52 protein-coding genes and 2 tRNA genes (1 of these 54 cut by a window edge) are annotated in these 56010 nt (G+C 62.8%); 35 read left to right on the forward strand and 19 right to left on the reverse strand.

Annotated features, from left to right (window positions below; translation table 11 throughout):
• Positions 1-25: 25 nt before the first annotated feature.
• Genes ACE04A_RS23270 through ACE04A_RS23290 form a run of 5 tightly spaced genes read right to left on the reverse strand, consistent with a single transcriptional unit; the run spans position 26 to position 4388 of the window.
• Positions 26-1030: a 2-hydroxyacid dehydrogenase gene (locus ACE04A_RS23270; protein ID WP_448716614.1), complete on the reverse strand. Its 1005-nt coding sequence runs from the start codon at positions 1028-1030 to the stop codon at positions 26-28.
• Positions 1031-1043: 13 nt separating this feature from the next.
• Positions 1044-1511, reverse strand: a complete 468-nt coding sequence (locus tag ACE04A_RS23275) for a type II 3-dehydroquinate dehydratase (protein WP_279995539.1) — start codon at positions 1509-1511, stop codon at positions 1044-1046.
• Between the two features lie 36 nt (positions 1512-1547).
• Positions 1548-2216 (reverse strand): glutathione S-transferase family protein, encoded by a 669-nt coding sequence (locus ACE04A_RS23280; protein WP_448716616.1) that lies wholly within the window; start codon positions 2214-2216, stop codon positions 1548-1550.
• Positions 2217-2262: 46 nt separating this feature from the next.
• Entirely contained in the window at positions 2263-3261 is a 999-nt protein-coding gene (locus ACE04A_RS23285) for an NAD(P)H-quinone oxidoreductase (RefSeq protein ID WP_485820561.1), read from the reverse strand.
• An 8-nt stretch (positions 3262-3269) separates the two neighbouring features.
• Entirely contained in the window at positions 3270-4388 is a 1119-nt protein-coding gene (locus tag ACE04A_RS23290) for an ABC transporter ATP-binding protein (RefSeq protein WP_438859521.1), read from the reverse strand.
• A 243-nt stretch (positions 4389-4631) separates the two neighbouring features.
• On the opposite strand from ACE04A_RS23290, the gene ACE04A_RS23295 reads away from it, so the two are divergent.
• On the forward strand, positions 4632-5900 hold the full coding sequence (locus ACE04A_RS23295; protein WP_485820562.1) for a flavin-containing monooxygenase: 1269 nt from the start codon (positions 4632-4634) through the stop codon (positions 5898-5900).
• 43 nt (positions 5901-5943) lie between these two features.
• On the opposite strand, the gene ACE04A_RS23300 is transcribed toward ACE04A_RS23295, so the two are convergent.
• From ACE04A_RS23300 to ACE04A_RS23310, 3 genes are read right to left on the reverse strand one after another with little or no spacing between them, the layout of a single operon-like run.
• Positions 5944-6720, reverse strand: a complete 777-nt coding sequence (locus tag ACE04A_RS23300) for an SDR family oxidoreductase (protein ID WP_279995533.1) — start codon at positions 6718-6720, stop codon at positions 5944-5946.
• A 24-nt stretch (positions 6721-6744) separates the two neighbouring features.
• Complete coding sequence (locus tag ACE04A_RS23305; protein WP_279995531.1) at positions 6745-7659, reverse strand: beta-keto acid cleavage family enzyme; 915 nt, start codon at positions 7657-7659, stop codon at positions 6745-6747.
• Positions 7660-7672: 13 nt separating this feature from the next.
• Positions 7673-8887, reverse strand: coding sequence for an ABC transporter substrate-binding protein (locus ACE04A_RS23310; protein WP_438859525.1), 1215 nt, complete (start codon positions 8885-8887; stop codon positions 7673-7675).
• A 158-nt stretch (positions 8888-9045) separates the two neighbouring features.
• On the opposite strand from ACE04A_RS23310, the gene ACE04A_RS23315 reads away from it, so the two are divergent.
• Together ACE04A_RS23315 and ACE04A_RS23320 are read left to right on the forward strand one after the other, a co-directional pair.
• A complete protein-coding gene (locus ACE04A_RS23315) occupies positions 9046-9822 on the forward strand; it encodes a Crp/Fnr family transcriptional regulator (protein WP_259250559.1) in 777 nt (258 codons plus the stop codon).
• Between the two features lie 15 nt (positions 9823-9837).
• The gene (locus tag ACE04A_RS23320) at positions 9838-10323 is read left to right on the forward strand and encodes a hypothetical protein (protein WP_448716620.1); all 486 of its coding nucleotides are present in this window, start codon (positions 9838-9840) and stop codon (positions 10321-10323) included.
• 258 nt (positions 10324-10581) lie between these two features.
• Here the strand turns inward: ACE04A_RS23320 and ACE04A_RS23325 are convergent.
• Positions 10582-10655: transfer RNA gene (locus tag ACE04A_RS23325), tRNA-Gly, on the reverse strand.
• 184 nt (positions 10656-10839) lie between these two features.
• Here ACE04A_RS23325 and trmB point away from each other — a divergent pair.
• From trmB to lysM, 5 genes are all read left to right on the forward strand, one after another.
• The gene (gene trmB, locus ACE04A_RS23330; RefSeq protein WP_448716621.1) at positions 10840-11676 is read left to right on the forward strand and encodes a tRNA (guanosine(46)-N7)-methyltransferase TrmB; all 837 of its coding nucleotides are present in this window, start codon (positions 10840-10842) and stop codon (positions 11674-11676) included.
• Positions 11676-12617, forward strand: coding sequence for a prolyl aminopeptidase (pip, locus tag ACE04A_RS23335; RefSeq protein ID WP_100854288.1), 942 nt, complete (start codon positions 11676-11678; stop codon positions 12615-12617). Before trmB ends, pip begins: the two co-directional genes overlap by 1 nt.
• Positions 12618-12628: 11 nt before the next feature.
• Positions 12629-12829: a sulfur carrier protein ThiS gene (gene thiS / locus ACE04A_RS23340; protein WP_006222389.1), complete on the forward strand. Its 201-nt coding sequence runs from the start codon at positions 12629-12631 to the stop codon at positions 12827-12829.
• Between the two features lie 321 nt (positions 12830-13150).
• On the forward strand, positions 13151-13468 hold the full coding sequence (locus ACE04A_RS23345) for a hypothetical protein (protein WP_259250569.1): 318 nt from the start codon (positions 13151-13153) through the stop codon (positions 13466-13468).
• A 43-nt stretch (positions 13469-13511) separates the two neighbouring features.
• The gene (lysM, locus tag ACE04A_RS23350; RefSeq protein WP_259250570.1) at positions 13512-13958 is read left to right on the forward strand and encodes a peptidoglycan-binding protein LysM; all 447 of its coding nucleotides are present in this window, start codon (positions 13512-13514) and stop codon (positions 13956-13958) included.
• 169 nt (positions 13959-14127) lie between these two features.
• On the opposite strand, the gene ffh is transcribed toward lysM, so the two are convergent.
• The gene (gene ffh / locus ACE04A_RS23355; protein ID WP_050445692.1) at positions 14128-15534 is read right to left on the reverse strand and encodes a signal recognition particle protein; all 1407 of its coding nucleotides are present in this window, start codon (positions 15532-15534) and stop codon (positions 14128-14130) included.
• 106 nt (positions 15535-15640) lie between these two features.
• On the opposite strand from ffh, the gene ACE04A_RS23360 reads away from it, so the two are divergent.
• The 4 genes from ACE04A_RS23360 (at position 15641) to ACE04A_RS23375 (ending at position 18097) form a co-directional block, all read left to right on the forward strand.
• Entirely contained in the window at positions 15641-16483 is an 843-nt protein-coding gene (locus ACE04A_RS23360) for a cytochrome C assembly family protein (protein ID WP_167400967.1), read from the forward strand.
• A 1-nt stretch (position 16484) separates the two neighbouring features.
• Positions 16485-16745 (forward strand): PP0621 family protein, encoded by a 261-nt coding sequence (locus tag ACE04A_RS23365; protein WP_391437892.1) that lies wholly within the window; start codon positions 16485-16487, stop codon positions 16743-16745.
• Positions 16746-16878: 133 nt separating this feature from the next.
• Positions 16879-17457 carry a 1,6-anhydro-N-acetylmuramyl-L-alanine amidase AmpD gene (gene ampD, locus ACE04A_RS23370; protein WP_448716759.1) on the forward strand — a complete coding sequence of 193 codons (579 nt, stop codon included), beginning with the start codon at positions 16879-16881 and terminating at the stop codon, positions 17455-17457.
• A 19-nt stretch (positions 17458-17476) separates the two neighbouring features.
• Positions 17477-18097, forward strand: a complete 621-nt coding sequence (locus ACE04A_RS23375) for a glutathione S-transferase family protein (RefSeq protein ID WP_448716624.1) — start codon at positions 17477-17479, stop codon at positions 18095-18097.
• A gap of 315 nt (positions 18098-18412) precedes the next feature.
• Here ACE04A_RS23375 and ACE04A_RS23380 read toward each other — a convergent pair whose 3' ends face one another.
• A complete protein-coding gene (locus tag ACE04A_RS23380) occupies positions 18413-19231 on the reverse strand; it encodes an IclR family transcriptional regulator (RefSeq protein ID WP_427968533.1) in 819 nt (272 codons plus the stop codon).
• 329 nt (positions 19232-19560) lie between these two features.
• On the opposite strand from ACE04A_RS23380, the gene ACE04A_RS23385 reads away from it, so the two are divergent.
• The 4 genes from ACE04A_RS23385 (at position 19561) to ACE04A_RS23400 (ending at position 24050) form a co-directional block, all read left to right on the forward strand.
• Positions 19561-20787 carry a 2-dehydro-3-deoxygalactonokinase gene (locus ACE04A_RS23385; RefSeq protein WP_448716626.1) on the forward strand — a complete coding sequence of 409 codons (1227 nt, stop codon included), beginning with the start codon at positions 19561-19563 and terminating at the stop codon, positions 20785-20787.
• A gap of 9 nt (positions 20788-20796) precedes the next feature.
• Positions 20797-21450 carry a 2-dehydro-3-deoxy-6-phosphogalactonate aldolase gene (locus tag ACE04A_RS23390; protein WP_448716628.1) on the forward strand — a complete coding sequence of 218 codons (654 nt, stop codon included), beginning with the start codon at positions 20797-20799 and terminating at the stop codon, positions 21448-21450.
• Positions 21447-22595, forward strand: a complete 1149-nt coding sequence (gene dgoD, locus ACE04A_RS23395) for a galactonate dehydratase (RefSeq protein WP_050445685.1) — start codon at positions 21447-21449, stop codon at positions 22593-22595. Before ACE04A_RS23390 ends, dgoD begins: the two co-directional genes overlap by 4 nt.
• A gap of 144 nt (positions 22596-22739) precedes the next feature.
• Complete coding sequence (locus ACE04A_RS23400) at positions 22740-24050, forward strand: MFS transporter (protein ID WP_448716629.1); 1311 nt, start codon at positions 22740-22742, stop codon at positions 24048-24050.
• Between the two features lie 72 nt (positions 24051-24122).
• Here the strand turns inward: ACE04A_RS23400 and ACE04A_RS23405 are convergent, their stop codons facing one another.
• The 3 genes from ACE04A_RS23405 to ACE04A_RS23415 all read right to left on the reverse strand — a co-directional run bounded on the left by ACE04A_RS23405 (position 24123) and on the right by ACE04A_RS23415 (position 27050).
• The gene (locus tag ACE04A_RS23405) at positions 24123-25322 is read right to left on the reverse strand and encodes an MFS transporter (protein WP_448716630.1); all 1200 of its coding nucleotides are present in this window, start codon (positions 25320-25322) and stop codon (positions 24123-24125) included.
• A 125-nt stretch (positions 25323-25447) separates the two neighbouring features.
• On the reverse strand, positions 25448-26263 hold the full coding sequence (locus ACE04A_RS23410) for an IclR family transcriptional regulator (RefSeq protein WP_448716631.1): 816 nt from the start codon (positions 26261-26263) through the stop codon (positions 25448-25450).
• Positions 26253-27050 carry an IclR family transcriptional regulator gene (locus ACE04A_RS23415; RefSeq protein ID WP_448716632.1) on the reverse strand — a complete coding sequence of 266 codons (798 nt, stop codon included), beginning with the start codon at positions 27048-27050 and terminating at the stop codon, positions 26253-26255. Before ACE04A_RS23415 ends, ACE04A_RS23410 begins: the two co-directional genes overlap by 11 nt.
• 267 nt (positions 27051-27317) lie before the next feature.
• Here ACE04A_RS23415 and ACE04A_RS23420 point away from each other — a divergent pair, with 267 nt between their 5' ends.
• From ACE04A_RS23420 to ACE04A_RS23440, 5 genes are all read left to right on the forward strand, one after another.
• Positions 27318-28484 (forward strand): acyl-CoA dehydrogenase family protein, encoded by a 1167-nt coding sequence (locus tag ACE04A_RS23420; protein ID WP_448716634.1) that lies wholly within the window; start codon positions 27318-27320, stop codon positions 28482-28484.
• A 66-nt stretch (positions 28485-28550) separates the two neighbouring features.
• Positions 28551-29534, forward strand: a complete 984-nt coding sequence (locus tag ACE04A_RS23425) for a Bug family tripartite tricarboxylate transporter substrate binding protein (RefSeq protein ID WP_448716635.1) — start codon at positions 28551-28553, stop codon at positions 29532-29534.
• 89 nt (positions 29535-29623) lie between these two features.
• The gene (locus ACE04A_RS23430; RefSeq protein WP_485820563.1) at positions 29624-30787 is read left to right on the forward strand and encodes an acyl-CoA dehydrogenase family protein; all 1164 of its coding nucleotides are present in this window, start codon (positions 29624-29626) and stop codon (positions 30785-30787) included.
• A 19-nt stretch (positions 30788-30806) separates the two neighbouring features.
• Positions 30807-31802, forward strand: a complete 996-nt coding sequence (locus ACE04A_RS23435; protein ID WP_485820564.1) for an acrylyl-CoA reductase family protein — start codon at positions 30807-30809, stop codon at positions 31800-31802.
• A 19-nt stretch (positions 31803-31821) separates the two neighbouring features.
• The gene (locus tag ACE04A_RS23440) at positions 31822-33942 is read left to right on the forward strand and encodes an acetate--CoA ligase family protein (protein WP_485820565.1); all 2121 of its coding nucleotides are present in this window, start codon (positions 31822-31824) and stop codon (positions 33940-33942) included.
• Here ACE04A_RS23440 and ACE04A_RS23445 read toward each other — a convergent pair.
• On the reverse strand, positions 33937-34194 hold the full coding sequence (locus tag ACE04A_RS23445; RefSeq protein ID WP_448716642.1) for a helix-turn-helix domain-containing protein: 258 nt from the start codon (positions 34192-34194) through the stop codon (positions 33937-33939). The two genes, ACE04A_RS23440 and ACE04A_RS23445, sit on opposite strands and share 6 nt — an antisense overlap.
• A 159-nt stretch (positions 34195-34353) precedes the next feature.
• Positions 34354-36252: a molecular chaperone HtpG gene (gene htpG / locus ACE04A_RS23450; RefSeq protein WP_485820566.1), complete on the reverse strand. Its 1899-nt coding sequence runs from the start codon at positions 36250-36252 to the stop codon at positions 34354-34356.
• Between the two features lie 202 nt (positions 36253-36454).
• On the opposite strand from htpG, the gene ACE04A_RS23455 reads away from it, so the two are divergent.
• From ACE04A_RS23455 to ACE04A_RS23495, 9 genes are all read left to right on the forward strand, one after another.
• The gene (locus ACE04A_RS23455) at positions 36455-37843 is read left to right on the forward strand and encodes a uracil-xanthine permease family protein (RefSeq protein ID WP_259250597.1); all 1389 of its coding nucleotides are present in this window, start codon (positions 36455-36457) and stop codon (positions 37841-37843) included.
• Positions 37844-38005: 162 nt separating this feature from the next.
• Positions 38006-38090, forward strand: a tRNA-Leu gene (locus tag ACE04A_RS23460).
• Positions 38091-38373: 283 nt separating this feature from the next.
• The gene (locus ACE04A_RS23465; RefSeq protein WP_448716644.1) at positions 38374-38991 is read left to right on the forward strand and encodes a nucleotidyltransferase domain-containing protein; all 618 of its coding nucleotides are present in this window, start codon (positions 38374-38376) and stop codon (positions 38989-38991) included.
• Complete coding sequence (locus ACE04A_RS23470; RefSeq protein WP_448716645.1) at positions 38975-39400, forward strand: hypothetical protein; 426 nt, start codon at positions 38975-38977, stop codon at positions 39398-39400. The genes ACE04A_RS23465 and ACE04A_RS23470 overlap by 17 nt, the downstream gene beginning before the upstream one ends.
• Positions 39401-39712: 312 nt before the next feature.
• Positions 39713-40213, forward strand: a complete 501-nt coding sequence (locus ACE04A_RS23475; RefSeq protein ID WP_448716646.1) for a type IV secretion system protein — start codon at positions 39713-39715, stop codon at positions 40211-40213.
• Between the two features lie 935 nt (positions 40214-41148).
• Positions 41149-41340 carry an antitoxin VbhA family protein gene (locus ACE04A_RS23480; protein WP_448716760.1) on the forward strand — a complete coding sequence of 64 codons (192 nt, stop codon included), beginning with the start codon at positions 41149-41151 and terminating at the stop codon, positions 41338-41340.
• 210 nt (positions 41341-41550) lie between these two features.
• Complete coding sequence (locus ACE04A_RS23485) at positions 41551-45291, forward strand: hypothetical protein (protein WP_448716647.1); 3741 nt, start codon at positions 41551-41553, stop codon at positions 45289-45291.
• A gap of 577 nt (positions 45292-45868) precedes the next feature.
• Positions 45869-46477, forward strand: a complete 609-nt coding sequence (locus tag ACE04A_RS23490) for an Abi family protein (RefSeq protein WP_485820597.1) — start codon at positions 45869-45871, stop codon at positions 46475-46477.
• Complete coding sequence (locus ACE04A_RS23495; protein ID WP_448716648.1) at positions 46459-47076, forward strand: HAD family hydrolase; 618 nt, start codon at positions 46459-46461, stop codon at positions 47074-47076. Before ACE04A_RS23490 ends, ACE04A_RS23495 begins: the two co-directional genes overlap by 19 nt.
• Positions 47077-47132: 56 nt before the next feature.
• Here the strand turns inward: ACE04A_RS23495 and ACE04A_RS23500 are convergent, their stop codons facing one another.
• The gene (locus ACE04A_RS23500) at positions 47133-47765 is read right to left on the reverse strand and encodes a CGNR zinc finger domain-containing protein (RefSeq protein ID WP_485820567.1); all 633 of its coding nucleotides are present in this window, start codon (positions 47763-47765) and stop codon (positions 47133-47135) included.
• A gap of 267 nt (positions 47766-48032) precedes the next feature.
• On the opposite strand from ACE04A_RS23500, the gene ACE04A_RS23505 reads away from it, so the two are divergent.
• The 5 genes from ACE04A_RS23505 to ACE04A_RS23525 all read left to right on the forward strand — a co-directional run bounded on the left by ACE04A_RS23505 (position 48033) and on the right by ACE04A_RS23525 (position 52164).
• Positions 48033-48893 (forward strand): alpha/beta fold hydrolase, encoded by an 861-nt coding sequence (locus ACE04A_RS23505; RefSeq protein ID WP_448716651.1) that lies wholly within the window; start codon positions 48033-48035, stop codon positions 48891-48893.
• A gap of 187 nt (positions 48894-49080) precedes the next feature.
• Entirely contained in the window at positions 49081-50049 is a 969-nt protein-coding gene (locus ACE04A_RS23510; protein ID WP_448716653.1) for a cupin domain-containing protein, read from the forward strand.
• A 143-nt stretch (positions 50050-50192) separates the two neighbouring features.
• Positions 50193-50732, forward strand: coding sequence for a carboxymuconolactone decarboxylase family protein (locus ACE04A_RS23515; protein WP_448716655.1), 540 nt, complete (start codon positions 50193-50195; stop codon positions 50730-50732).
• An 86-nt stretch (positions 50733-50818) separates the two neighbouring features.
• Positions 50819-51589 carry an alpha/beta hydrolase family protein gene (locus tag ACE04A_RS23520; protein WP_485814094.1) on the forward strand — a complete coding sequence of 257 codons (771 nt, stop codon included), beginning with the start codon at positions 50819-50821 and terminating at the stop codon, positions 51587-51589.
• A 107-nt stretch (positions 51590-51696) separates the two neighbouring features.
• Positions 51697-52164, forward strand: coding sequence for a MarR family winged helix-turn-helix transcriptional regulator (locus ACE04A_RS23525; RefSeq protein ID WP_050445665.1), 468 nt, complete (start codon positions 51697-51699; stop codon positions 52162-52164).
• A 71-nt stretch (positions 52165-52235) separates the two neighbouring features.
• Here the strand turns inward: ACE04A_RS23525 and ACE04A_RS23530 are convergent, their stop codons facing one another.
• Together ACE04A_RS23530 and ACE04A_RS23535 are read right to left on the reverse strand one after the other, a co-directional pair.
• On the reverse strand, positions 52236-53552 hold the full coding sequence (locus tag ACE04A_RS23530; protein ID WP_100854258.1) for an MFS transporter: 1317 nt from the start codon (positions 53550-53552) through the stop codon (positions 52236-52238).
• Positions 53553-53611: 59 nt separating this feature from the next.
• On the reverse strand, positions 53612-56010 hold the 3' portion of the coding sequence (locus ACE04A_RS23535) for a cytochrome c (RefSeq protein ID WP_485820568.1). 808 nt of this gene lie beyond the right edge of the window; the window shows 2399 of its 3207 coding nt (coding positions 809-3207); its start codon lies off the right edge, out of view; its stop codon occupies positions 53612-53614.

Consider the following 56010-nt stretch of genomic DNA (forward strand, 5'->3'; position numbering starts at 1 on the left):
CCCCCACGACCCGGCCGCCCGACGCTCAATAGCCGCGTGACGGGTCGATCTGGTTGGCCGGGGCATCGCCGCGCGAAACACGCGCGATGTTCTCGGCGATCTGCGCCGCCGCCGACGCCGGAATGGCAACGGATGCCAGATGCGGTGTGATCAGCACGTTATCCATGCGCCAGAGCGGGTCGTCACCGGGCAGGGGCTCGCGTTCAAAGACGTCTAGCGTGGCCGCGCCGATGTGCCCGCTTTGCAGCAGCGCCGTCATGGCGGCCTGGTCCACCAAGGCGCCACGCGCCACGTTGATCAGCGCGGCTCCGCGCGGCAGCTTCTCAAGTCGTGCCTGATCAAGCAGGCCGCGCGTCTGTGGCGTCAGCGGCAGCATGATCACCAGGATATCGGCCTGCGAGATCACCGTATCCAGCGCGTCCATGCCCGCGTGGCACTGCACGCCCGCGATCTGGCGCGGGCTGCGCGACCAGCCCAGCACGGTGAAGCCTTGGCGTTGTAGTTCATGGGCGGCATAGGCGCCCAGTTCCCCCAGGCCCAGCACCGCCACGCGCGTATCTTCTGGCGACCGAGGATGCCGGTACGCCCATTCCCCACGGCGCTGCGCCTGTTCAAACCAAGGAATATCGCGCGCGTGGCGCAGCGTGGCGAACAGCACGTAGCCCGCCATCATGCGAGCCATATGCGGATCGGTGATACGGGTAATGGGTACGCCGGCCGGGAGATCGTTGCGACCAACCAAGGAATCCACCCCCGCGCCCAAGTTGATGATCAGGCGCAGGTTGGGCATGGGGTCAAAGAAGCCGGTGGGCGGCTTCCAGGCCAGTGCGTAGTGGATGGCGGCGGGGTCGTCGACCTCGCTCTCGTGCAGGACGCGCAACTGAGGCATGCGCGCCTGCAAGGCCTGTTTCCACGCGGTGAAATCGTCGAACTGGCTGTAGAAGACCAGCGCGCCAGAGGGCGCGGCGAGGGGCACGGTGTTGAGCGCAATGTTGTTTGCGGTGTTGTTCGCGGTGTTGCTTGACGTCATCGGTATCGCCTTTTCAAGCGGGGCGCGCGATCAGGCGCGACATGGCTTCAATGGCCAGTTCATAGCCCTCGCCGCCCAGGCCCGCGATGACGCCGTCGGCCGCTTTGGAAATATAGGAATGATGGCGAAACGCCTCGCGCCGCCAGATGTTGCTCATGTGGACTTCAATAATGCGGCCGGGAAACGCCAGCAAGGCATCCAGGATGGGAATCGAGGAATACGTCAGGCCCGCGGCGTTGATGATGATGCCTTGCGCATCGCCGCGCGCTTCCTGTATCCAGTCGATCAACTGGCCTTCATGGTTGGATTGCACGAAATGCAGTTGCAGGTTCAGGCTGGCCGCCTTCTTTTCGCAACGGTCACGCAGCGCCGGGAAACTCTCGGCGCCATAGGTCTTGTTGGCGTCCAGGCCGTATAGATTGGCGTTCGGGCCGTTGAGAAACCAGATGGTGGCGTTGGTGGTAGTGGTGGATGGCGTCATGGCGGTGGTCCGGAATGTGGTCTAGGTGATGCAGCCTTAAGCTTCATGAGGAAGCGTTGCCTGCATGGCGGGCAGCTTGCGAAACGCCGCTTCCCATTGCGCGGCGCGCGGATGGCTGGCGCGCCAGTCCAGTTCAGGAAAACGAAAATCCAGATAGCCCAGCGCGCAACCCAAGGTGACTTCACCGATGGTGGGCGCTTGCGCAGCAAGTGCTGCCCCCTGCGGGTCGGTCAGCGGGTAGGTCAGCGGGTTGATCAGCTCGCCGGCCTGCTGTTCGATCTGCTCCAGGCAGGCGCTAACCTTGACCAATTGCGCATCGCGCCACACCGGCCATTGATATTCAGCCGGCCGAGCCGTGCGTTCATAGCGCGCCAGCAGGGCCGCATCCAGCAGCCCATCGCCCAGCGCTTGTTGCGCCAGGGCGACCCAGCGGCGCGGCCCCACGGCAGGAAACAAATCGCCGTTGCCGCCCAGATGGGCCAGGTATTCGCAGATGACGCGGCTGTCGTACAGCGACTGGCCATCGCCCAGGATCAGCGTCGGCACCTTGGCCAAGGGGTTGTGGGCGGCGATGCGCTCATCACGCCGTACCGGGTTGGCCGCGCTGTCCAGCCATTGGATCTGATCCGCCACGCCCGCCAAATGCGCGCAAACCATGACTTTTCGGACGTAGGGGGAAGTGGGTGCGTAAAGCAGCTTCAACATGGGGGCTATTCCTTTATCGCGAACGCAAAACGAACCACGCAACGCATCAAGGACGCAGCACGACCTTGCCGAACACGTCGCCGCTTTCCAGCAAGCGGTGCGCCTGCGCCGCCTCTGACAGGGGCAGGCTGGCGTGGACGCGTGGGGCGATGCGGCCGTCCGACACCAGCGGCAGCACATGCCGGGTGATGGCCTGCGCCATGCGCGTTTTCTCTGCCGCGCTTTGCGGCCGCAGGGTGGATGAATGCAGGCTCAATTGCTTTTGCATCAGGGTCAGCAGGTCAATGTTGACCTGGGACCCTTGCAAGAACGACAGGCTGACGTGGCGGCCACCAAAGGCCAGCGCCTGAAGGTTGCGTCGCACGTAGTCGCCGCCCACCATGTCCAGCACCACGTCCACGCCCTGCCCTTGCGTGGCGTCCAGGCAGGCCCGCACGAAATCCGTATCGCGATAGCAGATGGCAAAGGCCGCGCCCATCTCGCGCAGCGCCGGCAAGCGGTCCGCGCGCCCGGCCGTCGCCACCACCCGCGTTCCCGCCGCGTGCGCCATGCGCAGGGCCAGCGTGCCGATGCCGCCCGCCGCGCCATGGATCAGCACGGTCTGGCCCATGCGCAGGCGGCCAAGCTCAAACAGGTTGTGCCACACGGTGAACAGGCCTTCGGGCAAGGCCGCCGCCGCGTTGTCGTCCAGGCAGTCCGGCACGACAAAAGAATGATCGACGCGCGCCACGCACCAGGGGGCATAGCCACCGCCGGGCAACAGGCTCATCAGCCGTTGGCCCCGCAGCGCTTCGGGCACGCCGGGGCCGGCGGCGACGACTTCGCCGCAGGCTTCCAGGCCCAGCACGTCGGTGACGCCAGGGGCCAGCCGTACCGCCCCCTGGCGTTGCATGATGTCCGGCCGGTTGACGCCGGCTGCGTGCACGCGCAGCAGCACTTCGCCGGGGCCGGGCGTCGGCACGGGCCGGCTTGCCAACGTCAGTACACTGGCGTCGCCGGGTTCGCGGGCCACGACAGCCTGCATGGTGGAGGGGATGACGGTCATGGCGGGCATTACGAGACGTTGAACACGCTGATGCCCTGGCCGGGCAACGCCAGGCCGGTCACCGAGCCCACCGGCCAATGCTGCAAGGCGTCCAGGCCCGCGCTGCGCACCATCACGCGCTGATGACCCGCCACCGGGATATCGACGTCGATGTAGGAATCAATGTGATCGCCCTGGAACACATGGTTCACCACCGTGCCGCTAAGCACGGATTCGCCATGCAGGTTCTCCAGCCGGATCTGTTCCGGCCGCACATAGATGTCCAGGCGACGGCCTTCGTGCGAACCGCCCACCAGCCGGTCTCGCGCCACGCGGATCAAGCCTGCGCCCAGGCGCAGCAAGATGCCGTCGGGGTCTGAACCGTGATAGTGCGCGGGAAGAATGTTCACATCGCCCAGGAACGAGGCCACGAAGGGATCTTGCGGATTTCGGTAGAGCTCGTCGGGCGTGGCGATCTGGCGGATGACGCCGCTGGACATCACCGCGATGCGGTCCGACATGGCCAGCGCCTCGCCCTGATCGTGCGTGACGAACACCGTGGTTACGCCCAGCTTGCGCTGGATCTCGCGAATTTCCACCTGCATCGAGCCGCGCAGGCCTTTGTCCAGCGCCGAGAAGGGCTCGTCCAGCAGCAGCACCTTGGGGCGGATCACCAAGGCGCGCGCCAGCGCCACCCGCTGCTGCTGGCCGCCAGACAATTCGCGGGGCTTGCGTTCGCCCAGCCCGTCCAGCTTGACCAGCGCCATGGCCTCTTCCACGCGCTGGGCAATCTCACCAGCGGGCATCCGGCGCATGCGCAGGCCGTAGCCGATGTTGCGCGCCACCGTCATATGGGGAAACAGCGCGTAGTTCTGAAACACCATGCCAATCTGCCGCTGATAGGGCGGCAGATCCGTAACCAGTTGATCTTCGATGAAGATCTCGCCGTTGTCCGCTTGCGCGAACCCCGCGATCAGGTTCAAGAGCGTGGTCTTGCCGCAGCCGGACGGCCCCAGCAGCGTCAGGAATTCACCGCGCCGGATCTTCAGCGACAGCTCCTGCAACACCGTCTGCTGACGGTACTTCTTGACCACTCCTTCCAGGCTCACCGCGCTGGACGATTTTGGGGACACGGGGCTGTTCTGCATGGCGGCTCTATCTGTTGCGCGATGCTTTGCAGAATAAGGGAAGCAGGGTCTACCGGCCGTTTGTGGATATTGATGCGGTCCATCGGAAAAAACGAAACGAGATCCCGGCGTTGGCTCTGGGGGAGTGATTTGCTTTTTCCTAAGCCCAGCGTCCAAAAAACCAAGTTATCAAGCGCGGCCATCTGGCTCACACTGCGCCGCATCGGTGCACGTATGCGGTCTTGAACCTTCTTAGGAAAAGCAATGTCAGTGGAAAAAACCAATACCTTGGTGATCGGCGCCGGCCAGGCCGGCATCGCGATGAGTGAGCACCTGCGCGCGATGGGCATTGACCACATCGTGCTGGAACGCAAGCGCATCGCCGAACGCTGGCGCTCGGAACGCTGGGACTCGCTGGTGGCCAATGGCCCCGCCTGGCATGACCGCTTTCCCAGCCTGAAATTCGATGACATCGGCGCGGACGTGTTCCCGCCCAAGGAACGCATGGCGCAGTACTTCGAAGACTACGCCAGGATGATCAATGCGCCCGTGCGCACCGGCGTCGAGGTCCTGCGCGTGCAGCGCAACCAGAAGCGCCCCGGCTTCACCGTCACCACGTCAGACGGCGTATTCGAGGCGCTGCATGTGGTGACGGCAACCGGCGCGTTCCAGATTCCCAGCTACCCGGCCATCGTGCCGGAAGACGCGGGCATCCAGCAGGTGCATTCATCCGCCTACAAGAATCCCGGCCAACTCGCTGACGGCGCGGTGCTGGTGGTGGGTGCGGGCGCTTCGGGCTCGCAGATTGCCGAGGAATTGCGCCGCGCCGGGCGCACCGTGTACCTGTCCGTTGGCGAACACTATCGCCCGCCCCGTTCCTACCGCGAACGCGATTACTGCTGGTGGCTGGGTGCGTTGGGCATGTGGGACGAAGTCAAGAAGAAGCCCAAGCGCGAGCACGTCGCCTTCGCGGTCAGCGGCTACGACAACGGCAAGACCATCGACTTTCGTCGCCTGGCGCACACGGGCATTCAGTTGGGCGGCATCACGCAGCGCTTTGAGAACGGCGTGATGGCGTTCCAGGAGGGCTTGGCCGAAAACGTTGCGCAAGGCGACGCGGACTACTTTGAAGTGCTGCGCGAAGCCGATGCCTACATCGAACAGAACGGCCTGGATCTGCCGCCTGAACCCGAAGCCTGGAAGCTGCTGGACGACCCCGACTGCCTGACAAATCCCATCCTGAGCCTGAACCTGGCCGAGGCCGGCATCAAGAGCATCGTCTGGGCAACCGGCTTCAAGGTGGATTACCGCTGGATGGAAGTGGACGTGTTCGACGACCAGGGCTACCCCGTTCACAAGCGCGGCATCACCGCTGAAAAAGGCATCTACTTTCTGGGCCTGCCGAACCAGTCGAACCGGTCGTCGTCATTTATCTGGGGCGTGTGGCACGACGCGAAGTACATCGCGGACCATATCGGTATTCATCTGGACTATCTGGCCTATGAGAAGGACGGGGGGATGCCCAGGGTTTGATGGAAGAATGCCGGTCCGCCCTGTTCCGCGTGCCGGCTAACCATCAGCCCAGATACTCCACGTTGCCACACACCGAGATGCTCTGCCCGCTGATGACCGCGCCTTCGTCGGAGCACAGGTAGGCCACTTGATTGGCCACGTCTTCGGGGCGGGTCATCCGGCGTAGCGAGACTTTCTCGACCAGTTGTTCGCGCATCACGTCGTTGCTGACGCCGCCTGCCTGCGCGCGGGCGGCAATGATGCGCTCGACGCGATCACCCGACACCACGCCCGGCAGCACGGAGTTGACGCGAATGTTGGACGGGCCCAGTTCCATGGCCCACGTCTGCGTCAGCCCCGCCAGGCCGAACTTGCTGGCGCTGTACGGGCTACGCAGTGAAAAGCCCAGGCGGCCGGCCACCGACGAAATATTGATGATGGCGCCGCCCCCTGCCGCCCGCAGCAAGGGCACGGCGCTGCGCGCGCACAGGAAAGTGCCGGTCAGGTTGACGTCCAGCGTGTTCTGCCAGGCATCCAGCGTGGTGTCTTCCAGGCGGCTGGTGGGGCCGGACACGCCCGCGTTGTTGATCAAGGCGTCAAGCTTGCCCCAGCGCGCGGCCAAGTCCGCGAACATGGCCGCCACCTGCGCTTCGCTGGACACGTCGGTCACGCTGACCGTCATACGCGGGTTCGCGCTGCGTGCCGCTTCGCAGGCTGCCGCGTCCACGTCGCAGATGTGCACCTCGGCGCCGGATGCCAGGAATTTCTGCGCGATGGCCAAGCCGATGCCCTGCGCCCCCGCCGTGATCAGGACGCGCTTGCCGTTCAAGGATTCAATCATGATGTCTCGTTAAAGATGATGCGATCAGACCGCGAATTCGGGGCGGATACCGCTTTGCAAGGGCAAGCCCATGATCTCGCGCGCCTCGGCGGGCGTGGCGGGCTCCATGTCCATTTCGCGGATGATGCGTACGATGCGCTCGGTCAGTTGGACATTGGTGGCCAGTTCGCCGTGCCGGTAGTACAGGTTGTCTTCCAGCCCCACGCGCGCATGGCCGCCCAGCAGCAACGCGCTGATGTTGGCCTCAAGCTGCGACGGACCAATGCCGCTGACGCAGAAAATGCTGTTCTTTGGCAGCAGGTCCACCATCATTTGCAGATGCCGGGGCGAGAACGGCATCGCATTTTGAAAATTCCGATGCACGTTCATGACCAGGTTGATGAAGTGAGGCCCTTCGTCCAGCCCTTCCTCGATCAGCGTCGTGGCGTCTTGCAGGATGTGCGTGGGGCTGAAGACCTCCCATTCGGGCTTGATGCCGCGCGCCTTCATGCCGGCCGCCAGTTCGCGCGCCTTGCTCAGCGGCGTATTCATCAAGTATTCACGGTCGCCAAACGCCAGGTTCAGCGTGGTGGCGTCCAGCGTGCACATTTCGGCGCCGGCATCCATGCCCTTGAGCCGCTCTTCCCACAAAATTTCCCAAGTGCCGGGCGACGTTTCCTTCACCATGTCGCCATGCACGCCGCCCCCGGTGGAGTTGTTCAGCACGATGTCGCAACGCTCGCGGATGCGCTGGTTCATGTCGCGGTAGATCGCCGCGTCGCACGTGGCCTGGTCATCGGGCCGGCGCGCGTGCAGCGCCACCACGCTGGCGCCCGCGTTGTAGCAGCGGTAAACGTCTTCCGCGATTTCAGCCGGTTGCGTCGGCAGATGCGGGTTCTGGGTCTTGAATGCCATGCCCCCGGTCGGGGCGATGGTCACGATGACTTTGCGTTTGGCCATGGGGATCTCCGGTTCACTTCCACAGTGCGCAGCGCGTCTCGGCCTGCTTGGTGAAGGCCTCGTTGCCGTCAATCGTTTGCAGCACCTTGAAGTAGTCCCAAGCCTGCTTGGACTCGTCCGGCGTCTTCACCTGCAACAGGTACATGTCGTGCACGACGCGGCCATCCGGACGCACCACGCCGTCCTTGATGTACATGTCATTCAGCTTGTTCTCGCGCAGGTATGCCAAGACGCGGTCGGCGTCATCCGTGCCCAAGGCCTTGACCGCGCGCAGGTATTGCAGCGCCACGGAGTAGTCGGCCGCTTGCAGCGACGATGGCATGGCATTGCGGCGTTCAAAGAACTTCTGGCTCCAGGCGCGGCTCGCATCCGATGCGTTCCAGTACCAGCTATCGGTCAGGTACATGCCCTGCGTGGCGGGCAGACCCATGGCGTGGATGTCGTTGATGAACATGATCATGCCCGCCAACTTCATCGTCTTGGTCACGCCGAATTCGTTGGCGGCCTTGATGGCGTTGGTGGCGTCGGCGCCGGCATTCGCCAAGGCAAGAATCTCGGCCTTGCTGGCTTGCGCCTGCAACAGGAACGACGAGAAATCGTTGGCCGACAAGGGATGCTTGACCGATCCCACGACCTTGCCGCCGCCCGCCTCGACCACCTTCGTCGTATCGGCTTGCAGCGCGTGGCCGAAGGCGTAATCGGCCGTAAGGAAGTACCAGCTTTTACCGCCCGCCTTGACCACCGCCGCGCCCGTGCCACGCGCCAGCGCAACCGTGTCGTAGGCATAGTTCAAGGTGTAGGGCGTGCATTGCTCGTTGGTCAGCGCGGGTGCGCCCGCGCCCACCACGATGATGGGCTTCTTCTTGTCCGCCGCCACCTTCGACATGGCCAGCGCGGTGCTGGAATTGGTGCCGCCGATCAGCATGTCCAGGCCGCGCTGGTCGAACCATTCGCGCGCCTTGGCCGATGCGATATCCGCCTTGTTCTGGTGGTCGGCCGTCAACAGTTCGATCTTTTTGCCGTTGATCTCGCCGCCCATTTCCTCGATGGCCATCTTGATGGCTTCCGCCCCACCCGGGCCGTCGGGGCCGGAATACACGCCGGACAGGTCGGTGATGAATCCGATCCGAATGACATCGTCCGAGATCTGGGCGTGCGCGGCGCTGGCGCCGAGCAGCGACACGGCGGCAGCGCAGGCGAGCGCGCTGCCGGACTTGATGCGTGGCATTGACAACATACCGGTCTCCTCTTATGTTTTTTGGCTCTTGATGCCTCAAGTATTCTGGGACCGCCCCCAGGCGCGTACAGTCATCATGGTGACAAAGCGGCCTAGGGTTTACCTGTGCGCCCTTTTCCCCTTTTGCCCTGTTGTTGAACGGAGAAACCATGCCTGGACCGACCGCCAACGTAGGCAGCCAGACCCGTGGCCCCGCGCGCAAGCCGGCCGAATGCCCGGTGGACAAAATGCTGAGCGTTGTGCCCTGGTACAACGGCCTGCCCAAGCTTGAGCGCAACCTGGTCCGATCGGAACTGCGCACGGTATCGCTGGCCACCGGCGAATACCTGTTTCGCGCGGGGTCGAAATCGCTGGGTTGGTATGGCGTGGTTGAAGGCCTGGTGAAATGGACGTCGCCCGGCGCGGACGGCAAGTCCTTGTCGCTGGCCGGTTTCAGCATCGGCAGTTGGTTCGGCGAAGCCACCATGCTGCGCCGCGAGCGCTTTGAATATGAGGTGATCGCGCTGCGCCCCAGCCGCATCGTCATCCTGCCGCGCGACACCTGCGAACGCCTGTGGAACCACAACATCGAATTCACCAAGGCATTGACGATGCACCTGGCGCAGCGCGTCAACTGGCTGATGGCCAGCTATACCGGCAACGTCCTGTTGGACGTGGACACCACCGTGGCCCGCGCCGTGGCGGCGCAATTCGATGCCGAACGCCATTCGGACACGCAGGGCCGATTGAAAATATCCCAGGAAGAAATCGCCAGCTTGTGCGGCGTGTCCCGCCAACGATGCAACGCCGCGCTGACGCGGCTGGCGCGCGCGGGGGTACTACGAACGCACTACGGCGGCATGACGATTCTGGATAAGGACGCGCTGTACCAGCGGGCGTTGATTGACGATGATTCCGGCGATTCGCCGAGTATGATGCGCCGCTGACCCATTGGAGATCCATTGACATTCGACGACCACAAGGGCGGAAGCTTGCCCCGGAAGGTGGGGCTGCGCGTTGCTTTGCTGCTCTTGCCCGTGCTCTGCCTCTTGCTGGGTTGGGCAGGCTGGACGATCCTGAAATCGCCCTACGAACCCAAGGGCGCGACCTCCACCGCCTCGGCATTTATCCAGGATATCCACCAGGAAAACTGGCAACGCGCCCATGACCTGACATTCAAGAACGGCTACACCGGACGCAACCTGGATGAACTGCGCCGCGTCGCCGCCCGCCAATTCTGCGGGCGTGTGTCCGTGCTGAAATCCTGGCATCCCCCACAAACCCATGGCAACCGGCTGCGCCGCTGGCTAAACGGCGTGGCGGTGGATCAAGACCAGGTGTGGGTGGAATTCGATGACGCGGCGACGGGATGCATGATGACGTTCGAGATGCGGCTTGGCAAAGACAGCCAGTGGAGGGTCTTCAATTTCCAGAGTCATGCGGGGTGATGGAGAGCGCCCGGGATTCAATAAGCGTTCATATATGAACGCCTAAGGGGCTTTTCAGTTGATATTTGAACCCAATCGGCATGCAGCGCTCTTCGCGACGGCGTCACCTACTGCACGAACGGATGCACCAGATCGACCGCTTTCGGGACGACTTCGGTTTATGAGCGAAAGGCTATTTGGGGGAAGACCATCCCCAGATCCAGGACGGCCGATGCAACACGCCACGGCGTTTTCTTGGCATTGCCTGAATAGTTGAAGTGGAGCGGGTGAAGGGAATCGAACCCTCGTATGAAGCTTGGGAAGCTGCCGTTCTACCATTGAACTACACCCGCTCGGGTGTCGTGCCACGGCGCGGGGCCGGGGCAGAGCCGACGATTATAGCGCGGGTTTTTCAGATTTCAGGGGTGATTTTTGCGTGCGTTTTCGACGGTATCGGCCTTCGGAATTAAATGCGTCCCCAATTTAGTCCATCCGGCCGACTCCACCCCGCCGCACCTGCCACTACAATTCGGGGCTATGAAACCCAACAACCCCGCGAACCCCTCCGCGGACACCCCCGCGACGCCTTCCGTGAACACCTCCGACACCCCCGCCGACTCGTCGGCATCGGCGCCTGCCGCCGCGCCCGTTTCCCCCGAAACCCAGGCGGCGTTGGCCAGCACGGCCCACGCGCCGAACAGCCCGGGCGCCACGCACATTCGCAGCTTTGTGCATCGCCGTGGCCATATCACCCAGGGCCAGTTGGCTGCGTTGGAACGTCTGATGGGCGAATGGTCCATTCCGTACGCGCCCCGCCGCCTGGATCCCGCCGCCGCGTTTGGCCGTCAAGCGCCGACGGTGCTGGAAATTGGCTTCGGCATGGGCGAAACCACCGAGAAGATCGCGCTGGCGCGCCCCGAAGACAACTTCCTGGGCGTGGAAGTGTTCAATGCCGGCGTCGGCTCGCTGCTGCGCCGCATTGAAGATTCCAAAATTTCGAACCTGCGCATCATCCAGCACGACGCCGTGGAAGTCGTGCGCGACATGATCGCGCCGGATTCGCTGGCCGGCGTGCATGTGTACTTTCCGGATCCGTGGCCAAAAAAGCGCCACCACAAGCGCCGCCTGCTGCAACCCGCCTTCGTGTCGCTGTTGGCCAGCCGCATCGCGCCGGGTGGCTATATCCATTGCGCCACCGACTGGGAAGACTACGCGGTGCAAATGCTGGAAGTGCTTAGCGGCGAACCGCTGCTGGCCAACACGGTGGACGGCTACGCGCCCCGCCCCGATTACCGCCCCCTGACCAAATTCGAGACACGCGGCCTGCGCCTGGGCCACGGCGTCTGGGACCTGATCTTCAAGCGAGTCGCCTAATGCTCTATCCGCCGATCGAACCCTACCGCCACGGCATGCTGGACACCGGAGACGGCCACCAGATCTATTGGGAAATGTCGGGCAATCCGAACGGCAAGCCCGCCGTGTTCCTGCATGGCGGGCCGGGCAGCGGCTGTTCGCCCGTGCATCGCCAACTGTTCGATCCGCAGCGCTACAACGTGCTGCTGTTCGATCAGCGCGGTTGTGGCCGGTCCAAGCCGCACGCCAGCCTGGACAACAACACGACCTGGCATCTGGTGTCCGACATCGAACGCCTGCGCACCGAGATCATGGGCGCGGAAAAGTGGCTGGTGTTCGGTGGCTCGTGGGGCTCGACCCTGGCGCTGGCGTATGCGGAAACGCATCCGTCGCATACCAGCGAATTGGTGCTGCGCGGCATCTTCGGCCTGCGTCGCGCGGAAATCCAATGGTTCTATCAGGAAGGCGCGTCGTGGCTGTTTCCGGACCGTTGGGAAGAATACCTGGCGCCCATTCCGGAAGCCGAACGCGGCGACCTGGTGGCGGCCTATCACAAGCGGCTGACGGGCGATGACCCGGCCGAACAACTGCGCGCGGCCAAGGCCTGGAGCAAGTGGGAAGACAGCACCATCACGCTGCTGCCCAGCCCGCGCCACCAGCAAAGCCACGCTGCCGACCGCGCCGCGCTGGCGTTTGCGCGCATCGAGAACCACTACTTCGTGAACGCGGGCTTCATGGAAGAAGGCCAGTTGATTCGCGACGCGCACAAGCTGCGTGGCATCCCCGGCACCATCGTGCAAGGCCGCTACGACGTCTGCACGCCGGCCCGCACGGCCTGGGACCTGCATCGCGCCTGGCCGGAAGCGGATTTTCATCTGGTGCCCGACGCGGGCCATGCCTTTGATGAACCCGGCACGCTGGCGCGCCTGCTCGCCGCCACCGACGCTTACGCAAAACAGTGAGGACACCTGACATGCACATCACCCTGAATGGCGACGCGCGCGAATTTCCCTTGGACACCACCGTGATTGAACTGCTGCAAACGCTGGGTTATGCCGGCAAGCGCGTGGCGGTGGAACGCAATGGCGAAATCGTGCCCAAGAGCCAGCACGAACAGACCACGCTCACCGACGGCGACCAGATCGAAATCGTGGTGGCGGTGGGCGGCGGCTGATCGCCCTTATCCACACCCGTGGCGCGAACCGGCGCCGCAACCGCAAAGGCCGCTGTCAGTTCAGCGGCCTTTTTCATGGCATTGCGCACCACGTCGCTACGCATGACATCCCGCGCCCGATGCGGTTTGCGCTTGCCGCGCGACACGCCCTGCGAAGTGACGAGCATTGTTGCGTAGTCTGCCAAGCAGCTAGCAACCTGTTACACGATACCCCCTCGTCTCGCGGCGAATACGCGAGTAATAATCGTTGCTGCTGGCGTTGTAGGTTGTCGTGTTGTTGTTCTAGCGTTGCACATCGCCCCATTGGGGCAAGGAGGCATCATGAACACCGCCGTCATCATCAATCTTCTCATCCAGCTCGTTGCTGGCGCAGCGGGCGGGAATGGACTGGGAAAAATGCTCCAGCAGTTCAATTTAGGCCCACTGGGCAACACCATCGCGGGCGCCATCGGCGGCTTGGCGGGGGGTTCGTGGCTGGCACCCATGATCAGCGCCGGGGCGGGCGCCGCCACGGCGGCCAACACGGGGCTGGACCTTTCAGCGATAGCGGGCAGTGTGGTGGGCGGCGGCGTGGGTGGTGCCGTGCTGACCTTGATTGCCGGCATCGTACGCAAGATGTTCGTGGGCCGCGCGCCCTGATCGCACTTCGTTTTCTCACCGCAACATAGATAAAGGAAACACTATGGGTCTGCTCAATTTCATCAAGGATGTAGGCGAAAAGCTCTTCGGCGCCAGCGAGGCCAAGGCCGCGACAGCGGACGAGTTGAAGAAAGAGTTGGATAAGCACGGCCTGAACGCGGATGGCCTGCAAATCTCGGTGGATGGCGACAAGGTCACGGTGGCGGGCGAGGCGCTCAGCACGGAAGACGCCGAGAAGATCTCGCTGGCGCTAGGCAACACCGTGGGCGTGGCGGCGGTGGACAACCAATTGAAGGTGAAGCAGGCCACGCCTGAAGCCAAGATGTACACGGTGCAAAAGGGCGACAACCTGTGGAAGATTGCCGAAGCGCAGTACGGCAAGGGCCAGGGCGCGAAGAACACGCTGATCTTCGAAGCCAACAAGCCGATGCTGACGAGCCCGGACAAAATCTACCCGGGCCAGGTGCTGCGCATTCCGCCGGTGGCGTAAGCGCTCATTGAACTCGACAAGCCGGAGAACACCCATGCGTTTTCCGGATTGTGTCGCGGCACGGCGCCCCCTGCCTGCCGCGATTGCTTGGCCAGACGCAATGTCTGGCCATTTTTTTAGCTAGCCCTAGGGGGCAGGAAGCGCACGTAGTGCGCGCACCGTGGGGGCCTTACTTCATGCCGAAGCGGCCCAAACCCTTCATGCCGCCCATGGCGCGCATCATCTTTGCCATGCCGCCCTTCTTCATCTGCTTCATCATCCCCTGCATCTGCTCGAACTGAGCCAGCAGGCGGTTGACCTCTTGGACCGGCACGCCGGAGCCCGTGGCGATGCGGCGCTTGCGGGATGCCTTGATCAGCTCAGGCTTGGCGCGTTCGGCGGCCGTCATGGAATTCAGGATGCCTTCCGTGCGGCGCAATTGCTTTTCGGCCTGGCCGCCTTGCAACTGGCCCGCGGCCTGCTGGAACTGAGCCGGCAGCTTTTCAAGCAGCGAACCCATGTCGCCCAGCTTTTTCACCTGACCAAGCTGTTCGCGGAAATCGTTGAGGTCGAACTTGTTGCCCGACTTGATCTTCGCCGCCAGCTTTTGCGCATCGGCGATGTCGATGTTCTTCTGCGCCTGCTCGACCAGCGACACGATGTCGCCCATGCCCAGCACCCGTTGCGCCATGCGGTCGGGGTAGAAAGGTTCCAGGCCGTCCAGCTTTTCGGACACACCGACAAACTTCAGCGGTTTGCCAGTGACGTGGCGCACCGACAGGGCCGCGCCGCCACGGGCGTCGCCGTCCAGCTTGGTCAGCACCACACCGGTCAGGGGCAGCGCGTCCGCGAAGGCGCGCGCGGTGTTGACCGCGTCCTGGCCCTGCATGGCGTCCACCACGAACAGCGTTTCCACCGGCTTGACCAGATCATGCAATGCGCGGATTTCGCGCATCATGGCTTCATCGATGCCAAGGCGGCCGGCCGTGTCCAGGATCAGCACGTCGTAGTGGTGACGGCGCGCATGGTCCACCGCGCCGCGCGCGATGTCTTCGGGTTTCTGGCTGGGGTCGGACGGCAGGAAGTCCACGCCGACCTGCGCGGCCACGCTTTTCAGCTGGTCGATAGCGGCGGGGCGATAGACGTCGGCGGACACCACCAGCACTTTCTTCTTGCCGGTCTTGCGGCCGTGCTGCGTGTGCTGCCCTTCGGACAGCCAGCGCGCCAGCTTGCCGGTGGTGGTGGTTTTACCCGCGCCTTGCAGGCCGGCCATCAGGATGACGGCGGGCGGCTGCACCGCCAGCGACAGTTCGTTGGAATCAGCGCCCAGGTCGCCGCCCATCAGGGCGGTCAGTTCCTTGTGGACGACGCCGACCAGGGCTTGGCCCGGGCTGAGGCTGGCGGCCACTTCTTCACCCAGCGCTTTTTCCTTCACGCGGGCGACAAATTCACGCACGACGGGCAGCGCCACGTCGGCTTCCAGCAGCGCCATGCGCACTTCGCGCAGCATCTCCTGGGTGTTGGCCTCGGTCAGGCGGGCTTCACCGCGCAGCGTCTTGACGACACGCGAAAGGCGTTGAGTTAGGTTATCGAGCATGAGAGGCGTTTCCGCTTAAACTAGTTGATTGAACGGTGGCCGCAGGCGCGGATTCTGCGCTTTCGGGTGGCACGCACCCCAAGGCCCCATCCAGACAACGGTTTTTATGTCACTAGGCATTGTATTTCACACAGCGGCTGCCTTGGCGTACGCAGTGCTAGGGGGGTCTCTCTGGGCCCGCCTGGCCGGCGCCGGGGAAGTCGAACGGACGGGCAAAATCGGCCGTCTGTGCCTGCTGGGGGCCTTGGTCCTGCATGGAATCGGGCTGCAACAATCCATGCTGGGCGCCCAGCATCTGTTCATTGGGTGGGCACTGGCCCTGTCCGCGGCCATCTGGCTGGGCATGGTGGTGTTCTGGCTGGAAAGCCTGCTGGTACGCATCGACGGCCTGCAATTGCTGCTGTTGCCCGCCGCCGCCATCGCCAGCGCCCTGGCCGCCGTGTTTCCCCAGGGGCAGTTCGTGCCCCACGCCGACAACGCCTGGCTGCGCGTGCACCTGCTGATCGCCCTGGCCGCCTATGGCCTGATCACCATCGCCGCGCTGCACGCCATGATGATGGCTTTGCTTGACCGCCATCTGCACCGCCCGCTGGACGCCCCCGCCGAACGCAGCATCATCGGCCGCGTGCTGGACTCCCAGCCGCCGTTGCTGGTGCAGGAACAACTGCTGTTCCGTATTATCTGGATCGGTTTCATCGTGCTGACCTTGGCGGTGGGCTCGGGGTCGGTGGCGTCCATGAAGCTGACGGGCAAAATCTTGCCGTTTGACCACAAGACCGTCTTCACCCTGTTGTCCTGGCTGACGTTCGGCGTGCTGCTCGCTGGCCGCCACGTGTGGGGCTGGCGCGGGCGCGTGGCGCTGCGCTGGACGTTGACGGGTTTTGGTTTTTTGATTCTGGCGTACACCGGCAGCCGGTTCGTGCTGGAAATGATTCTGCATCGAGGCTGACGTGGGCAAGTTGTTGTTCTGGATCGTTTTGATCATCGCGGTGCTGTTCGTTGCCCGCATCGCCGCCCGCATGGCGGCGGCGCGCCAGGTGGGCGAGCAGCCCAAGGGCCGCAGCCAGCCGGCCCCGGCCAAGCACGCGCCGGAATCCATGGTGCGATGCGCGCACTGCGGCATCCACCTGCCCCGGTCCGAAGCCGTGCTGCTGAACGGCCACACCTGGTGCAGCACCGAGCATTCCAAGCTGGGCCCGGCCAGGAAATAAGCGGCGCGCAGGCGGCAGCGATGGCGCCAACGGCTGCGTTTTACGCGCGGCCCCTTGGGAAAAAGCGCAGATTTGGGAGGCGGAGGCGACCACGGCATAATGCCCGTTGGATTCACCACGCATGTTCTCTCTTATGGCTCTGCTTCTGGATCGACATGGCTGGCTGGCGCCGGCCCCGGGTGTAACCCTGCTGCCCTCGCCCAACCGCGACGCGCGTCCCAAAGACGCGCAGGTCTCGCTGCTGGTGCTGCACAACATCAGCCTGCCCCCGGGCAAGTTTGGCGGCCCCGAAGTTGCCGGGCTGTTCCTGAACACACTTGACTACGCTTCGCACCCCTGGCTGGAACGCCTGCGCGGCTTGCGCGTATCGGCCCACTTCTTTATTCGCCGCGATGGGCGCATCATTCAGTTCGTGTCCACCGACCAACGCGCCTGGCACGCCGGGGTGTCGCGCTTTGGCGAGCGCGAACGCTGCAACGACTTTTCCATTGGCATCGAACTGGAAGGCACGGACACCCTGCCCTACGCCGACGAGCAATACCTGGCGATGCGCAAGCTGACGCCGGTGCTGCGCGCGCGCTACCCCTTGGCCGCGGCCTGGGGCCACGAACACATTGCCCCGGGACGCAAGACCGACCCCGGGCCGGCTTTCAACTGGACGCGCTTTTCGCGCGACAGCGGCTTTGCGCGGCGGCAGTTGCCGCCCGTCTGACACTACTCAAGGACTGGTTATGTTGAAGATCTGGGGACGCCTGACGTCCGTCAACGTGCAGAAAGTGATGCTGGCCGTGCGCGAACTGGCGCTGCCGCACACCTTCGTGCAGGCAGGCGGGCCGTTCGGCGTGAACGACACGCCGGAATTCGCCAAGCTCAACCCGAACCGCACCGTGCCTGTCATCGACGATGGCGGCTTCGTGCTGTGGGAATCGAACGCCATCGTGCGCTACCTGGCCTCGCGCTACGGCGTGGGCACGCTCTGGCCCGAAGACGCCTGCCTGCGCGCCGACGCCGACCGCTGGATGGACTGGCAGGCCACCGAATGGCAAGGCGCGATGGGCCCGGCCTTCCTGGGCCTGATCCGCACGCCCGAAGACAAGCGCGACCACGCCGCCATCGAGAGCTCGGTCAAGCGTGCCAACGCGCGCGCCCTGATCCTGGACCAAGCCTTGCAAGGCCGCGAATTCATCGCCGGCCGCCATCTGACCATGGGCGACATCGCGCTTGTCTGCGCGGCGCACCGCTGGCTGGCCCTGCCCATTGAACGCCCCGACACCCCCGCGCTATCCGCCTGGTACCGCCGCGTGATGATGCGCCCCGCCCCACAAGGCGTGCTGACGCTTCCGCTGGAATAGCGCGCCCGAATGATCGTGCGCGGGAATAGAGAAATGTAGGATGGGTGTAGCGCGAGAGATCGGTGTGAAGAACACCGCTGCGGATCGCGCTAAACCCATCAAGCGACAGAGGCGTTGTGGCTGGTTCCGCTTAGGATCAGGCGATGTGGCGGGTTCCGCTTAGGACCATGGCGTTGTGGCTGGTTCCGCTTAGCACCATGCGTTGTGGCAGGCTCCGCTTAGGATCAGCCATTGTTTGATGGGTTTCGCGCGATCCGCGTTTGCGTTCTTGCGCGCGACCTTGCGCGCTACACCCATCCTACGCACTGCGCTGGCTCAGCCGCGGTCGACCTTCCAGCCCATTTCCGCCGAGATGCCCGCCGCCGCGTCCTGCACCACCGGGATCATGTCGCGCATGCGTTCCAAAGACATGTACGGCACCGTGCTGGACACGCTGATCGCGGCCACGATGCCGCTTGAGGCGTCGCGCACGGGCGCCGCCACGCAGCGGATCGACGGCTCGTTGTCTTCCAGGTCAAACGCATAGCCTTGCGCCGCGTATTCGCGCATGCGGTCGCGAAACGCTTCCCAGGTCTGCTGGCCGCCCGGCGCGCGCGACGATACCGGCGCGCCGATGCGATGCAGCGCCTTCCATTGCGGTTCTTCGGTATCCAGCAGCAGCGCCTTGCCCACGCCCGTGGCGGCAAGCGGCATGCGATGCCCCACGCGCGACCGCATCTCTAGCCCTTTCTTGCCCGAGATCTTTTCCAGGTACAGCACGTCGTCGTTGTCACGCACGGCCAGATGGATGGTGTCGCCCGTTTGTGCGGCCAGCGCATCCAGATAGGGGCGCGCCAGGGTCGCCATGGGAAATGCTTCGCGCGCCTGGAAACCCAGCTCGATCAGCTTCGGCCCCAGCACATACCCCACGCCCGGCAAGGCCCGCAGATAGCGTTCTTGCACCAGGCAACTGGCCAGCCGGTGCGTGGTGCTGCGCGCCACGCCGATGCGGGCGCAGATGTCTTTCAGGTCACGCGCACCAGCCGCCACCGCCTGCACCACTGCCAGGCCGCGCATCAAGGTTTGCGTACCGGCAGGCGCGACGGCGTCGGGGTCCAGCGTGGGGGTGGGAGTTGCAGTCGGGGTGGTGGTCATGAAACGTGAATACACAGCGAGAACGGGGGCAAGCATACCCGGGATGGCGCAGGGCGCGGAGGCGGCGGAGTTGCGGCAGGATTTCCACCCCGGCGGCTGCCCGATCGCGTCACGTCACATTCCCTGTATATGGGATTTAATTCTACATTTTGAGATTTTTCAAGCTCTGATCTAGAATTTTTTCCCAACGCGCGCAGGCTGTTATGAAGGCCCGGCGCGCATCAAGACAACAAGGTCGCAGCGCCCCGTATTGCATGCCTTGCCCGCGCCCACCTCGGCGCCACCGGCAAGCGACGTCGGGCAAGGCGGCCAACGATGAGACACATCAGATGACACCCGCAACACCCGCCCGCGCGGCGCTTATCGCGCTGGATTGGGGCACCTCTTCACTACGCGCGTACCGGCTGGACGACACGGGCCGCACGCTGGACACTCGCCATCTGCCCTGGGGCATCATGCGCCTGCCGCAGCCCTTGCAGGATGGCGCCGCCAGCACCGCCCTGTCCGGCTTCGACCTGGCGTTTGAACAAGCCTGCGGCGACTGGCTGCGCGCCGAGCCGACGCTGCCCGTCATCGCCTGCGGCATGGTCGGCAGCGCCCAGGGCTGGCAGGAAGCGGCGTACCTGGACGTGCCCGTCGAGCTGGAACGCATCGGCACCTTGCTGACCGTGGTCCAACGTACCGGCGCCGGCCCCAACGCCACGCCGGTACACATCGTGCCCGGCTTGATCCAGCGCCATGGCCTGCCCAACGTGATGCGCGGCGAAGAGACACAGGTGTTCGGCGTGCTGTTCGACCAAGCGGGCGACGTGGCCGCGCAGCCGGACGCAGCGCCAGAGGCTAAGCCGGATGCAAAGCCAGATCCCGCATCAGGCCCAACGTCAGAACCAGATCCAATCGCCCCCCCCGCCGACACCGTACTGATCGGCCTGCCCGGCACGCATTCCAAGTGGGTCAGCGCCCGCCAGGGCCGCGTCACGCACTTCGACACCTTCATGACCGGCGAGGTCTACGCCGCGCTGCGCGGCCACACCATCCTGGGCCGCACGATGAGCGATGCGCCCGCCGCCGCCGAGCAAGCGGACAAGCAAGCCGAAAAGCAGGCAATCAAGCAGGCCGACCTCACCGCCGACAGCGGCGCCTTCATGCGCGGCGTGAAAGTGGCCGGTGCGCCGGCCGGACGCGCCGGCGTGTTGTCCACCATCTTCAGCACGCGCGCGCTGGGCCTGACCGGTGAACTGCCTTCGACCTCGCAAGCCGACTATCTGTCAGGCCTGCTGATCGGCCACGAAATTGCCGCGCTGGCCCAGATGCTGCGCGAGCAAGGCGAGCTGCCCCGCATCGTGCTGTGCGGCGACCCCGCACTGTGCCAACGCTACATCCTGGCCATGCAGCACTACGGCCTGGGCACGCCCGAGCAAGCTCAGAACGCCACCGAACGCGGCTTATGGCACCTGGCCGTCTGCGCCGGGCTGGTCAAGATCGGACAGATCAAAGCCGGACCGGTCAAGGCAGAACCGGTCGACACCGACACCCCCACTTCGGCACCCGTCTAGGAACCCCACATGACCCACACCGGACTGCAAACCGCCATGGCCCATTGCGGGCTGATCGCCATCCTGCGCGGCATCCAGCCGCACGAAGCGGAAGACATCGGCAATGCCCTGTACGCGGCGGGCTTTCGCCTGATCGAAGTGCCGCTGAATTCGCCGGACCCGCTGGCCAGCATCCGCGCCATGCGCGCCGCGCTGCCCACCGACTGCCTGATCGGCGCCGGCACCGTGCTCAACCCCGACGACTGCGCGCGCGTGCAGGATGCGGGCGGCGAATTGATCGTGATGCCGCACAGCGACGCCGCCGTCATCCGCGCCGCGAAAAAGTTGGGCATGGCGTCCTGCCCCGGCGTTGCCACGCCCACCGAGGCGTTTGCCGCGCTAGCGGCCGGCGCCGACGTGCTGAAGATGTTTCCCGCCGAGCAGTTCGGCCCCGCCGTGCTCAAGGCCTGGCGCGCCGTGATGCGCCCGCCGATCGCGCTGGTACCGGTAGGCGGCATCACGCCCGACAACCTTTCCGTTTTTGCCCAGGCGGGCGCCAGCGGCTTCGGCCTGGGCTCCGCCTTGTACAAACCCGGCCTGACGGCCACCGACGTCGGCCAGAACGCGCGCGCATTCGTCGCCGCCTGGCAACGCGCCTATTCCGCCCAGGAGACCCAAGCATGAAGATCACCAAGCTCACCACCTACATCGTGCCGCCCCGGTGGTGCTTCCTGAAAATCGAAACGGACGAAGGCATCGTCGGCTGGGGCGAGCCCGTCGTGGAAGGCCGCGCGCATTCCGTGGCCGCCGCCGTTGAAGAACTGTCCGACTACCTGATCGGCAAAGACCCGCGCAACATCGAAGACCACTGGACGGTGCTGTACCGGGGCGGCTTCTATCGCGGCGGCGCCATCCACATGAGCGCGCTCGCCGGTATCGACCAGGCGCTGTGGGACATCAAGGGCAAGCACCTGGGCGTGCCGGTGTCGCAATTGTTGGGCGGCAACGTGCGCGATCGCATCCGGGTGTATTCGTGGATTGGCGGCGACCGCCCGGCCGATACCGCCGCCGCCGCCAAGAGCGCCGTGGACCGTGGCTTTACCGCCGTGAAGATGAACGGCACGGAAGAACTGCAATACATCGATTCGTTCGACAAGGTGGATAAGTGCCTGGAGAACGTGGCCGCCGTGCGCCAGGCCGTCGGCCCCAACGTGGGCATCGGCGTGGACTTCCACGGCCGCGTGCACAAGCCCATGGCCAAGGTTCTGATGAAAGAGCTGGACCCGTTCAAGCTGATGTTCATCGAAGAGCCCGTGTTGAGCGAACACTACGAAGCGCTGAAGGAACTGGCGCCGCTGACGTCCACCCCCATCGCGCTGGGCGAGCGCCTGTTCTCGCGCTGGGACTTCAAGCGCGTGCTGTCCGAAGGCTATGTCGACATCATCCAGCCCGACCCGTCGCACGCGGGCGGCATCACCGAAACCCGCAAGATCGCCGCGATGGCCGAAGCGTATGACGTGGCGCTGGCGCTGCATTGCCCGCTGGGTCCTATCGCACTGGCCACCTGCCTGCAGATCGATGCTGGTTGCTACAACGCCTTCATCCAGGAACAAAGCCTGGGCATTCACTACAACGCCGCCAACGACCTGCTGGACTACGTCAGCAACCGCGAAGTCTTCAAGTACGAAGACGGCATGGTCGCCATTCCGCAAGGCCCGGGCCTGGGCATCGAGGTCAACGAGGAATACGTGAAGGAGCGCGCCGCCGTGGGCCACCGGTGGCGCAACCCGATCTGGCGCCACGCCGACGGCAGCTTCGCCGAGTGGTAAGGCCAGCCCGTTCACGCTGACTGACCGCCATGCGGCGTCTCATGCTTCTGTCACGAGCGCCGCTTTTTCTTCTTCATATCGATAACCCATCGGCATCCAAGCCGATGGCCCCCGCCCCTAGAAGGGCGCACGAGGAGACAATCCGTGTCGACCGCCACCCACGCCGGCTTGCAACAGACCCAGCGCCCCACGCGCAGCCGCTACATCATCATGGTGATGTTGTTTATCACCGTCGTCATCAACTACCTGGACCGCAGCAACCTGTCCATCGCCGCGCCCGCGCTCAAGGACGAGTTCGGGCTGGACACCTGGCATGAAGGGCTGATCCTGTCCGCCTTCGGCTGGACCTACGCCGCCATGCAGATCCCCGGCGGCTGGCTGGTGGACCGCGTATCGCCCCGCGTGCTGTATGCCACCGCGCTGATCCTATGGTCGGCCGCGACCTTCTTCATGGGCTTTGCCAGCAGCTTCATCATCCTGTTCGTGTTGCGGCTGGCGGTGGGCGCGCTGGAAGCGCCCGCCTACCCCATCAACAATCGCGTCGTCACCACCTGGTTTCCGGAAAAAGAACGCGCCACGGCCATCGGCTTCTACACGTCGGGCCAGTTCGTGGGCCTGGCCTTCCTGACACCCGTGCTGGCCTGGTTGCAACACCATTACGGCTGGCACATGGTGTTTGTCAGCACCGGCTTGCTGGGTATCGTCTGGGGCGTGCTGTGGTACCTGATCTATCGCGAGCCGCGCCAGTTCAAGGGTGCCAACGCCGCCGAGATCGAACTGATCCAGCAAGGCGGCGGCGTGGTCGACCTGGACCGCAACGCGCGCGCCAAGAAGGCGCCGTTCAACTGGAATGACCTGGGCCTGGTGATGTCCAAGCGCAAGCTGTGGGGCGTGTACCTGGGCCAGTTCTGCCTGACGTCCACGCTGTGGTTCTTCCTGACGTGGTTCCCGACCTATCTGGTGAAGTACCGAGGCATGGACTTCATCAAGTCGGGCTTCCTGGCGTCCGTGCCCTTCCTGGCCGCGTTCGTCGGCGTGCTGTGCTCCGGCGTGCTGTCCGACTTCCTGGTGCGGCGCGGCGCCAGCGTGGGCCTGGCCCGCAAGCTGCCCATCATCCTGGGCCTGCTGATTTCCACATCGATGATCGGCGCCAACTTCACCGACTCCACCCCCTGGGTCATCTTCTTTTTGGCCCTGGCCTTCTTCGGCAACGGCCTGGCGTCAATCACCTGGTCACTGGTGTCCACCTTGGCGCCGGTGCGGCTCTTGGGCCTGACGGGCGGCGTGTTCAATTTCGTGGGCAACCTGTCGTCCATCTGCACCCCCATCGTGATCGGCTTCCTGGTATCGAAAGACAACTTCGCCCCCGCCATCGTGTACGTGTCGTCGCTGGCACTGCTGGGCGCACTGTCGTACATCCTGCTGGTGGGTAAGGTGGAGCGGATAGAAGCGTGATTGGTGTGTGTGGGTGAGACAAAAGGCGCCGGATAAGTCTGGCGCCTTTTTCGTCTCTATGGTCAACGCCCCTCAGCAGCCCTGCATCGCCAGTTTGCGGCGGCGCACGTTGCCGGCCCGCTGCACCAGCACCAGCGCCAGCCCGGCCACGGCGATGACGGCGCCGGCGATGGGTACCGCCGCATAGCCCAACCCGGCCGAGATCACTGCGCCGCCAGCGGCCGCGCCGACCGCGTTGCCCAGGTTGAACGCGCCCACATTCACCGACGAGGCCAGCCCGGGGGCCGCCGTGGCGGCGCGCATCACGCCCATCTGCAAGGGCGGCACCACGGCGAAGGTGGCGACGCCGAAGATCAACAGGGAAATGGCCGCGCCGATCTGGGTGGAAGCGACCCACGGGAACGCCAGCAGGTCGATGATGACGATCACCAGGAACGTAATCAGCGTGCCGTCCAGCGAGCGGTCAGCCATGCGGCCACCCACGCCGTTGCCCAACGTAAAGCCCAGGCCGATCAGCACCAGCATGCCGGTAATGAAGGCGGGCGATGCGCCGGTAATGTCGGCCAGCGTGGGTGCAATGTAGGTGTACAGCGTGAACATCGCGCCCGCGCCCAGCACCGTGGTCAACAGCGCCAGCAGCACGACGGGGCTTTTCAGCACGGCCAGTTCATGGCGTACATCCGGGCGGCGTCCGGCTTCGCCAGCAGGCAGGGCGAACCACAGCGACAACATCGCAATCAAGCCCAGCACGGCGGTGGCGAAAAACGACATGCGCCAGCCGATCACCTGCCCCAGCCACGTGGCGGCGGGCACGCCGCCCACGTTGGCGATGGTCAAGCCCATGAACATGGTTGCCACCGCGCTTGCCTGCTTGTGGCGCGGCACCACGCTGGCCGCCACCAGCGAGCCCAGACCAAAGAACGCGCCGTGATTCAGGCTGGTAACCAGCCGCGCCAGCAACAGCGTGGTGTAGTTGGGCGACAGCGCCGACAGCACGTTGCCGATGGTGAAGATCAACATCAACAGAATCAGCGCCTTGCGCCGCGACCAGCGCGAAAACGCCAGCGTCATCAGCGGCGCGCCAAGCATCACGCCGATGGCGTAGGCGCTGATCAACATGCCGGCGCTGGGAATGGAGACGTTCACGCCCTCGGCAATAACGGGCAACAGGCCCATGGGAGAAAACTCGGTCACGCCGATGCCGAACGCACCGACGGCGAGCGCCAACAGCGGCAAGCCGGACTTCACCGGCGGATTATCTTGCGGGTTCATGCGGATTCCTTGGAGCACGTCGGAAAGACAGGCGTGCAGTATGACCGCGCGATCCTTGCGGAAAAAGCCGTCTGGCGGGCAAACACTTTTGACTTCAAGTCACGAATCGCCCCCAAGCACGGGCGCTACGTCAGACCCAGCAAGCGTTCCGTTTCACGCGCCAGGGCGACCAATCGGGGGCCGATGTCCGCCGCCCGCTCGCGGTAGGGTCCGTCCCCAGACGGTACGCCGCAGTTAAAGACGTACAGCAGCGACTGATAAGGCCGCCACAAGGGCGCGGCAAAGCCATAGGCGTCTGGGCGCCACTGCACGTTGTTGCCGCAATATCCCTTGCGTTCCAGGTCGCGCGATGCCGCCGCCAGGCTGGGGAAGTGCTCGGCGTAATGGCGCGCGTCGGCCACCCGCAACTGGTTCAGCACCACCGCCCGCTCGGCATCCGGCACCCGGCACAGCCAGGCCTTGCCCGCCGCGCTGGACAGCAAGGGCAAGGCCGCGCCGATGTCGGGCCGGGTCTGCAAGGCGTCGTTTGACCTGGCGGTTTCCACATAGACCATCTGCAAGCGGTCGCGCACCACCAGCGACACCGCGCCGCGCGCATGATCGGCCAACTGCTTCATCAGCGGCCGCGCCAACTGGCGGATCTGCATGCTGGCCAGCAAGGGGTAGCTCAGCGCCAGCACCGACGCGCCCAGCCGATAGCGGGCGGGCGACCCCAGGCGCTGCAAGAAACCCAGTTCGACCAAGGTATGCGTCAGGCGCGCCACCGCGCTTTTGGACAGGCCGGTCTGCTGCGCGAAGTCCTTGTTGGCCAGCTCCGGACGGTCCGCCCGAAAGCACGCCAGGATATCGATGCCGTGCGCCAAGGTGGTGGCAAAGTCGCGGTCGGGGGTGGGGTTGGGCTGGGGACCCCGGGCGGCGTCATGGTCAAGTTCAAGCGGCATCCTGGCGCTCCAGCATTTTTTCCACCCGCGTCACCAAGGTCATCAGACGCGGCGCGATGCGTCGGCGCAAATCGCCCGGTCGCAGCCGCCGCGCGGGCACGCCGCAATTGAACACGAACACCTGCCCGTCCACCCGGCTGCGCATCGGCACCGCCACGGCATGCACGTCGGCATGCCATTCGCCTTCGGCCACGCAGTAGCCATGCGCGGCATAGTCGCGGCGCGCCTGCTCCCACCCCGGCGCATGCCGTTGCCAGGCGGCGGGATCTTGCAGTCGCAGCGCCTGCAACAGCGCTTCTGCCTCATCGTCATCCGCCTGCGCCAGCCACGCCCGGCCCATCGCCGAGGGCAGCAGCGGCAGCATGGCGCCGATGTCGGGCCGGAACGCCACGGCGTCATGGCCCCGGCACGTTTCCACGTACACCATGTGCGTGCCGTGATGCATGCCCAGCGACGCCGACCCGCCCGCCGCGTTCGCCAGCCTCGTCATCAGCGGGCGCGCCAACTGCCGCAGCTTGATGCTGGCCAGCAAGGGATAGCTCAGCGACAACAGCGCCGTGCCCAGCCGGTAGCGGCGCAGGCTGGCGTCATAGCGCAACAGGCCACGCTGGACCAGCGTATACGTCAGCCGCGAAATCGTGGCTTTGGACAGGCCGGTGCGCTCAGCCAGCTCGCGGTTGCTGAGCGCGGGTTCGCCATGGCGAAAGGTCTGCAACACGGCCAGGCCGTGAGCCAGCGTGGTGGCGAAATCAGGGTCGGGGTGGCGGCCGCCCAGGGGCGTGGTCATGGTCGCAATCCGGGTGGAGATTCCGCGCTGAATAGTGACAGGCGGAACGTGAAAGGCGAGAAATGAAAGGCGCGCAATAAAAGCGAAAAAGCGTGGAATGTTGATGCCGATGATAGAGCAAGCGCGGCCCATATCGAGCAATAGGCGTTCAAGATATCAAAACACTTGTCTCGCATTTCGCTTTGCTTTGCTAGCCTGGGTTCCATGTTGTCCGGCGCGGATTCGTCCGCCCGCCAGGCCAGCCAATTAGAAAATCGGAGACAACCCATGATCAGGGACCCTGACGGCTTTCCCGCCTTCATCGAATCGCTGCGGCGCTTCGTCCGCCAGCAACTGGTTCCGCGCGAAGCCGAAGTGGCGCGCCTGGATGCAGTGCCCGACGACCTGGTGCGGGCCATGGCCGACCAAGGCATGTTCGGCTATTCCATCCCGGAAGCCTATGGCGGCGCGGGCATGAGCACCGAAGAACTGATCCGCGCGGCGATTGAGCTGTCGCAATGTTCCGTGGCGTTTCGGGCGCGCGTGGGCACCAACACCGGCATCGGTTCCGAAGCCCTGGTGGCCGACGGCACCGCGCAGCAGAAAGACCACTACCTGCCCCGGCTGGCGTCGGGTGAATTGACCGGCTGCTTCGCGCTGACCGAGCCGCAAGCCGGGTCGGACGCCACCGCCCTGCGCACGACCGCCGTGCGCGACGGCGACAGCTATGTGCTGAATGGCGAAAAGTGCTTCATCACCAACGCCCCGCTTGCCGGCCTGTTCACCGTCATGGCGCGCACCGACCCCGACGCGCCCGGCGCCAAGGGCATATCCGCTTTCATCGTGGAACGCGGCACGCCGGGTTTGTCCACCGGCCAGCCCTACGACAAGATGGGCCAGGCCGGGTCGCCCGTGTCCGCCGTCTACTTTGAAGATTGCCGCGTGCCCGCCGCCAACCTGATCGGCGGCCAGGAAGGCATGGGCTTCAAGACGGCCATGAAAGTGCTGAACAAGCAGCGCATTCATCTGGCCGCGCTGTGCATCGGCCCCGCTATCCGCATGCTGGACGACACGCTGCGCTTTGTGGCCGAACGCCAGCAGTTCGGCAAGCCGCTGATGGACTTCCAACTGATCCAGGCGATGCTGGCCGATTGCCAGACCGACATCCAGGCCGCGCTGGCGCTGGTGCTGCAAACCGCGCGCGAACGCGACGAGGGCCGCGACGTAACCATGAACGCGTCGATCTGCAAGTACTTCGCGTCGGAAATGTGCGGCCGTGTGGCGGACCGCTGCGTGCAGATGCACGGCGGCTACGGTTACATCGCCGACCAGGGCATTGAACGGTTTTATCGCGACGTGCGCCTGTTCCGCCTGTACGAAGGCACCAGCCAGATTCATCAACTGACCATCGCCCGCCACACGCTGGCGCAGGCCGGTTACACGCCCGGCCGCTAGGCCAGGGCGCTATCCCGGGACCGCAGCCAACAGAAGCCCGCGGCCCATCAACCCAAGGAGACTCTCATGCTGCACAAGCACCTGCCGAAATGGATCGGCGCCATCGCCGCCGCACTCACCTGCGCGGCGCTGCCGCCCCAGGCCGCCGCCGCGTATCCCGACAAGCCGATCCGGCTGATCGTGCCGTTCGCCCCCGGCGGATCCACCGACATACTTGGCCGCCTGCTGGCCGAAGCGCTGCACCCCATCCTGGGCCAGCCGGTCATCGTGGAAAACAAGCCGGGCGCCGGCGGCAATATCGGCGGGGACTTCGTGGCGCGCGCCGCGCCGGACGGCTACACGCTGCTGCTGGCGGCGGCCGGCCCCACCGTCATCAACCCCAGCCTGTACGCCAACATGCCGTTCGACCCCGCCCGGGACCTGACCGCCATCACCTGCCTGGAACGCGAACACAACCTGATGGTGGTGACCAAGTCCATGCCCGTGAAAACGCTGGCGGAATTCCTGACGTACGCGCGCAATAACCCCGGCAAGCTGTCGTTCGGTTCGCCCGGCAATGGCTCGCCCGCGCAACTGGCCGGCGAACTGCTCAAACAGAAGGCCGGGCTGCAAGCCGAACACGTGCCCTACAAAGGCAGCGGCCCCGCCATCACCGACCTGGTCGCCGGCCATATCGATTTCATGATCGACAACATGCCCGCGCTGCTGCCGCAAGTGAAAGCGGGCAACCTGCGCGCGCTGGCCGTGCCCAGCGATGCGCGCGCGACCGCCTCGCCAGACATCCCCACCTTCAGCGAAGCGGGCATGCCGGGTTTTGAGGTTATGGCGTGGAAAGGGCTGATGTCGCCCGCCAACACGCCGCCCGCCGTGGTGGACCGCTTGCACGCCGCCGTGGCCAAGGCATTGCAAGACCCCGTGTTGCGCGCCCGCTTCCAGGAATTGGGCGCCGAGCCGCTGGTCAACACGCCCGCCGAATTCGCCAAGCAGATCGCGGACGAGACCTTGTGGTGGAGCAAGCTGGTGAAGTCCACCGGCACCCGCATCCAGTAAGCGTCCGCATTTAAGCCTCTGCATTCAAGTCGCTTCAAGCAAGCCCTGACCGCAAGCCTTCACAAGCCAGCCTTTACAAAGGGACCGCCATGCCCGCCCAGCCCATCGGCGACGCCGCCATCGAAGACCTGTGCGAACGGGTTCGCCGCTTTGTCGATGACATCGCCATCCCCGAGGAATCCCCCGCCATCGCCCGCGACGTGGCGGCCCTGGACGCATGTGTAGCGCGCTTGCGCGTGCAAGCCCGGGACGCCGGCCTGTACGCGCCGCAACTGCCCGTGGAACTTGGCGGGCTGGGCCTGGGGGGGGGCGCGCTGGCGCAAGTGCTGGAAGCGGCCGGTCGCGGCTTTCTGGGGCCGGCCGCCTTGAACTGCGCCGCGCCCGACCAGCCCAACATGCTGACATTGCTGCGGCTGGGCACCCCCGCCCAACGCGAGCGCTTTCTGCTGCCCCTGATCCGCGCGGAACAGCGCGCCTGCTTCGCCATGACCGAACCCGCGCCGGGCGCGGGGTCCGACCCGTCCATGCTGCGCACCCGCGCAACCCGGCGCGGCCAAGGCTGGGTGTTGAACGGGCACAAGCAATTCATCAGCGGCGGCGTCGGCGCGGACTTTGCGCTGGTGCTGGCGCAGGCCGATGCCGGCGCCACGCTCTTCGTCGTGCCCGCCGACACGCCGGGCTACCGCGTGTTGCGCGACATCGGCATGGTCACCGGCTACCAGATCGGCGGCCATGCGGAAATTGAATTGGACGGCTGCGAGGTCGGCGACGACGCCGTGCTGGGCGAACCCGGCCGTGGCCTGGAATACGCGCAACTGCGGCTGGAGCCCGCGCGCCTGTCGCACTGCATGCGCTACATCGGCCGCGCCCGCCGCGCCCTGGAAACCGCTCAAGCCTACGTCAACACGCGCGAGTCTTTTGGATCGCGCCTGGCCGACCTTCAGCAGATTCAAGCCATGGTCGCCGATTCACACATCGACCTGCACGCCAGCCGCTTGATGACGCTGGATTGCGCGGGCCGCATGGACGCGGGCTTGTCCGTCAAGCAGCACAGCGCCATGACCAAGGTATTCGTATCCGAAGCCGTCAACCGCGTGGCCGACCGCGCCGTGCAAATGATGGGCGCATCGGGCCTGTCCGACGACACCCCCGTGGCAATGATCTGGCAAGAAATGCGCCCCTTCCGCATCTACGACGGCGCCAACGAACTGCACCGCGCCAGCCTTGCGCGCCGCCTCTTGGCGCGCGGCTGACCCATCCCAGGAGACCCGCATGCCCATCCCCACCTTCCAGGCCTACCGACTGCATGGCGGCGCCGCCGGCGCGCCCCCGCAAGGACGCTTCGACACCTTGTCGGAAGATGACTTGTCCCCCGGCGATACGCTGATCAAGGTCGCCTACGCCGGCCTGAACTACAAGGACGCGCTGGCGCAGGCCGGACGCGGCAACGTCGTGCGCCAGTACCCCCGCATCGGCGGCATCGACCTGAGCGGCACCGTGGTGCACTCCACCGACCCCGCGCTTGCTCCCGGTCAGGAAGTCGTCGTGCATGGCTTTGGCATCGGCGTGGACTGCGACGGCGGCTATGCGGAATACGCGCGCGTGCCGCATGACTGGGTGCTGCCCTTGCCCGCCGGCATCACGCTGCGCAACGCCGCCGTGCTGGGCGCCGCCGGGTTCACCGCCGCGCTGTCCCTGCACTGGATGGAACACTGCGGCCTGGCGCCTGACCAAGGCGAAGTGCTGGTCACCGGCGCCACCGGCGGCGTGGCGGGCATTGCCATCGACATCCTCAGCCAACGCGGGTATCGCGTCTGCGCCATGTCCGGCAAGCCCGATGCCGCCGACTATCTGCGGTCGCTCGGCGCCGCCGAGGTCATGGCCCCGCCCGACCTGTCCGCCCCCATCAAACCCTTGATGAGCGCGCGCTGGGCCGGCGTCATCGATTCCGTGGGCGGCCCCTTGCTGGCCCACGCGCGGGCCAGCGGGCGCCCCGACGGCGTGGTGGCCGCGTTTGGCAACGCGGGCGGCGCGGAGCTGCCCACGTCCGTCATCCCCTTCATCTTGCGCGGCGTGAAGCTGCTGGGCATCAACGCCAACAGCCCCATGCCGCTGCGCCGCGCGCTATGGCAACGGCTGGCCTCCGACTACCGCCCGCAGCGCCTGGACCTTGCCGCGCGCGTCATCACCCCCCATGACTTGCAGCAAGCGCTGGCCGCCATGCTCGAACGCGGCAGCACCGGCCGCAGCGTCGTGCGCTTTTCCTGAACCTACTCGCCCGCAAATCATGACTACGCATTCCGACCCCACCCTGTCCCGCCTGTTCACCCCGCGCAGCATCGCCATCGTGGGCGCGTCCGCCACCCCCGGCAAGATCGGCGCCATGCCGGTCAGCCTGCTGCGTCAGCATGGTTACGACGGCCGCATCCTGCCCATCAATCCGCGCGCCGATAGCATCCAGGGCTTGCCTGCCGCGCCCGACCTGGCCGCGCTGGATACCGACGTGGACCTGGTCATCCTGGCCGTGCCCGCTGCGCATGCCGCCCTGGCGCTACAAAGCGCGCGCCCTGGTCAGGTTGGCGGCGCGGTCGTATTCACGTCAGGCTTTTCGGAAACGGGCGCGGAAGGCGTCGCCATGCAAGAGGCGCTATGCGCCATCGCGCGCGAGCGCGGCATCCGCCTGTTGGGGCCCAACTGCCTGGGCTACATGAACGTGCGCCACAAGGTCTACGCTACGTTCTCGCCCGCGCCCGCCAACGGCGCCGTGGCGCTGGGCGGCATCGGCATGGTGTCGCAAAGCGGCGCGTTCGGCGCCTATGCCTATTGCATGGCGCGCGAACGCGGACTCGGCCTGTCGCACTGGATCAGCACCGGCAACGAAGCCGACATCGACGTGGCCGACTGCATCAACTGGCTGGCGCATGACGCCGACACGCGGGTCATCATGGCCTACATGGAAGGCTGCCGCGACGGCGCCAAGCTGCGCGGTGCACTGGCCGCCGCGCGCGACGCCGGCAAGCCCGTGGTCGTCACCAAGATCGGCCGCACCCAGGCCGGCGCGCAGGCCGCCGCGTCACACACCGCCGCGCTGGCGGGCGATGACGCCGTCTACGACGCGCTGTTTCGCCAATACGGCGCGCTGCGCGCCCGCAGCATCGAAGACTTCTTCAACCTGGGCTATGCGCTGGACACCTGGCAGCAACGCCCCCAAGGCAAGCGCCTGGGCATCTTCACGATATCCGGCGGCGTTGGCGCCTTGATGGCGGACGAGGCCGAGGAAGCCGGCCTGTCGCTACCCGAACCCGACTCGGCCGCGCAGGCCCGGCTGCTGGAACGCGTGCCCTTCGCCGGCCCGCGCAACCCGGTCGACGTCACCGGCCAGGTGGTGTCCGAACCCGGCCTGCTGCTGGCCACCGCCGACGACATGCTGGCCGACGGCCGCTACGATGCGCTGGCGGTCTTCCTGGCGGCCGCCGGGTCCTCGGAAACGTTGTGGCCCACCTTCGAAACCTTTGCCCGCGAGATGCGCGCCCGCCACCCCGACGTGCCACTGGCCTTCTGCGCGCTGTTCCCGCCTGAGCGCCGCCGCGAGCTTGAACGCTTGGGCACGCTGGTGTTCGAAGACCCCAGCGCCGCGATACGGACGATAGGCGCGGTGGCGGGGTTAGCGGGGGCCGCATCGGATGCCTCCACCCACACCTCCATGCCGCCAGTTGCGGCAAACACCGCGCCGCTGCGCGACACCTACAACGAAGTGCAAGCGATGGACGTTCTGCGCCAAGCCGGCCTGCCCGTGCCTGACTGCACGCTCGCCACCGACGCCGACGCCGCCGTGGCCGCCGCCATGCGCGCGACCGGCCCCGGGGTCTTGAAAGTGGTGTCGCCCGACATCCTGCACAAAAGCGATGTCGGCGGCGTGAAGCTGAACCTGTCGGGCGAAGACGCCGTGCGCCACGGCCACGCCGCCATCCTGGACAGCGTGCGCACGCACTGCCCCACGGCGCGCATCGACGGCGTGCTGGTCGCGCCCATGGCGCCCAAAGGCGTGGAGTGCATCGTGGGCATGCACAGCGACCCGGTCTTCGGCCCCGTCGTCATGTTCGGCCTGGGCGGCGTCTTCGTCGAAGTGCTGAAAGACGTCAGCTTCCGCCTGGCGCCCTTCGACCGCGCCCAGGCCCTGTCGATGATCCGTGAAATCAAGGGCTACGCGCTCCTGCAAGGCGCACGCGGCGCACCGCCTTGCGACATCAATGCGTTGGCAAATGCCTTGGTGGCGCTGTCGCGTTTCGCGGATGCGCGCCGGGAAGATTTCAGTTCCGTGGAGATCAACCCGTTGTTGGCGCTGCCGGATGGGCAGGGGGTGCTGGCTTTGGATGCGGTGCTTATTCCCAGCGCTGGGCGGTCATGACAATCTTGGGCGCTTGGGCACGACTTGCACTTCCAGCCCAAGCAGATCCAGCATGTTCAACACCTTCTGCAATTGCAGCGTGGGCTTGCCACGCTCAAGGTCGCCCACGAAGCGGATGCCTGTATTGCACAAGCCGGCCAGATCCAATTGAAGCAAGCCTTGCTCGCGTCGCAGCGTTCTCACCAGCTTGCCGACGTCCGCCGAGGTTTGAATGATCACCGGCGACTTGGGCGGTGCGTGCTGGAAAGACATGAAGACCTCCAAAATTACCGATCGGGAATATTCCGCGCAAAAAGTCGCATTCCGGCAGAAATATTACCGATCGGGAATATTCATTACCCCCGCTGCGTCGCGCAATGAAAAAGAGGGCGCCTTAAGTTCAGGCGCCCTCTCATCCCACTACCCCGCCGCTTACTTCAGCAGCAACGCATTCAAGCGCTTCACAAACGCGGCCGGGTCGGCAATTTGCGCGCCTTCAGCCAGCAGGGCCTGATCCAGCAGCAGCCTCGCCCACTGATCAAATTCACCATCTTCAGCCGCACGAATGCGTGCCAGCAGCGGGTGTTCCGGGTTGATTTCCAGCACCGGCTTCACGTTCGGCGCTTCCTGGCCCGCGGCCTTCAGCATGCGCAGCAGGTGCGGGCTGAGTTCGTTCTGGCCCACCACCACGCACGCCGGCGAATCCACCAGGCGCAGCGTCACGCGCACTTCCTTGACCTGCTCTTCCAGCGTCTTTTGCAGGCGCTCGACCAGCGGCTTGAAGTCTTCAGCCACTTCGGCCTGATGCTTCTTTTCTTCTTCGTCGGCCAGCTCGGCCAGGTCCAGGCCGCCCTTGGCCACCGACACCAGCGACTTGCCATCGAATTCGCGCAGGTACGACAGCATCCATTCGTCAACGCGGTCAGACAGCAGCAGCACTTCGATGCCCTTCTTGCGGAAGATCTCCAGATGCGGGCTGTTGCTGGCGGCGGCGAAGGTGGCGGCCGTGACGTAGTAAATCTTGTCCTGGCCTTCCTTCATGCGCGACACGTAGTCGGCAAACGACACCGTCTGCGCCTGGTCGCCCGACTGCGTGGACGCAAAGCGCATCAGCTTGGCAATGCGTTCCAGGTTGGCGGAATCTTCACCCGCGCCTTCCTTCAGCACCTGGCCGAATTCCGTCCAGAACGTGGCGTAGTCTTCCGGCTTGTTCTCAGCCAGGTCTTCCAGCAGCGACAGAATGCGCTTGGCCGAGCCTTCGCGAATGGCACGCACGTCGCGGCTTTCTTGCAGGATTTCGCGCGACACGTTCAAGGGCAGGTCGGCGGAATCGATCACGCCGCGCACAAAGCGCAGGTACGACGGCAGCAACTGATCGGCGTCGTCCATGATGAAGACACGCTTCACGTACAGCTTCACGCCGTGGCGGCCGTCGCGGTCCCACATGTCCATGGGCGCGTGCTTGGGCACGTACAGCAGTTGCGTGTATTCGCTGCGGCCTTCCACGCGGTTGTGCGTCCAGGCCAACGGGTCGTCGTAGTCGTGCGACACCGTCTTGTAGAACTCGCGGTACTGCTCTTCGGTAACTTCCGACTTGCTGCGGGCCCACAGCGCATTGGCCTGATTCACCGTTTCCAGTTCGTCGGTCTTGACCTGCTCGCCCTTTTCCTGATCCCACTCTTCCTTGGCCATGCGGATCGGCAAGGAAATATGGTCGGAATAGCGGCGCAGAACTTCACGCAGCTTCCAGCCGTTCAGGAAGTCGTCTTCGTCGGCACGCAGGTGCAGCGTGACGTCGGTGCCGCGCGTGGCCTTGTCAGCGGCGCCAATCGTGAACTCGCCCTGGCCGTCGGATTCCCACTGGATCGCGTCCGTGCTGCCGGCGCGGCGGCTGACCACCGTGACCTTGTCCGCCACGATGAACGACGAGTAAAAGCCCACGCCGAATTGGCCGATCAGTTGCGCGTCTTTCTGCTTGTCGCCCGTCAACTGGGAAAAGAATTCCCGCGTGCCGGAACGCGCGATCGTGCCCAGGTTGGCCACGGCTTCTTCGCGCGACAGGCCAATCCCGTTGTCCGAGATGGTGATGGTGCGCGCGGCCTTGTCGTAGCTGACCGTGATGGCAAGCTCGCCATTGCCTTCCAGCAAGTCGGGCTGGTCAATGGCTTCAAAGCGCAGCTTGTCGCAGGCGTCCGATGCGTTCGACACCAGCTCGCGCAGGAAAATTTCCTTGTTGCTGTACAGCGAATGGATCATCAGGTGCAGCAGTTGCTTCACCTCGGCCTGGAACCCCAGGGTTTCGGACGTGGAAGACGTGGCGGTTTGGCTCATGGTTCTACGTGAAGTAAAAAAATTAGGGACAAATAAAAGGGAATGCAAAGAACCGGGATGCCGGGGCGGTGTGCCCGCGCGGACTCCCGGAAACCCTACTGAGGTGGGGGCTATCGGGAACTTTTCAAGGCCTCGTCGCGGCAGCAGCGCGAACCCCGCTAAAATCCCGCACTTTCTCCTACCCCCGGCCGGCCCTCCGCCCATGCAACCCGCCTCCCTGTCCCAACCCGCCCCCCACGGCGCCCCCGACGACGCGCCCAGCGCCGACCTGGTCTACGGCCCCGATGACCGCCCCGCACCGCCCGTCGCCTTCGTCGCCGCGTTGCAGCACCTGCTGGCCATCCTGGTCCCCATCGTCACCCCCGGCCTCTTGATCTGCCAGGCACTGGGCGTCAGCAGCCGCGACACCACGCTGATCGTGTCCATGTCGCTGGTCATCTCCGGCATCGCCACCTATGTGCAGTGCAAGCGCTTCGGCCCCCTGGGCGCCGGCTTGCTCATCGTGCAAGGCACCAGCTTCAACTTCGTGGGCCCGCTGATCGCCGGCGGCTCGGTCATGGTCAAGCAAGGCACGCCGGTCGAAGCCGTGATGGCCGCGATCTTCGGCGTCGTCATCGCCGGATCGTTCGTGGAAATGGGCATCAGCCGCATCCTGCCCTTCGTCAAACGCCTGATCACCCCGCTGGTAACCGGCATCGTCGTGCTGCTGATTGGCCTGACCTTGATCAAGGTCGGCCTGATCAGCATGGGCGGAGGTTTCGGCGCCATGGCCAACGGCACCTTCGCCAGCGCCGAGAACCTGACGCTGTCCGGCCTGGTGCTGGGCACCATCATCCTGCTGAACCGCGTGCCCGTCGTCTGGATCCGCAGCACCGCGCTGGTGCTGGCGCTGGCCGTCGGCTACATCGCCGCCGCCGCCATGGGCCGACTGGACTTCACCGGCGCGCGCGAAGCCGCCCTGTTCCAGATCCCCGTGCCGCTGCACTTCGGCCTGGGCTTCTCGTGGGCGCTGTTCGTGCCGATGCTGATCATCTACCTGGTCACGTCGCTGGAAGCCATCGGCGACGTCACCGCCACCAGCAAGGTGTCCAAGCAGCCCGTCGAAGGCCCGCTGTGGATGCAGCGCATCAAGGGCGGCGTGCTGGTCAACGGCGCGAACTCGCTTTTGGCCGGCGTGTTCAACACCTTCCCCAGCTCGGTCTTTGCGCAGAACAACGGCGTGATCCAACTGACCGGCATCGCCAGCCGCCACGTCGGCGTATGGATCGCCGGCATGCTGATCCTGCTGGGCCTGTTCCCCGGCGTGGCCGGCGTGCTGCAAGCCGTGCCCGAACCCGTCCTGGGCGGCGCCGCCATGGTGATGTTCGGCGCGGTTGCCGCGTCCGGCATCAACATCCTGGCCGGCATTCAGTTGGACCGCCGCGCGTTGTTGATCATCGCGGTGTCGCTGGCCTTGGGGCTGGGCGTGTCGCAAGTACCGGAAATTCTGTCGCACCTGCCGCATGCGGTGAAGAGCGTGCTGGAATCCGGTGTCGCCACCGGCGGGATCTGCGCCCTGGTGATGAACTGGTTCTTGCCGGAAAAGAAGTAGGTCGTGCTTGAGGGCTGGGTCCGTTTTCGGCTGAATGGCCGGGCGGATCTGGCTCTGATCAGGGGCTGGATGTGGGGCCGCCTGACAATTTTTGAAAGTACGCATATAATCGCTGTCTTCGTTCTCCCGCAGCCGTCATCTGGACGTGTTCGCGACCCCCTTGCCCGGGTGGTGAAATTGGTAGACGCAGGGGACTCAAAATCCCCCGCCGCAAGGCGTGCCGGTTCGATTCCGGCCCCGGGCACCAGAAAGCTCTCAAGCATCCGCCGGTTTTTTTGAGACCGCGCAACGAAAATTTCTCATCATTTATTGCGCATACGTTCCGCCTCTTGATGGCGTAGAGCGATGTGGTCGTGAACGGCAGGTTCGTTTGATGAGCCGAGAATGCGCTACCGAAGATTCCAAAGCCTCTGCATACGCAGAGGCTTTTTCGTTGATGCGTCTGGCGCGGGAGAAAGCAAGCCGCACGTTCAGCTACTCGTCCATGGCTACTTCCCAACATACCCAATTTGGGTACAATCAAACCCAATATGGGTATAACGATCGAAGCCCCTCTCACGCACAGCGGTCTCGCCGACGCGCTTTTCCCTGGCACCAAACAACGGGTGCTGGGGTTGCTGTTCGGCCAACCGGATCGCAGCTTCTATGCCACGGAAATAATCGGTCTAGTCTCCAGCGGATCCGGATCGGTGCAACGCGAGTTGGCCAACTTGGCGCAGACTGGCTTGGTCACGGTGAAGGCGGTCGGCAATCAGAAGCACTACCAAGCCAATCCCGACTCGCCCATCTTCGCGGAACTATGCGCGATTGTGCAGAAGACCATCGGCTTGGCCGGACCGCTACGCGAGGCGCTCGCCCCTCTGTCCTCAAAGATCATGGCGGCGTTCGTCTACGGCTCGGTTGCTAAAAATACCGACACCGCCCGCAGCGATATTGATCTGATGCTGCTTAGTGACGACATCAGCTACGGCGATGTGTTTGCGGCGCTGGAAGATGTGGGGAACAAGCTTGGTCGGCCGGTGAACCCCACCATCCTCACACGCAAGGAATTCACGAAGCGAGTAGAGGCACAAGAGTCTTTCCTGACCCGAGTGCTGGCGCAGCCCAAGATCTGGATCATAGGAGCCGACGGTGACCTCCCCACTTGAAAAGCTGAGTGGCCCGGGAAAATCGTTGAAGGCTGAGCCTCCCGATACCAAAGAATTTGAAGGCCTGAAACGCTCGGGGCACGCAAGGCTGCGCGACGCCTGCAACGTGTCGCTTTCAATAGAGAGCCGCTTCGACTTGGCCTACAACGCCGCCCATGCGCTGTGCTTGGCGGCGCTGCGTAGAAGTGGGTATCGCTGCACCAATCGCTATCTTGTCTTTCAGCTCTTGCCGCACACACTTGGAGTCGGACCGGAGGTGTGGCGCGTTCTGTCGAAATGCCATGACATTCGCAATCTTGGTGAGTACGAGGGCGATTTGAACGTGGATGAACGGATCGTCACTGATCTGGTGACGGCATGCGACGTTGTTGCGGGGAAGGTTGATGCGTTGGGGCCGATAGACGCGTGACGCACTAGCGGCAGCTTGACTCCCCCTTCCCATACAGACAACAATCGGCACAATCGCGCCCGAACCTCTGCTGCTGGCTAGCCCGGCAACATGTTCGGGCCTTCTTATTTCTGAGGCATGGATTTGGCCCAACAGCCGCGACTTGGGCTTGCCGCTTACTCTGATTTAGAGCATTTAACGCTTGAGCCGCCGCGACAGATGGTCGTGGCTGCGTGGTGCGAACACACCCATTTTTGGCAAAGCTGCTCCCAGCATGGAATTTTGTAGTCTGACACCATTATTCAAGGCCTAGAGACAGGCCTGGCCGACATCATGTCCACGTCTACCGCTCAAGCGACGAGCATCTATCAGGTGCTGGATACCTCGGCGGACAAAGGGCTTAACGTGGCTTACGACATGCTAGGCAAAGTCGCAAAGCGCGAGTTCTACGAACTAGGTCATATGTTCTGGGATGCCCTGAATGCACTCATGATGGCAATTGCCGTGATTCTTATTCAATTGCCTGCGGCCGCGACCATCATCATGGCAAAGCTCGGTCTCGGAATAATGCTTGGTCTCGGACCACTGTTTATCGCGGCGCTAATGTTTCCAGTCACCGCGAAATGGTTCGACAGATGGTTTGAGCAGGCACTGGCCTATATCCTTGAAATTGCCATCACAATGGTTGTCGTTTCTGTCGGTGTGGCGCTATTCAAGGCGCTGTTCGACAGGGTAATAAGCACGACCCACGCACAATCCCATCAATTCGTTTGTGCAGATCATCGTTCTTGCCTTGATCATCTTCTTCGCGTAGAGAAAAATCGAGTGGCTTAGGGGCGAGACTGGCTGGCGGCATCGCCTTTGACGCGGTGACCTTCAGGAGCATGACGCAGGGTATTGGCAACGTGGTGAATCCTAAGACGACTCGCCGCGATATGCAGTCGGGCATGATGGTTACTGCTGGTCGAACCAACCACATGATCGCAGGCAAAACCATGTGGAACCCAGCCTATCGGCAACACGTCTTGCAGAACATGGGCAAGAACTGGGGACCGGCAACGGGCGGCTCCGTCAACGCATGTTGCGTCCGCATCGGCCTCGCCATCAGCGAGGCCTTTTCATTTATGGCCGCACATATCTCCGCGCTACGCTTGGCCAACCCCTTCGGTTGCATCCCGCGTCCGTTATTGCCGGACTGGCCGCGGGATGCAGGCCCAGCGGCTCCGCCTTGTTCCCGCCCCTGGCCGACAGGCTGCACGGCTTCCAGAGGCATCAAGGGTGAAGGCTTCGCCCGGAATCCTCACCCGTTCCCTGCGCTGCGCTGCGCTTCGGGCTGCGGCTTCCGGTCCCGCCCTTGACGCCTTCTTCCGGCCAAACGACGTCAGTAGCAGTGCTGTCAAGCGGATGGCGGGTCAAGAGGGGTTGGTGCGGCCCGCAGCCCCGCACCCTTGACGCGGCAGGAGTGCCCTACGCGAGCCCCGGGGGCAGGAGTTCCGGACCAAAGGCCCGCAACCCCTGCTCCCGAAGCTCGCGCCGGCGAGGGTGGAGAGTCCAGAGAGGCAAAGCCTCTTTGGAAACTTACTACGAGGCAGGCACCCGGCCGATAGTGCTGCCGGTCGCAGATAAAACAAGACAATTTCAACGTACACCCTTTTGGGCTGCGCGTACCTAAACCAGAATACCCCTACCTCTTGTAATATCGAGTTACCTACAGCAAGGAGACACCATGACTGGGCGAAGGTAAGCGCGGGGGACAGCTTCCCAAAACCATATCGGATAACGAACGCAGCCGATGTGAAGCGGCTGTCCACTACGTGCGAGCGTCCGTCGGTCTAGAAGGCTTCTCGCTCAGTGAAGCAGATGAGGCTCACGCCCGGCGTTTCATCAAGGGCGAGATAAGCCTGCAAGAGTTTGTGCAGCCGCGCGCTAACGCGCTAGCGCTCCCAAAGTCTTCGTCATGACGAAGAAATTTAGGATTTGGGGACTTGTGCAGGATAGGCTGTCGCCGGTTTTTGTCATGCATGCAGTTCGCGTGCAGTGATTTTTCTCAAAAGTGACGGAAAGCGGTCAGTAGCGAGATTAAGAAAGTTCAGCAAACCGCTGCGCAGAAAGCATACGACCAACACTAATACAACTGAGGGTGAAGAATGCAGTGGATTTCGGACGAGGACTTGAAGACTTGGAGTCGCCGCACGGATGCGCGTGAGATTTTCATAGATCTCGTGGGCGACCTGATTCGCGCAACCGTGGGGGACCCAAAGAAATTTAGATTTCCAGGCCAAAGTGCTGGAACACTTCGCGGCTTTGATGGCGATCTGGAAACAACCGAGGCAATATCGAGAGTACCAGCTAAAGAATCCAAATGGGAATTTGGCACAACATCTGCAGGTAGGGCAAAGGCGCAGGAAGACTACGACAAGCGCACAGGGGCCACCCCACCGGACGTGATGGCAAGAAACGCTTTTGTCATAGTCAACCTCCATTCTTGGGACACACCCAGAGAGCCACTAGTGAATTGGCTAGGTGAGCGAAATGCTGAAGGAAATTGGCGAGAGGTTCATTTTATCGACGGCACCTCACTCGTCAGCTGGCTTGAAGAAAAACCGGCAGTCGCAGCCAAATATGCGAAAAACGTTCTTGAAAAAGCCCCAAAAAACGGCGCGCTTAGTACAGACGAGTTCTGGCAGCGATACAGCAGCAGTTTCAAGCCTGTGTTAACAGAACAAATGCTGCTGTGTGAACGAAATGAGGAGGCAGAACAACTTTTACAAGTGCTCCTAGGGAACCCTCAGAATTTCACGCTGGGAGCAGATACGGCTGAAGAAGTTATGGCATTCGCTATTGCAGTAATTCGAACTGCACCGGACGAAACCCGGAGGCTTCTTGAAAACCGGACTATGATCGTCGAGAGTTTCGAAGCAGCTCAGTTCCTATTAGGAAAAAAAGGCATGAACTTCCTAGTGTGGAAGGGTGCAGATGAGCTTGCAGGAGCACTTGGACAAATAGGCCCAACGCTGACAGCTGCGACCGGCGTGCAACGAAAGCGGCAAGGTCTTTCTATCCTCAAACGGCCCTCAGCCAGCGCGATGGCTGAAGCTATGGAGTCAATGGGTATTGACCGACAAGATGGCTACGAACTGGCCTTTCGATGCGGGCGAAGCCTTACCATTTTCCGTAGGCTGCATCCCGCTGCGGGCATTGCCTCTCCTGCTGAATGGGAGCATTTGGCAGCGTCACTGAAGCCCGTACTACTAGCAGGGGCATGGACTACCGACTCGGCTCTTGACAAAGATATCATCTCTGGACTGTCAGGCGGAGCGGACTATAGCACCGTAGAGACTTTAATTCGACCGACGTTAACTATGTCTGACCCGCCATTCGACAAAGTCGAACAAGTTTGGCAGATACGGGCTGCTGTAGATGCATTTCCACACTATGGTCACCTCGTCGATGACAATGATCTTGAGCGTTTTAAGGCGGCTGTCGTTCGAGTGCTTAGCCACCAAACAGTCAAACCAACTGAAGATGAAAAATTCTCCTTTCGCTATCGGGCACCAGACGATTACAGCGACTGGCTACGTGACGGCCTTGCATACACATTAATGCTATTTGCAGTTATGCCTGAGGTAGGTGGTCTACAACTGAATGGTACGACTTCCCAAAGATATGTCGATGATGTGATTCGCTCTCTGCCAAGTTTCGCCCAAAGCCATAAATGGATACTTCCACTACTACCTCAACTTTCGATAGTCGCGGAGGCCGCTCCCGTCCCTTTTCTGGAGGCCCTCGAGAAGAGCCTCGAGGGCCAAGCTAACGATGCTTTGGGACTATTCCAAGAGCCAAAAGAGAATGACTATCTATTTTCAGCGACTAGCCCCCATGTCTACGTTCTTTGGGCCTTAGAAGTCTTAGCATGGAACCCGGAGTATTTGTGTCGCACCACAATAGTTCTTGGAAAGCTTGCAGCTATCGATCCGGTCAAAGGTTCGAGAAATGGAAATCGCCCTTTAGATAGTCTTAGAGAAATTTTCTTGCCATGGCTGCCAAATACTGACTCCGATCTAAATCAGAGATTTATCGCAATCGACGGTTTGGTTCGCTCGCTGCCGGACGTAGCTTGGAGTTTACTTACACTGCTCCTACCGCAAGGACACGAAACAAGTTCACCTACCGCTCGCCCAAAACTACGGGACACAACGCCAATTAAGCCTGAGAAAATCACGTTTGGTCTGGTGTGGGAGACAGAATCTCGGATTATGGATCGAGTGATAGATCTTGCTCAGGGAGAAGAACACCGCGTCATTTCTCTCGTCAGACATATTGGAAATCTACAACCCACTAATAGGGCGCGCCTAACTAGCCTAATCGCCGACACTTTGGTTAGTTTCTCTAATTCTGAAGGCAGCGCTCTTTGGCACAAACTCAGAGATTACGTGGCACGTCAAGAATCCTTCCCAGATTCTGACTGGTCGCTTAAGGGAGAAGAGTTGGCTCAGATCAAGGCGTTACTGACTCACCACTACCCTTCTGATTTGGTAGCACAGGCACGTCATCTATTTGACGACTGGATTCCGCATGTGGGCGCAGACGCCAGAGGTTCTCTTGAAAAAGTCGAGTCGGAACGTGCTGCAAGCCTCCTTCACATTTATTCAGAACTTGGCATTCCTGGGCTTCTGCGTCTCGCAAAGACCGTTAAAATGCCAAATCAAATGCGACAGGCATTTTATGCTTTAGAGCTTTCGAACGACGATGCGACAGATCTCATATTTGCTCTTCTAGATGTTGGTGGGGAGTGCTATAGCCTCGCCTCAGCACTTTGCGCTAGCTTAAAGCACCGGCATGGCGAAGATTGGCTACACCACTTCACAACAGTCATCGTTCCGCGCTGCAGATCGGAAAAAGAAGTCGCTTGGCTGCTTGCAAACTGGCCGAATGACTCGACCACTTGGCAGTTCGTTGCATCACTAGGACCAAATGTTCAAAATTCGTATTGGCGAGACTTTGGTTCTTTACCTATAAACGCGTCTATCGAGGAAATGCTCAACGCAATCGAAGAGCTTCGTCGAGCCAATCGCAGTGTGGTTGTACTAAATTCACTCTACACCGATGTAGAGAAAGTTGGTTCAAAAACCTTATTATCGTTGCTTGATGATTCTGTTGCAGAGCTTTCGAATGGCAATGGCGCCTCCTCAATACTTTCAAATTCAATTAGTGAGGTATTTAAGGAGTTGTCAAAAAGAGACGATTTGGATCTCATGGAAGTTGCTCGACGCGAATACGTCTACCTCCCTCTAATTGAAGACAGAATAGACGGTCTCTCCATTCACGCCCTGCTTGCACAAAATCCGGCTGAATATGTGGCAATGATTAGGAATGTCTTCGTTAGCAAAAACGAGGACCGAAACCCAAATCCTTCGGAGGAGGCACGAACGAGAGCAAGGATGTCGTACCGCCTGCTCAAGTCTTTTCATACCATCCCTGGTGACAAAGAAGGCGTCATTCACGAGCCTACTCTTAGTGCTTGGATTTCAGAAGTTCGCAAACAGGCGGCCGAAACTGGACACGAAGGCATCACTGACGAATTTGTCGGTCAACTCCTTGCGCATTCACCGGCAGAAAATGGCACCGGAGCTTGGCCATCAATAGCAGTAGCAACCATCCTAGAACGAATCGCGTCAGATAGAGTAGAGCGTGGACTCGAGATCGAGCGCTTTAATATGCGAGGCGTCTACTCCAAGGGAGCACTTGATGGGGGAGCACAGGAGCGAGAGCTTGCTGACCGCTATCGCCAATGGGCACAGCAAGCGACGGCAGCCCGCACCTCAGCAATGTTAGGTAGGATAACTGCGGAGTGGGAACAGAGAGGTAGGCAAGAAGATGTTGAAGCAGAGAAAAGAAAACTTAAACGATAAGTTACCCACTACCTCCTAAATGTACCTGTACTGGACCGAAATTTCGGTACAGTACAGGTACAACGATCAGTTTTCACCAATTCAGCTAAAAAAACTCCTACTGATTTAAAACTGGTTTTACCTATTTCAGCCTACGCTAGAATTCGCCGCATTTCCCTGTAGAAACACCGTAAATCACCGACTCAAAATTCCCCGCCGCAAGGTGTGCCGGTTCGATTCCGGCCCCGGGCACCAGAATTCCTCATGTGACGCGCGTTAAACACGCTTCGTCCACCATCGCATCATCCCCTCCAAGCATTGCCCTCCTCGAGATTAGACGGCCATACCCCCCTGTGATATGGCTCGACCGCGCTCTTCTGTGCAGCATTTTTTCCTGTCATCTTTCGCCGAACGTAGTGGCCGACGCCACGTGTAGAGAGGGCTACCGGTTCTAGCAGGGCTAGCAGAGCGACGCCTTGACTACCGGTCCAGTACAAACATAATTGACCCAATCGCGCCCAAGCCTCTGTGGCTGGCTAGTCCAGCAACATGTTTGGGCCTTCTCATTTCTGAGGCGGAGGTTGGCTACCACGACCCGATGGCCTACCAGCAGGATCGCTTCATCATGCCGCAAGCCTGCGCTGACTTCGGGCACAGAGGTAAGCAACGCAACCAGTGGCGCGAATGGTCTAAGTCCCAACGCACGCAATTAAACCGGTCTCGAGAAGATTGCATCGTATGGCATCGCGACAATGGCAAAGCTACCCCATTCTGGGTCGCGGTCGAAGCCTGGGACTTTGTATTGCTATCCAAGTATTTTGAGATGCTGTGCGTGAGACACCGCCAACGCATATCCAACAGACTAGGCGTTGCGAATAGCCAAGTCCTGAAAGACTGGCTGCAACAGATCAATACGTTGCGGAACCGATGCGCGCACCATGCACGGGTTTGGAAGTCATCGAGCAATACGCTCGCACACTCGTCCCATCCCTCTTTCGAAACGCCGCCCAGCCTGTCGTGCCAGTTCGGCGCAAACATACCCAATTTGAGCACGATCGTACCTAATTTGGGTATACCCCCCCTCCGAACGCCACCCGGAGCTTCAGCCGCTAAAACCACCCTTGCGATAAGCTTGCCTCCACCTGCCCCCCCCCCCGTGAACACGACCTCTGACAAACCGGAGCACCGATGGCAATCAAGGCAGTAGCATTTGATGTGTTTGGAACATTGGTCCACATCGAGCGGCCCACTCGTCCCTTTCGAAAGTTGGTCCGGCTGCTACACGAAGCTGGTCGTCGTCGACAGCGCGACGACGGTATTCGAGCAATGAGCAACGCGTTAGACCTCAGGCAAGCGGCAAGTCTGTTCGGCGGAATAATCAGCGAAAAGAACCTATGCGCGTTGGAAGCCGAATTGCATGAAGAGATCCAATCGATTTCTCTCTTTGACGATGCCATTCCCACGATGGCGGCTCTAAATGACCGGGGCATCAAAGTAGCGCTTTGCTCCAACCTTGCCGCGCCTTACGGGCCGCCGGTACTCAAGCTGTTGCCCGTCCAGCCGGATTTCTGCGCCTGGTCGTACGAAGCCAGCGCCGTGAAGCCGCAGCCAGAGATTTACCAATACCTTTGTGATGGAATTGGCTGCCAACCCGATGAGATTCTCATGGTGGGAGACACCATCGAAGCCGATATGGTCGGGCCTCGCAAATTCGGCATCCATGGGTATCACTTGAGTAGGCAGGCATCCACGCCTGCTACCAGCGATTCTCTCCGCTCGCTAAGCGATGTACTCCATCTTATTTAATTGACTTGAGAATTTTGTAGCCCGACATTTGCAGCGCCTTGCAGGCGCTCTCAACACTAGCGCGCCCCAGCCTCCTTAAGCCGCAGACGGTGCGCAGCGACCTTTGCGCGATTGCCGCACACGGCCGTGCTGCACCATCTGCGTCGATGGCCGCGCGTGTGGTCGGCGAATATCAATGTGCAGTGCTGGCCCTCGCAAGCCTTCACATTCGAAAAATCTTCTTCGCACACGAACTTGGCGAGCGCTTCGCCAATCGGCAGTAGCAAAGATTCCGGCGAGCGCCAGCGCCGCGTCATGCGCCACTCAAGCGAGTGGCCGGCTTCGGATTTGTGGGCCACGATCTGCCCAAACCCTTCGTCTCGTTCAAGCAATCGGTTCAACGGCGCCAACTGCTGGATATCCGCGACGCCGAGCGGCTGTCCTTTACGGCTCAGCACAAATTCCCTGAACCACTCGCGCAGGCTTCGGCCCCCCCCCGCGACGCTATCGAGCTCGCCGGGCATGGCCTCAGCCCGAAGCGTATCCAGCGTGCTTGCAGGCACAAGGCCCGCTTGCTCGATCCACGCCAAGAAGCCGCTACCGCTGTCTATCCAGTCAATCTGCACATCTGTCGGCGTGGCGATGGAGTTGAGGAAATCAAGAGCCATTGCATCAGCAATGAAGATCGCGGGCGAGCGGTGAAGGCCCATGTCAGCACCTCGTGACAGCCCGGGGATGAACCCGGGCGATTGGTAACTTATAAAAAACAGTTTGACAGGTTACCACCAGCATACGTAACCTGGCAAACACTGCTGGTTAGGTTACTAACACCAGAGCCTAGGTTTAGAGAAAAATGCGGGATACAAGCTGAAAAAACTCTGAACCTCAGGCCAGGAAGCCCTTCCTACAGACTAAGCGCGCACCCGATCGATAACCTATTAAGACCGCCTATACCTGTCACCTGAAAGGAAAATATCATGTCGAAAATCTCATACCGCTTTGCCAACGTAGATGGCTTGAACGTTTTCTATCGTGAAGCTGGCGCTGTCGGCGCGCCCAAGCTCTTGCTGTTGCATGGCTTTCCCAGCTCAAGCCACATGTTCCGCGACCTGATCCCGTTGTTGGCGGATCATTTCCACATTGTTGCGCCCGATCTTCCTGGCTTTGGCCGTACGGATCTGCCCTCGCGCAATGACTTCAACTACACCTTCGACAACATGGCGAATGTCATTGACCGGTTTACGGACGTGGTGGGGTTTGATCGCTATGCAATGTACGTATTCGACTATGGCGCGCCTACCGGTTTTCGCTTGGCGGTGAAGCGGCCGGAACGCATTAGCGCAATCATTTCCCAGAACGGCAATGCGTATGAAGAAGGGCTGAGCGAAGGCTGGAATCCGATTCAAGCCTACTGGCGCGATCCGTCGGAAGAAAACCGGACGGCGCTACGCGCCCTGCTGACGCCCGAAACAACGTTGTGGCAATACACGCACGGCGTGTCCGATGCGACCGCGGTATCCCCGGATGGCTACACGCTGGATGACTTCTATCTGGCTCGCCCGAACGCCGATGAAATCCAGCTCGATATCTTCGGCGATTACAAGAGCAACGTTGCGCTGTACCCCACTTTTCAGGCGTATTTCCGGACGCATCAGCCGCCCTTCCTTGCGGTGTGGGGCAAGAACGATCCGTTTTTCTTGCCAGCAGGGGCCACCGCATTCAAACGGGATATTCCCGACGCGGACATTCGCTTCTTCGATACGGGTCATTTCGCGTTGGAAACCCACGCCGAAGAAATCGCAACAGCGATTCAGAGTTTCCTGGCTTCCCGCGCCTGAGTCTTGGACATCAGTGTGCAACGCAACGGCACACACATGGATTCATCGGCAATGCTGCGCCGTGGCGGGAAAGCCCGCCAGGCCTGCACGCCGGCCGGCCTCGGAAACCGGCAGAATGGTGCGTTACGCCATCGGCAAGTAGACTGCGCCTGTGGCCGACTGTACCGAGTGTCGAACTCCCCATCCTATGCCCCAACCCGACTGGCTAAGTCACCTTCTGAAAATGATCGTCGTTACCGGCCGGCTGGAATTCCGCTGCGCCTACGGCGCGCCATGGAGCGTGGTGTACGACCAGTCCGCGCCGCGAGAAATTCCCTACCACGTCGTGCTGAAGGGTCGCGCCATCCTCGATGATCCAGAGGGCAATACGGCCGGAGAACTGGCCAGCGGCGACATCGTGCTGATGCCTCACGGATCCGCCCACGTGCTGCATGACGGCAGTGGACGCATAGCGGCCCCCGCGCACAATCGCGAGGATTCAACGGGTTGGACAATCAGCGAAAACAACGGCACTGGCGAGCAACTGGACATGTTGTGCGGGCGCTTTTTCATAGCGCCTCCCCATGACAGGCTGATTCGCGATTATCTACCCACGAAATTGATCGTGCGGACAGCGGATAGCAATGACGCGGCGAAAGCCGATCCCCCCTTGAATCACTTGGCGAGTCTGGTCGGCCTGATGCGCATGGAATCAGCCGAGGGCAAGCTGGGCGGATACGCCATGCTCAACGCATTGTCGTCGGCGCTGTTCACGCTTACGTTGCGCGCGGCGAGCGAGTCCGCACAGGCTCCCGTGGGGCTGTTGGCGTTGGCTGGCCATCCCCGGCTGGCGCCCGCCATCTCGGCCATGTTCAGCGCCCCCGCCAAGCCTTGGACCTTGCCCGATCTGGCCAGGCTGTGCAGCATGTCGCGCGCCACCTTCATGCGTCACTTCCAGGACAAGTTGGGGCGCTCAGCTATCGACATGCTGACGGACATCCGGATGAGCTTGGCCGCCAACGAATTGAAGAAGCCGTCGATGACCGCCGAAGCCGTAGCCGAATCGGTGGGCTATCAATCGGTGTCGGCGTTTCGGCGCGTGTTCACCGAATGGATGGGGATGACTCCTGGAGACTGGCGCCGCGCGTCGCGACTGACCCCGGAAGAGGAACGGTAGCGCGGGATGCTGGACCGGACCATGCCGAACGAGAGCCTATGACTTGATCCTAATTAGGTGTTTTTTGATATTTAATAGGCTCGAACAGATCGTTTTGCGGATCTAAAGTGGAGGCTCCTAACCACCACATTGAAGGAAACACCATGAGCCGCATCGCTATCCCCGCCATCGCATCCGCCACTGGCGCCACCGCCGACGTGTACGCCCAAGTCAAGAAAATCGCCGGCGGCTCCGTGCCCAATTTGTTCGCCGCCCTGGGCCACCTGGCCCCGGCCACCTTGGGCGCAGTGCTCAACGCTGAAGGCGTGCTGGCGTCGAGCAGCCTGAGCAAGCAAGACCTCGAAACCATCAAACTGCTGGTCAGTGAGCAGACCGGTTGCGATTACTGCGTGGCCGCTCACCACATGCTGGGCAAGATGGTTGGTCTGTCGGCCGATGCCTTGCGCGCCATTCGTGCGGGGCAGCCCACCGGTGACGCCAAGCGCGATGCCTTGATCCGTTTCGTCTTGAACGTACAGAACACCAGCGGCACCATCAACGAAAATGAATTCGCAGCGATTCGTGCCGCGGGCTACACCGACACGCAACTGGCCGAGATCTCGCTGGCGATCGCACTCACGATCTTCACCAACACCTTTAACCGTATCAACGACACCGACGTCGATTTTCCGGCCGCCCCGTAAACCGTCGTGCCGGGCGAGTGGTGATGCGCATCCCCTCGCCTGGCACTGCCATGTCGCAACGCACGCCAACAACAGGGACATCATTCATGACCGCACAAGCTTTTGAATTTGACGGACCTCGCGGCTATCGACTCGTTGGCCGGCTGGAGCTGCCGGATGCCGAACCGCTGGGCTGGGCCATACTTGCCCACTGCTTTACCTGCGGCAAGGACAGCTTGGCGGCCAGCCGTCTGGCGCGAGCCCTGGCGGCGCGCGGCTTCGGCGTACTGCGGTTCGATTTTGCAGGGCTGGGCAATAGCGGTGGCACGTTCGCGGACGCGACGTTCGCGGCGGACGTGGACGATCTGGTCGCTGCCGGCAATGCGATGGCCGAAGACGGCAAGCCTCCCTCCATTCTGATCGGCCATAGCTTGGGCGGAGCGGCTGCCTTGATGGCCGCCGGCAAGATGCCAGGCATACGTGCAGTGGCCACGCTGGGCGCGCCTTTCGACGTCAGCCATGTCCTGCATCAATTTGATCCCGGGAGTCTCCAGGCCATCGAAGCACAAGGGCAAGCCGAGGTCCTGCTTGGCGGCCGGCCATTCATCGTGCGCAAGAGTTTTGTCGACGACCTGGGGCAACACGATCTGGCGTCGCGGATCGCACAATTGCGAATTCCGCTACTGATTCTGCATTCGCCGCTGGATGCAACGGTGAGCATCGAAAATGCCGGGCGCATATTCGCGGCCGCCAAGCATCCGAAGAGTTTCATTTCGCTGGACGATGCCGATCATTTGCTCACGCGCAGGGCGGATGCAGACTACGCCGCGGCGATAATCTCGACATGGGCGAGCCGATTTCTGCCCGCGCAAGGGTGACGCGGAGGCCTCTACGCCCCACAAACCATTACGCTGCTGGCAAACTAGGCAACCTGCATCCCGTTGATAAAAATCACCATGACCCATGCATTGCTTCGGATAGGCTTATGCGCAATATGAAAGGCAAGTCCTCGTCCAACACGGAAGGCTATTTGTTTTCTGATCAGATAGGTCACCTGCTGCGGCGTGTCTATCAGCGGCACACCGCGCTGTTTCAGCATTACATTCCCGACTCCCAGCTCACCGCCGCGCAGTTTGTCGTGCTGTGTTCGGTACGGGATCATGGCGCGAGTTCGCTGGCTGATCTGGTCAAGGCGACTGTCATAGACCAGGCCACCGTGCGCGGCGTGGTGGATCGCTTGAAGCAGCGTGAGTTGGTGCAGGTGGACCACGACCCCGTCGATCGGCGCAAGGTGGTCGTGAGCCTGACGCCCGTTGGGCAGGCGCTGGTGCAAGAGATGGAACCGTTTGCCAAGCAGATCACCGAAAGCACCTACGGCAATCTGAACCCGGCCGAGCGCCTGGCGCTGGATTTTCTGCTGACCAAAATGCTGAACGGCGACGAACAGGTCTGAGCTGTTCGTCGCCGTTCTTGGCAACTGCGACGCCGGCATACACGCCAGCGCCGCCGCGTTTTACCCCATCATCAATCCAGCGCGCGGTTACGCGATTCCACGTCCACCGACGCAATCGCCACCGCACCCGCCAGCAGCATGCTGGACAGCACCACCAACGACAGCGTGAAGTGGCTGGTCATGATGGGCGCGATGATGGCCGGTGCGAACAGCCCGCCAAAACGCGCCACGGCACCCGCCATGCCCATGCCGCTGGCGCGCAAATCGGTCGGGTAGACCTCCGGCGTGAAGGCATACAGCGCGCCCCAGGTGCCCAACAGCGAGAAGCTCATCAGCAAGGTGGACCCGATCACCACGGCGGGTGCGGTGCCCAGGCTGTAGAGCATGCAGCCGACGGCGCTCAAGATCAAAAAGCCGATCAGCGTGGGCTTGCGGCCCCAGCGTTCCACGCCATAGGCCGACAGCGCAAAGCCCGGCAACTGCACCAGCGCCAGCAGCACCAGAAATTCCTGACCGCGCATGAAGGCGAAGCCGGCGGTGCTGAGCTTGATGGGCAGGTAGACGAACACGCCGTAGTACGCAATGGAGATCAGCGCCCACGCCAGCAATAGCCCGATGCTGCGGCGGCGGTAGCTGGACGAGAACAAGGCGAAGATGGATTTATGGACGGGCGTTTCCGGTTGCAGCGCGGGCACTTCGACGTCGCGGCGGTTCACGCGGGCCACTCGTTCCAGCACCTTGCGCGCCTGGTCTGACTTACCGTTGCGGTTCAAGTACATCGGCGATTCGGGGATGTAGAAGCGCAAGACCACACCAATCAAGGCGGGCAGGCCGGTAACGAAGAAGATCACGCGCCAGGCATCGTCGCCCCAGGACACGGCCGCCAAGGCCAGCAGCGCCAGGAAGATGGTGCCCACGGCCCAGAACGATTCCAGCAGCACCAGCCAGCGGCCACGGCGGGCGCTGGGCAGGAACTCGGCCATCATCGTGTAGTCCACCGGCAGCGTGCCGCCCACGCCGATGCCCGTCAGGAAGCGCAGGAACAGCAACCACGTGAACTCAGGCGCGAAGGCCGAGGCCACGCCCGCGCAGGCGTCGATGACCACCGCGATCATCAACACCGGGCGGCGCCCGATGCGGTCGGCCATGCGGCCGAACATGAAGGCACCGATCAGCATGCCGATGAAGAAGAGTGTGCCCGTTTGCAGTGCTTGCGGCACGGTGATGCCGAAGGTCTTTGCAATGGACGGCGCGGAAAAGCCGATGGACAGCACCTGCATGGCGTCGGCCATCCAGACCAGGCCGAATATCACGAATAGCCGATATTGAAACTTGCCGACGCCCGCCACCTGAATGGCTTTGTCCACGGAAACCAATGAAGCTGACATAGATGAAACCCCTTGATGTGATCATCACTAAAGCCGTACGCGTTATGGCCGCGTTTTCCTTAATTCAGCTCCGCATGGTTGCGTAGCCGTTTAATCGTCGTGGTGGGATCGGGCCAGGCGTCTTCGTCCGGCGCAAAACGTTCCCGCAAATAACCCAGCAGATCGGCGACCTGCTTGTCGTCCAGGCTGTCTTTGAAGCCCGGCATGTATCCCAGCGCGTCATCGGCGGGCTCCTGGATGCCGTGCAGGATCACCTGGATCAGGTTGTCCGGCGTGGCGGCATGCAGATTGGTGTTGGCGCTTAGCAAGGGCTTGGCGCCAAACAGCGTGGGCCCGCTGCCCGCTTCGTGACAGACCGCGCAAGCATTCTGATAGATGCGTTCGCCGTTGGCGCGTCGGCCTTGGAGGGAATGGATCGTCGCGGCGGCGGGTGCGGGCCGGGTCGCGGTCGCGGTCGCAGTCGCGGCGGCAGGCGATAGCGAAGACGGCGACGAAGGCGAAGACGAAGACGAAGACGAAGACGAAGACGAAGGCGATGACGATGACGAAGCTGCTGGAGAAGAAGATGCCGACGCCACAGGCGCCGCAGCGGGCTCACCCTTCGGCTTCGGCAAATCCAGCAAGTACGTCGTGATGGCCTTCACGTCACTGTCCGGCAATTCAGCCAAGCCGTGGATGACAGGCGCCATCGGCCCAGCCGCCACGCCGTGGCTCGGTGAATAACCGGTGCGCAGATACTGAAACAGCTCATCGCCCGTCCAGGCACGTGGGCCGCTGGCAAGTTGATTCAGGGCGGGCGCGGTCCAGCCCTCGGCTTCGCCGCCGGCCAGGTAATGCACGCCCTTCTTCTCCGCGCCCAAGCGGTTGCGTGGCGAATGGCAGGCGGCACAGTGGCCGACGCCTTCCACCAGATACGCGCCGCGCAGCCATTGCACGCTGCGTGACGGGTCCGGCGTGAAGGACGTGGCGTCGTGGAACAGCGCGTTCCAGCCCGCCAAGAGCGGACGCATATTGAAGGGGAAGGCCAACTCCGTTTTTGGCGGCTCGGACTTCACGGCGGGCTGCGACATCAGGTAGCCGTACAGCGCCTGCATGTCCGCATCGCTGAGCTTGGCATAGGCCGTGTACGGAAATGCGGGATAGAGCTGGCGGCCGTCCTGGTGTACGCCCTGGCGCATCGCGCGTTCGAATGCGGGGTACGACCAGCGGCCGATACCGGTGTCGTTGTCGGGCGTGATGTTGGTGGAATAGATCGTGCCGAAGGGGGTGTCCAGCGCCAGCCCGCCCGCGTTGGCCTTGCCTCCTGGCGCAGTGTGGCAGGCGATGCAATCACCCGCGGCGGCGACAAGGCGGCCGCGTTCGATGGCGCGCATTGAATAGAGAGAAACGTCGGGGCCTGCCGTGAGTGGCAACGCGGGCTTCAGCGGCCAGAGCGCGGCGGCGACGCCGGCAAGCCCTGCCATGCCTGCCGCCAGCCCCATCCATCCTCGCGCCAAGACGCCGCGAGCACGCGCCGGGCGCTGGTCCGCCAACGCCAGCCGCAAGGATTCCGTGTCGAACGGGGCTTGCCGCAGGCGCACGCCGGTTGCATTGTGAATGGCGTTGGCAATGGCGGCGGCAGCGGGCAAGGTGACCACGCCATCCACGGCCAACTGCCCTTGCTTCACTACGCCATCCAGCGCGTTGGCCGTGGCGTCGCGCTGTACCAAGCCATCACCGCTTTCATCGCGGCGCAGTGCGACTGCGGCGTCGGAGCCAGCCTGTTGCGATGGGCTCGTCCAATCGTCAAAGGCCGGCGGCCCCGCCAGCAGACGGCGCGCGTTGGCCAGCAGCCACGGGGTTTGTTGTTCGATCTCGGCCTGCATGGATGCGGCTTGCGCCGGGTGCAGGTGCTGGCTGTCGTGCCCCGCCACCACGCGCGTGACATCGACATGGCCGGTCTGGGGTTGCACCGATACCTCGGCCACCCAGGCGCTCCACACCATGCGGGCGGCGCCGTCGTCATCCACGCATTGCACCTGTGCGGTGGCGAAACCCGTTCCATGCAGCAGGCCCGCGCGCGGTGCAGCGGCGGCGTCGGCGTGGGCGTGGGCATCGCCGTCGGCGCGCGACGTTGCGCGGTCCACGACTTGACGCGCTAGCTCGCGGCCCTTGCCTTCAGGCAGGTGTTCCAAGCGCCAGGCGATAGGGTCTTTATCTTGGGCCAGCGCCGCTTCATGCCACTGGCTTTCTTGCGCAAAAACCTGCGCGGCGTTCAATTCGTCCACACTGGCGCGCAACGGCGGCAGCGCGCGTCGGGACCACGTTACGGAATCGCCGCACACCGTCGCATGCGCCGACGCGCTGGCCTGCCCAGGTTGGCTCAACAGCCGTGCCAGGCTGGGGCGTACTGCCCAGGATGCGTCGGACAGCAGCGCCGCAACGCAAGCATCGGCAGGCGATGCAGGTTGAGGCGTCA

This window comes from Achromobacter colocynthidis (assembly GCF_057334535.1).

What these genes read in the sequence shown, in the direction of transcription:
- thiS (WP_006222389.1), top strand. Translation starts at nt 12,629, where the DNA reads ATGCACATCACCCTGAATGGCGACGCGCGCGAATTTCCCTTGGACACC.
- ACE04A_RS23415 (WP_448716632.1), bottom strand. Translation starts at nt 27,050, where the DNA reads ATGACCACGCCCCTGGGCGGCCGCCACCCCGACCCTGATTTCGCCACC.
- ACE04A_RS23530 (WP_100854258.1), bottom strand. Translation starts at nt 53,552, where the DNA reads ATGTCAGCTTCATTGGTTTCCGTGGACAAAGCCATTCAGGTGGCGGGC.
- ACE04A_RS23315 (WP_259250559.1), top strand. Translation starts at nt 9,046, where the DNA reads ATGCCTGGACCGACCGCCAACGTAGGCAGCCAGACCCGTGGCCCCGCG.
- ACE04A_RS23290 (WP_438859521.1), bottom strand. Translation starts at nt 4,388, where the DNA reads ATGCAGAACAGCCCCGTGTCCCCAAAATCGTCCAGCGCGGTGAGCCTG.
- ACE04A_RS23405 (WP_448716630.1), bottom strand. Translation starts at nt 25,322, where the DNA reads ATGAACCCGCAAGATAATCCGCCGGTGAAGTCCGGCTTGCCGCTGTTG.
- ACE04A_RS23280 (WP_448716616.1), bottom strand. Translation starts at nt 2,216, where the DNA reads ATGTTGAAGCTGCTTTACGCACCCACTTCCCCCTACGTCCGAAAAGTC.
- trmB (WP_448716621.1), top strand. Translation starts at nt 10,840, where the DNA reads ATGAAACCCAACAACCCCGCGAACCCCTCCGCGGACACCCCCGCGACG.
- ACE04A_RS23420 (WP_448716634.1), top strand. Translation starts at nt 27,318, where the DNA reads ATGATCAGGGACCCTGACGGCTTTCCCGCCTTCATCGAATCGCTGCGG.
- ACE04A_RS23510 (WP_448716653.1), top strand. Translation starts at nt 49,081, where the DNA reads ATGCCCCAACCCGACTGGCTAAGTCACCTTCTGAAAATGATCGTCGTT.
- ACE04A_RS23440 (WP_485820565.1), top strand. Translation starts at nt 31,822, where the DNA reads ATGACTACGCATTCCGACCCCACCCTGTCCCGCCTGTTCACCCCGCGC.
- ACE04A_RS23490 (WP_485820597.1), top strand. Translation starts at nt 45,869, where the DNA reads ATGGCCTACCAGCAGGATCGCTTCATCATGCCGCAAGCCTGCGCTGAC.
- ACE04A_RS23380 (WP_427968533.1), bottom strand. Translation starts at nt 19,231, where the DNA reads ATGACCACCACCCCGACTGCAACTCCCACCCCCACGCTGGACCCCGAC.
- ACE04A_RS23310 (WP_438859525.1), bottom strand. Translation starts at nt 8,887, where the DNA reads ATGCCACGCATCAAGTCCGGCAGCGCGCTCGCCTGCGCTGCCGCCGTG.
- ACE04A_RS23515 (WP_448716655.1), top strand. Translation starts at nt 50,193, where the DNA reads ATGAGCCGCATCGCTATCCCCGCCATCGCATCCGCCACTGGCGCCACC.
- ACE04A_RS23425 (WP_448716635.1), top strand. Translation starts at nt 28,551, where the DNA reads ATGCTGCACAAGCACCTGCCGAAATGGATCGGCGCCATCGCCGCCGCA.
- ACE04A_RS23520 (WP_485814094.1), top strand. Translation starts at nt 50,819, where the DNA reads ATGACCGCACAAGCTTTTGAATTTGACGGACCTCGCGGCTATCGACTC.
- ACE04A_RS23525 (WP_050445665.1), top strand. Translation starts at nt 51,697, where the DNA reads ATGCGCAATATGAAAGGCAAGTCCTCGTCCAACACGGAAGGCTATTTG.
- lysM (WP_259250570.1), top strand. Translation starts at nt 13,512, where the DNA reads ATGGGTCTGCTCAATTTCATCAAGGATGTAGGCGAAAAGCTCTTCGGC.
- ACE04A_RS23475 (WP_448716646.1), top strand. Translation starts at nt 39,713, where the DNA reads ATGTCCACGTCTACCGCTCAAGCGACGAGCATCTATCAGGTGCTGGAT.
- ACE04A_RS23385 (WP_448716626.1), top strand. Translation starts at nt 19,561, where the DNA reads ATGACACCCGCAACACCCGCCCGCGCGGCGCTTATCGCGCTGGATTGG.
- ffh (WP_050445692.1), bottom strand. Translation starts at nt 15,534, where the DNA reads ATGCTCGATAACCTAACTCAACGCCTTTCGCGTGTCGTCAAGACGCTG.
- ACE04A_RS23270 (WP_448716614.1), bottom strand. Translation starts at nt 1,030, where the DNA reads ATGACGTCAAGCAACACCGCGAACAACACCGCAAACAACATTGCGCTC.
- ACE04A_RS23500 (WP_485820567.1), bottom strand. Translation starts at nt 47,765, where the DNA reads ATGGGCCTTCACCGCTCGCCCGCGATCTTCATTGCTGATGCAATGGCT.
- ACE04A_RS23455 (WP_259250597.1), top strand. Translation starts at nt 36,455, where the DNA reads ATGCAACCCGCCTCCCTGTCCCAACCCGCCCCCCACGGCGCCCCCGAC.
- ACE04A_RS23345 (WP_259250569.1), top strand. Translation starts at nt 13,151, where the DNA reads ATGAACACCGCCGTCATCATCAATCTTCTCATCCAGCTCGTTGCTGGC.
- ACE04A_RS23495 (WP_448716648.1), top strand. Translation starts at nt 46,459, where the DNA reads ATGGCAATCAAGGCAGTAGCATTTGATGTGTTTGGAACATTGGTCCAC.
- ACE04A_RS23285 (WP_485820561.1), bottom strand. Translation starts at nt 3,261, where the DNA reads ATGACCGTCATCCCCTCCACCATGCAGGCTGTCGTGGCCCGCGAACCC.
- ACE04A_RS23410 (WP_448716631.1), bottom strand. Translation starts at nt 26,263, where the DNA reads ATGCCGCTTGAACTTGACCATGACGCCGCCCGGGGTCCCCAGCCCAAC.
- ACE04A_RS23465 (WP_448716644.1), top strand. Translation starts at nt 38,374, where the DNA reads ATGGGTATAACGATCGAAGCCCCTCTCACGCACAGCGGTCTCGCCGAC.
- htpG (WP_485820566.1), bottom strand. Translation starts at nt 36,252, where the DNA reads ATGAGCCAAACCGCCACGTCTTCCACGTCCGAAACCCTGGGGTTCCAG.
- pip (WP_100854288.1), top strand. Translation starts at nt 11,676, where the DNA reads ATGCTCTATCCGCCGATCGAACCCTACCGCCACGGCATGCTGGACACC.
- ACE04A_RS23430 (WP_485820563.1), top strand. Translation starts at nt 29,624, where the DNA reads ATGCCCGCCCAGCCCATCGGCGACGCCGCCATCGAAGACCTGTGCGAA.
- ACE04A_RS23375 (WP_448716624.1), top strand. Translation starts at nt 17,477, where the DNA reads ATGTTGAAGATCTGGGGACGCCTGACGTCCGTCAACGTGCAGAAAGTG.
- ACE04A_RS23435 (WP_485820564.1), top strand. Translation starts at nt 30,807, where the DNA reads ATGCCCATCCCCACCTTCCAGGCCTACCGACTGCATGGCGGCGCCGCC.
- ACE04A_RS23360 (WP_167400967.1), top strand. Translation starts at nt 15,641, where the DNA reads ATGTCACTAGGCATTGTATTTCACACAGCGGCTGCCTTGGCGTACGCA.
- ACE04A_RS23390 (WP_448716628.1), top strand. Translation starts at nt 20,797, where the DNA reads ATGACCCACACCGGACTGCAAACCGCCATGGCCCATTGCGGGCTGATC.
- dgoD (WP_050445685.1), top strand. Translation starts at nt 21,447, where the DNA reads ATGAAGATCACCAAGCTCACCACCTACATCGTGCCGCCCCGGTGGTGC.
- ACE04A_RS23505 (WP_448716651.1), top strand. Translation starts at nt 48,033, where the DNA reads ATGTCGAAAATCTCATACCGCTTTGCCAACGTAGATGGCTTGAACGTT.
- ACE04A_RS23275 (WP_279995539.1), bottom strand. Translation starts at nt 1,511, where the DNA reads ATGACGCCATCCACCACTACCACCAACGCCACCATCTGGTTTCTCAAC.
- ACE04A_RS23445 (WP_448716642.1), bottom strand. Translation starts at nt 34,194, where the DNA reads ATGTCTTTCCAGCACGCACCGCCCAAGTCGCCGGTGATCATTCAAACC.
- ACE04A_RS23295 (WP_485820562.1), top strand. Translation starts at nt 4,632, where the DNA reads ATGTCAGTGGAAAAAACCAATACCTTGGTGATCGGCGCCGGCCAGGCC.
- ACE04A_RS23305 (WP_279995531.1), bottom strand. Translation starts at nt 7,659, where the DNA reads ATGGCCAAACGCAAAGTCATCGTGACCATCGCCCCGACCGGGGGCATG.
- ACE04A_RS23300 (WP_279995533.1), bottom strand. Translation starts at nt 6,720, where the DNA reads ATGATTGAATCCTTGAACGGCAAGCGCGTCCTGATCACGGCGGGGGCG.
- ampD (WP_448716759.1), top strand. Translation starts at nt 16,879, where the DNA reads ATGGCTCTGCTTCTGGATCGACATGGCTGGCTGGCGCCGGCCCCGGGT.